At 65.1% G+C, this 57504-nt stretch carries 50 protein-coding genes and 2 tRNA genes (1 of these 52 running past the window's edge); 36 read left to right on the forward strand and 16 right to left on the reverse strand.

The genetic code is table 11. The features are described from left to right. The 4 genes in view from CLU87_RS11835 to CLU87_RS11850 are tightly spaced (at most 22 nt apart) and all read right to left on the reverse strand, a layout consistent with a single transcriptional unit that may run on beyond the window. Positions 1-1114, reverse strand: the 5' portion of a protein-coding gene (locus CLU87_RS11835) for an ABC transporter ATP-binding protein (RefSeq protein WP_099730568.1). The gene continues 521 nt to the left of window position 1, outside the view; only the first 1114 of its 1635 coding nucleotides appear in the window; its start codon is at positions 1112-1114; its stop codon lies beyond the left edge, outside the window. A gap of 2 nt (positions 1115-1116) precedes the next feature. Continuing rightward, positions 1117-2163, reverse strand: coding sequence for an ABC transporter permease (locus CLU87_RS11840; protein ID WP_099732148.1), 1047 nt, complete (start codon positions 2161-2163; stop codon positions 1117-1119). A 22-nt stretch (positions 2164-2185) separates the two neighbouring features. Beyond that, a complete protein-coding gene (locus tag CLU87_RS11845; protein WP_099730569.1) occupies positions 2186-3220 on the reverse strand; it encodes a microcin C ABC transporter permease YejB in 1035 nt (344 codons plus the stop codon). An 18-nt stretch (positions 3221-3238) separates the two neighbouring features. Continuing rightward, positions 3239-5065, reverse strand: a complete 1827-nt coding sequence (locus tag CLU87_RS11850; RefSeq protein ID WP_099730570.1) for an extracellular solute-binding protein — start codon at positions 5063-5065, stop codon at positions 3239-3241. 104 nt (positions 5066-5169) lie between these two features. Between CLU87_RS11850 and fabI the strand changes: the two genes are divergently transcribed. Next, a complete protein-coding gene (gene fabI, locus CLU87_RS11855) occupies positions 5170-5970 on the forward strand; it encodes an enoyl-ACP reductase FabI (RefSeq protein ID WP_056064037.1) in 801 nt (266 codons plus the stop codon). A gap of 95 nt (positions 5971-6065) precedes the next feature. Further along, positions 6066-6929: a DNA ligase gene (locus CLU87_RS11860; RefSeq protein WP_099730571.1), complete on the forward strand. Its 864-nt coding sequence runs from the start codon at positions 6066-6068 to the stop codon at positions 6927-6929. A gap of 88 nt (positions 6930-7017) precedes the next feature. Here the strand turns inward: CLU87_RS11860 and CLU87_RS11865 are convergent, their stop codons facing one another. Together CLU87_RS11865 and CLU87_RS11870 are read right to left on the reverse strand one after the other, a co-directional pair. Beyond that, positions 7018-7578, reverse strand: a complete 561-nt coding sequence (locus tag CLU87_RS11865; protein ID WP_099730572.1) for a fasciclin domain-containing protein — start codon at positions 7576-7578, stop codon at positions 7018-7020. 180 nt (positions 7579-7758) lie between these two features. Then, positions 7759-10125 carry an arginine/lysine/ornithine decarboxylase gene (locus CLU87_RS11870; protein WP_056064046.1) on the reverse strand — a complete coding sequence of 789 codons (2367 nt, stop codon included), beginning with the start codon at positions 10123-10125 and terminating at the stop codon, positions 7759-7761. A gap of 146 nt (positions 10126-10271) precedes the next feature. Here CLU87_RS11870 and CLU87_RS11875 point away from each other — a divergent pair, with 146 nt between their 5' ends. The 5 genes from CLU87_RS11875 to CLU87_RS11900 all read left to right on the forward strand — a co-directional run bounded on the left by CLU87_RS11875 (position 10272) and on the right by CLU87_RS11900 (position 13331). Further along, positions 10272-10697, forward strand: a complete 426-nt coding sequence (locus CLU87_RS11875) for an NfeD family protein (RefSeq protein ID WP_099730573.1) — start codon at positions 10272-10274, stop codon at positions 10695-10697. A 41-nt stretch (positions 10698-10738) separates the two neighbouring features. Continuing rightward, positions 10739-11656, forward strand: a complete 918-nt coding sequence (locus CLU87_RS11880) for an SPFH domain-containing protein (protein ID WP_056064052.1) — start codon at positions 10739-10741, stop codon at positions 11654-11656. 85 nt (positions 11657-11741) lie between these two features. Further along, positions 11742-11831: transfer RNA gene (locus tag CLU87_RS11885), tRNA-Ser, on the forward strand. 789 nt (positions 11832-12620) lie between these two features. Further along, positions 12621-12806 carry a hypothetical protein gene (locus CLU87_RS11895; protein WP_056064060.1) on the forward strand — a complete coding sequence of 62 codons (186 nt, stop codon included), beginning with the start codon at positions 12621-12623 and terminating at the stop codon, positions 12804-12806. A gap of 186 nt (positions 12807-12992) precedes the next feature. Continuing rightward, a complete protein-coding gene (locus tag CLU87_RS11900; protein WP_225581269.1) occupies positions 12993-13331 on the forward strand; it encodes a hypothetical protein in 339 nt (112 codons plus the stop codon). A gap of 138 nt (positions 13332-13469) precedes the next feature. Here the strand turns inward: CLU87_RS11900 and CLU87_RS11905 are convergent, their stop codons facing one another. From CLU87_RS11905 to CLU87_RS11920, 4 genes are all read right to left on the reverse strand, one after another. Then, a complete protein-coding gene (locus CLU87_RS11905) occupies positions 13470-14159 on the reverse strand; it encodes a hypothetical protein (RefSeq protein WP_369804313.1) in 690 nt (229 codons plus the stop codon). After that, a complete protein-coding gene (locus tag CLU87_RS11910) occupies positions 14156-15169 on the reverse strand; it encodes an MlaD family protein (RefSeq protein WP_099730574.1) in 1014 nt (337 codons plus the stop codon). The genes CLU87_RS11905 and CLU87_RS11910 overlap by 4 nt, the downstream gene beginning before the upstream one ends. Positions 15170-15209: 40 nt before the next feature. Continuing rightward, a complete protein-coding gene (locus tag CLU87_RS11915) occupies positions 15210-16010 on the reverse strand; it encodes an ABC transporter permease (RefSeq protein WP_015014693.1) in 801 nt (266 codons plus the stop codon). Between the two features lie 157 nt (positions 16011-16167). Then, positions 16168-16632 carry a Cd(II)/Pb(II)-responsive transcriptional regulator gene (locus tag CLU87_RS11920; RefSeq protein ID WP_056065109.1) on the reverse strand — a complete coding sequence of 155 codons (465 nt, stop codon included), beginning with the start codon at positions 16630-16632 and terminating at the stop codon, positions 16168-16170. Between the two features lie 73 nt (positions 16633-16705). Between CLU87_RS11920 and CLU87_RS11925 the strand changes: the two genes are divergently transcribed. From CLU87_RS11925 to CLU87_RS11935, 3 genes are all read left to right on the forward strand, one after another. Further along, a complete protein-coding gene (locus CLU87_RS11925) occupies positions 16706-17377 on the forward strand; it encodes a cation transporter (protein ID WP_099730575.1) in 672 nt (223 codons plus the stop codon). A 3-nt stretch (positions 17378-17380) separates the two neighbouring features. Then, positions 17381-18262, forward strand: coding sequence for a DUF3703 domain-containing protein (locus CLU87_RS23325; protein ID WP_199170821.1), 882 nt, complete (start codon positions 17381-17383; stop codon positions 18260-18262). Between the two features lie 184 nt (positions 18263-18446). Next, entirely contained in the window at positions 18447-19085 is a 639-nt protein-coding gene (locus CLU87_RS11935; protein WP_099730576.1) for a YitT family protein, read from the forward strand. 43 nt (positions 19086-19128) lie between these two features. Here the strand turns inward: CLU87_RS11935 and CLU87_RS11940 are convergent, their stop codons facing one another. Continuing rightward, positions 19129-22686, reverse strand: a complete 3558-nt coding sequence (locus CLU87_RS11940) for an EAL domain-containing protein (protein ID WP_233193777.1) — start codon at positions 22684-22686, stop codon at positions 19129-19131. Positions 22687-22881: 195 nt separating this feature from the next. Here CLU87_RS11940 and CLU87_RS11945 point away from each other — a divergent pair, with 195 nt between their 5' ends. The 8 genes from CLU87_RS11945 (at position 22882) to CLU87_RS11980 (ending at position 29308) form a co-directional block, all read left to right on the forward strand. Continuing rightward, complete coding sequence (locus CLU87_RS11945) at positions 22882-23385, forward strand: hypothetical protein (protein ID WP_099730578.1); 504 nt, start codon at positions 22882-22884, stop codon at positions 23383-23385. 104 nt (positions 23386-23489) lie between these two features. After that, entirely contained in the window at positions 23490-23960 is a 471-nt protein-coding gene (locus tag CLU87_RS11950; RefSeq protein ID WP_143227273.1) for a hypothetical protein, read from the forward strand. After that, positions 23957-25384, forward strand: a complete 1428-nt coding sequence (locus tag CLU87_RS11955) for a TolC family protein (protein ID WP_099730580.1) — start codon at positions 23957-23959, stop codon at positions 25382-25384. The genes CLU87_RS11950 and CLU87_RS11955 overlap by 4 nt, the downstream gene beginning before the upstream one ends. A 1-nt stretch (position 25385) precedes the next feature. Further along, the gene (locus CLU87_RS11960) at positions 25386-26768 is read left to right on the forward strand and encodes a multicopper oxidase family protein (RefSeq protein ID WP_099730581.1); all 1383 of its coding nucleotides are present in this window, start codon (positions 25386-25388) and stop codon (positions 26766-26768) included. A 14-nt stretch (positions 26769-26782) separates the two neighbouring features. Further along, positions 26783-27289, forward strand: coding sequence for a plastocyanin/azurin family copper-binding protein (locus tag CLU87_RS11965; protein WP_099732151.1), 507 nt, complete (start codon positions 26783-26785; stop codon positions 27287-27289). 16 nt (positions 27290-27305) lie between these two features. Next, the gene (locus CLU87_RS11970) at positions 27306-27854 is read left to right on the forward strand and encodes a DUF411 domain-containing protein (RefSeq protein WP_233193778.1); all 549 of its coding nucleotides are present in this window, start codon (positions 27306-27308) and stop codon (positions 27852-27854) included. Then, positions 27851-28222: a copper-binding protein gene (locus tag CLU87_RS11975; protein WP_099730583.1), complete on the forward strand. Its 372-nt coding sequence runs from the start codon at positions 27851-27853 to the stop codon at positions 28220-28222. The genes CLU87_RS11970 and CLU87_RS11975 overlap by 4 nt, the downstream gene beginning before the upstream one ends. Before the next feature lie 78 nt (positions 28223-28300). Further along, entirely contained in the window at positions 28301-29308 is a 1008-nt protein-coding gene (locus CLU87_RS11980; protein ID WP_099730584.1) for a P1 family peptidase, read from the forward strand. A 137-nt stretch (positions 29309-29445) separates the two neighbouring features. Here CLU87_RS11980 and CLU87_RS11985 read toward each other — a convergent pair whose 3' ends face one another. Then, the gene (locus CLU87_RS11985; protein ID WP_099730585.1) at positions 29446-29826 is read right to left on the reverse strand and encodes a tautomerase family protein; all 381 of its coding nucleotides are present in this window, start codon (positions 29824-29826) and stop codon (positions 29446-29448) included. Positions 29827-29909: 83 nt separating this feature from the next. Here CLU87_RS11985 and CLU87_RS11990 point away from each other — a divergent pair, with 83 nt between their 5' ends. Continuing rightward, entirely contained in the window at positions 29910-30767 is an 858-nt protein-coding gene (locus CLU87_RS11990) for a LysR family transcriptional regulator (RefSeq protein ID WP_099730586.1), read from the forward strand. A gap of 302 nt (positions 30768-31069) precedes the next feature. Beyond that, complete coding sequence (locus CLU87_RS23625) at positions 31070-32659, forward strand: methyl-accepting chemotaxis protein (protein WP_099730587.1); 1590 nt, start codon at positions 31070-31072, stop codon at positions 32657-32659. 39 nt (positions 32660-32698) lie between these two features. On the opposite strand, the gene CLU87_RS12000 is transcribed toward CLU87_RS23625, so the two are convergent. Then, positions 32699-34282 carry an EAL domain-containing protein gene (locus CLU87_RS12000; RefSeq protein ID WP_158236078.1) on the reverse strand — a complete coding sequence of 528 codons (1584 nt, stop codon included), beginning with the start codon at positions 34280-34282 and terminating at the stop codon, positions 32699-32701. Positions 34283-34519: 237 nt separating this feature from the next. Here CLU87_RS12000 and CLU87_RS12005 point away from each other — a divergent pair, with 237 nt between their 5' ends. From CLU87_RS12005 to CLU87_RS12015, 3 genes are all read left to right on the forward strand, one after another. Continuing rightward, a complete protein-coding gene (locus CLU87_RS12005; protein ID WP_099730589.1) occupies positions 34520-35317 on the forward strand; it encodes a lectin in 798 nt (265 codons plus the stop codon). A 9-nt stretch (positions 35318-35326) separates the two neighbouring features. Then, the gene (locus CLU87_RS12010) at positions 35327-35824 is read left to right on the forward strand and encodes an EF-hand domain-containing protein (protein ID WP_099730590.1); all 498 of its coding nucleotides are present in this window, start codon (positions 35327-35329) and stop codon (positions 35822-35824) included. A 216-nt stretch (positions 35825-36040) separates the two neighbouring features. Then, positions 36041-37462 carry a TAXI family TRAP transporter solute-binding subunit gene (locus CLU87_RS12015; protein ID WP_099730591.1) on the forward strand — a complete coding sequence of 474 codons (1422 nt, stop codon included), beginning with the start codon at positions 36041-36043 and terminating at the stop codon, positions 37460-37462. Positions 37463-37531: 69 nt separating this feature from the next. Here CLU87_RS12015 and CLU87_RS12020 read toward each other — a convergent pair whose 3' ends face one another. Together CLU87_RS12020 and ettA are read right to left on the reverse strand one after the other, a co-directional pair. Then, the gene (locus CLU87_RS12020) at positions 37532-40060 is read right to left on the reverse strand and encodes a DUF1631 family protein (RefSeq protein ID WP_099730592.1); all 2529 of its coding nucleotides are present in this window, start codon (positions 40058-40060) and stop codon (positions 37532-37534) included. 59 nt (positions 40061-40119) lie between these two features. Further along, a complete protein-coding gene (gene ettA, locus CLU87_RS12025) occupies positions 40120-41781 on the reverse strand; it encodes an energy-dependent translational throttle protein EttA (RefSeq protein WP_056064117.1) in 1662 nt (553 codons plus the stop codon). Positions 41782-42079: 298 nt separating this feature from the next. Between ettA and CLU87_RS12030 the strand changes: the two genes are divergently transcribed. From CLU87_RS12030 to CLU87_RS12045, 4 genes are all read left to right on the forward strand, one after another. Beyond that, positions 42080-43873 (forward strand): DEAD/DEAH box helicase, encoded by a 1794-nt coding sequence (locus tag CLU87_RS12030; protein ID WP_056064120.1) that lies wholly within the window; start codon positions 42080-42082, stop codon positions 43871-43873. Continuing rightward, a complete protein-coding gene (locus CLU87_RS12035; protein ID WP_099730593.1) occupies positions 43785-44489 on the forward strand; it encodes a nucleoside-diphosphate sugar epimerase in 705 nt (234 codons plus the stop codon). Before CLU87_RS12030 ends, CLU87_RS12035 begins: the two co-directional genes overlap by 89 nt. A gap of 45 nt (positions 44490-44534) precedes the next feature. Then, complete coding sequence (locus CLU87_RS12040; protein WP_099730594.1) at positions 44535-45623, forward strand: endonuclease/exonuclease/phosphatase family protein; 1089 nt, start codon at positions 44535-44537, stop codon at positions 45621-45623. A gap of 138 nt (positions 45624-45761) precedes the next feature. Then, positions 45762-47636, forward strand: coding sequence for a M14 family metallopeptidase (locus CLU87_RS12045; RefSeq protein WP_199170822.1), 1875 nt, complete (start codon positions 45762-45764; stop codon positions 47634-47636). 191 nt (positions 47637-47827) lie between these two features. Here CLU87_RS12045 and ybaL read toward each other — a convergent pair whose 3' ends face one another. Further along, positions 47828-49567: a YbaL family putative K(+) efflux transporter gene (ybaL, locus tag CLU87_RS12050; protein ID WP_099730595.1), complete on the reverse strand. Its 1740-nt coding sequence runs from the start codon at positions 49565-49567 to the stop codon at positions 47828-47830. A 192-nt stretch (positions 49568-49759) separates the two neighbouring features. On the opposite strand from ybaL, the gene CLU87_RS12055 reads away from it, so the two are divergent. From CLU87_RS12055 to CLU87_RS12090, 9 genes are all read left to right on the forward strand, one after another. Further along, positions 49760-49836, forward strand: a tRNA-Arg gene (locus CLU87_RS12055). A 175-nt stretch (positions 49837-50011) separates the two neighbouring features. Further along, the gene (locus CLU87_RS12060) at positions 50012-51256 is read left to right on the forward strand and encodes an integrase arm-type DNA-binding domain-containing protein (protein ID WP_099730596.1); all 1245 of its coding nucleotides are present in this window, start codon (positions 50012-50014) and stop codon (positions 51254-51256) included. 99 nt (positions 51257-51355) lie between these two features. After that, a complete protein-coding gene (locus tag CLU87_RS23160; RefSeq protein ID WP_143227274.1) occupies positions 51356-52177 on the forward strand; it encodes a hypothetical protein in 822 nt (273 codons plus the stop codon). Between the two features lie 73 nt (positions 52178-52250). After that, a complete protein-coding gene (locus CLU87_RS12065; RefSeq protein WP_099730597.1) occupies positions 52251-52520 on the forward strand; it encodes an AlpA family transcriptional regulator in 270 nt (89 codons plus the stop codon). Further along, positions 52517-52777, forward strand: a complete 261-nt coding sequence (locus CLU87_RS12070; RefSeq protein ID WP_099730598.1) for an AlpA family transcriptional regulator — start codon at positions 52517-52519, stop codon at positions 52775-52777. The genes CLU87_RS12065 and CLU87_RS12070 overlap by 4 nt, the downstream gene beginning before the upstream one ends. An 11-nt stretch (positions 52778-52788) precedes the next feature. Then, the gene (locus tag CLU87_RS12075) at positions 52789-53091 is read left to right on the forward strand and encodes a helix-turn-helix domain-containing protein (RefSeq protein WP_099730599.1); all 303 of its coding nucleotides are present in this window, start codon (positions 52789-52791) and stop codon (positions 53089-53091) included. After that, positions 53075-55486, forward strand: coding sequence for a DUF3987 domain-containing protein (locus CLU87_RS12080; protein WP_099730600.1), 2412 nt, complete (start codon positions 53075-53077; stop codon positions 55484-55486). The genes CLU87_RS12075 and CLU87_RS12080 overlap by 17 nt, the downstream gene beginning before the upstream one ends. Positions 55487-55677: 191 nt before the next feature. Continuing rightward, positions 55678-55968, forward strand: coding sequence for a hypothetical protein (locus tag CLU87_RS12085; protein ID WP_099730601.1), 291 nt, complete (start codon positions 55678-55680; stop codon positions 55966-55968). Continuing rightward, the gene (locus CLU87_RS12090) at positions 55965-56663 is read left to right on the forward strand and encodes a hypothetical protein (protein WP_099730602.1); all 699 of its coding nucleotides are present in this window, start codon (positions 55965-55967) and stop codon (positions 56661-56663) included. The genes CLU87_RS12085 and CLU87_RS12090 overlap by 4 nt, the downstream gene beginning before the upstream one ends. The last annotated feature ends 841 nt before the right edge of the window (positions 56664-57504 follow it).

Here is a 57504-nt window from a genome sequence, read left to right on the forward strand (position 1 = left end):
CCTGCACCCGGCGGCGCAGCTGCTGGTTGGCTGGTGTGTTGCGCGTGGCAGGCCGTTGCCACGCCTGCCCTCCCACCTGCAACTCACCTGCGTATGGCAGCAGCCCCAGAATGGCCTGTGCCAGCGTGGACTTGCCCGAGCCGGATTCGCCCACTACGCCCAGCGTCTGGCCGGGCAGCAGTTGCAGCGTGGCGCCTTGCACGGCCACAAACTCACCTTTTTTGAACCAGCCCCTGATGCCGGGCAATGGCGTGGGGTAGACCACGCGCAGATCCTGCGTCTGCACCACCGGCGCAGTGCCTGCGGGTGGGTCGGCCTCGACCACATCGCGGCGCGGCTGGCTGGCGATCAGGCGACGGGTGTAGGCATGCTGGGGGGCGCCGAACACGTCGGCCACTGGGCCCTGCTCTACCAGCACCCCCTGCTCCATCACGGCCACGCGGTCGGCAAAGCGGCGCACCAGGTTCAGGTCGTGCGTGATCAGCAGCACCGCCATGCCGGTCTGGCGCTGCAAGTCGCTCAGCAGGTCCAGGATCTGGCCGCGCAAGGTCACATCCAGTGCGGTGGTGGGCTCGTCGGCCAGCAAGAGCTTGGGGCTGCTGGCCAGGGCCATGGCAATCATCGCGCGCTGGCGCTGGCCGCCTGAGAGTTGGTGCGGGAAGCTGTTGGCCCGGCGTGCAGGCTCGGGGATGCCGGTCTGGGCCAGCAGCTCGATGGCAGCCTGCGCGCACTGGGCGCCGGTCAGGCCTTTTTTGAGCTGCAGGATTTCGGCAATCTGCAGGCCGATGGTCATCAGTGGGTTGAGCGCGGTCATGGGCTCCTGGAACACCATGGCGATGTCGCCGCCGCGCACGCCGCGCATCTCGCGCTCGGTCATCGCCAGAAGGTCGCCCCGCCCTTGCAGCAGGGCCTGGCCGGTGATGGCGGCATTGCCCGCCAACCGCAGCAGGCTCAACGCCGTGATGGTCTTGCCCGAGCCGGACTCGCCCACCAGTGCCAGCTTTTCGCCCGCAGCCAACGTGAAGTTGACGCCGCGCACCACCTCTTTGGAGCCAAAGCGCACATGCAGGTCGTGAACTTCGAGCAGCGCGGGTTTCATGCTGGATGCCGTCATGGTCACAGATCCGCCTTTCTGGGGTCCAGCGCATCACGCAGCGCGTCCCCCATGAAGGTCAGCAACAACAAGGTGACCACCAGCACGCCGAAGGTGGACAACGATATCCACCACGCATCAATGCTGTTCTTGCCCTGGCTGAGCAACTCGCCCAGCGAGGGCGTGCCGGGCGGCACGCCCAGGCCCAGAAAATCCAGCGATGTGAGCGCCAGGATGGCCCCGCTCATGCGGAAGGGCAAAAACGTGACCACGGGCGTCAAGCTGTTGGGCAGGATGTGACGCCAGATGATCTGGGCATTGCTCACCCCCAGGGCGCGCGCCGCCTTCACATAGTCAAGCTGGCGGTTGCGCAAGAACTCGGCCCGCACATAGTCCGACAGCCCCATCCAGCCAAACAGGCTCAGCAAGATGAGCAGCAGCGCAATGCTGGGCGCGAATACCGCGCTGAAGATGATGAGCAGATACAGCTCGGGCATGGAGCCCCAGATTTCGATGAAGCGCTGGAACGCCAGGTCGGTCTTGCCGCCAAAAAATCCCTGGATGGCGCCGGTGAGCATGCCCAGCAACACGCCTGTGATGGTGAGCGCCAGACCAAACAGCACACTCACGCGGAATCCGTACAGCAGCTGCGCCAGAAGGTCACGTCCGCGGTCGTCCGTCCCCAGCCAGTTGTCTGACGTGGGCGCCGAGGGGTTGGGTGCCTTGGCGAAGTAATTGAGCGTGTTGGGGCCGTAGGGGTTCAAGGTGTAAAGCGCCCAGTTGCTGCCAGCGGAGAGGCGCTCCTTGATGAAGGGGTCCAGGTAATCGGTTGGTGTCTCGAAGTCTCCGCCGAAGGTCTTTTCGGGGTAGTCCTTGAGCATGGGGAAGTAGGTTTGCCCCTCGTAGCGCACGATAAGAGGCTTGTCGTTGCTGACCAGCTCGGCGCACAGGCTCACCAGCACCAGGGCGCAGAAGATCAGCAGGCTCCAGTACCCCAGGCGATTGCGCTTGAAGCGCAGCCACGCGCGGCGGGAGGGCGAGAGCGAAGGCGATGCGGGAGCAGAACTCATCAGGGCCATGGGTTCGTTCGGGCTAGTCAAACTTCACGCGCGGGTCCACCCACACATAACAAAGGTCGCTGACAAGCTTGGTGACCAGCCCGATCAGCGTGAACAAATACAGCGTGCCCAGCACCACGGGGTAGTCGCGGCGGATCACGCTCTCATAGCTGAGCAGGCCCAGGCCGTCGAGAGAGAACAGGGTTTCGATGAGCAGCGAGCCCGCAAAGAACGCACCGATGAAGGCAGCGGGAAACCCGGTGATGATGGGGATGAGCGCGTTGCGGAACACATGCTTCCACAGCACCTGCCGCTCGCTCAGGCCCTTGGCACGGGCCGTCAGCACGTACTGCTTGCGGATCTCTTCGAGGAACGCGTTCTTGGTCAGCATGGCCGTCACGGCAAAGCTGCCCAGCACCATGGCGATCACCGGCAGCGTGATGTGCCACAGATAGTCCACGATGCGCGCGCCCCAGGACAGCTCGTCCCAGTTGGCCGAAGTGAGCCCCCGCAGCGGAAACCACTGCAGCTGCCCGCCAAAGATGACCAGCAACGCCACGCCCAGCACAAAGCCCGGAATGGCGTAGCCCAGCAGGATGAGCAGCGTGGTCACCAGGTCAAACCGCGACCCGGCCCGCACGGCCTTGGCCACACCCAGCGGCACGGCGACGAGGTAGCTGATGAAGAAGGTCCAGAGGCCCAGGCTGATGGAGACCGGGAGCTTCTCGACCACCAGTTGCCACACGTCCTTGTTCTGAAAGAAGCTCTTGCCCAAATCAAAACGCGCGAACTGGCCCAGCATCTGAAAAAAACGTTCATGTGCGGGCTTGTCAAAGCCGTACAAGGCCTTGATCTGCTCCAGCCGCTTGGGGTCCACGCCCTGCGCGCCCCGGTAGCTCAGCCCGCCGCCTTCGGCACCACCGCCCCCGCCAACGCCAGCCTTGGCTTCGGCCATGTACTGCTCCACGGGGCCGCCCGGCACAAACTGGATCACCACAAAGGTCAGCAGCAGCACGCCCAGCAAGGTAGGGAGCATCAGCAACACGCGCTTGAGGATGTAGGCAAACATGGGTGGGCTGGCGGGTGGTTATTTTTTGTCGGGCGCGGTCTGTGGCGGTATGCGTGCCCACCAGGTGTCAATGACCCAGCCCTCGCCGCTGGAGTACGGCGGCACCGTGGCGGGCTTGGCCAGTCTCCAGGCGTTGTAGGCCATGCGGTGCGTGGCCGCCGTCCATTGCGGAATGAGGTAGTGGCTGTGCGCAATGATGCGCTCCAGCGCGTGGCAGGCGGGCAGCAGCTCGGCTTCGGTTTTGGCCGAGGTCATGGCCTTGATCATGGCGTCCACCGCAGGGTTCTTCACGCCCGCAAAGTTGCCGGAGTCCTCCACGTCGGCCGCCTGGCTGCCGAACATGTCGGCAAACTCCTGCCCCGGGTTGTGGGTGCCCTGGAAGGCCATCGAGGTGATGTCGAAGTCAAACTTCTGCAGGCGCTGCTGGTACAGCGCAAAGTCCACGGAGCGGAAGCGCAAGGTGACACCGATCTTTTCGAGGTTGCGCATCCAGGGGGTGATGGTGCGCACTCCACCTTCGTTGCTGTCCATGTATTCCAGCACCATGGCCTCGCCCTTCGCGTTGCGCAGGGCGCCATCGCGCACCTCCCAGCCCGCCTGTTTGAGCAGGGCCTGCGCGCGGCGCAGGTTGGCACGCAATGACGAATCGCCGTCGGTGCGCGGGGGCACGGTCATGGGACCAAAGGCGGTTGCGGGAATGTCTTTGCGGTAGGGCTCCATCAGCGCCAGCTCCTCGGGCGACGGGCTGCCCCTGGTTTCGCACGCGGTGTTGCCAAACAGGCCGTTCACGCGCTGGTAGGCGCCGTAGAACATCTGGCGGTTCATCCACTCATAGTCCATCGCCAGGCCCAGGGCCTCTCGCACGCGTGCATCCTGCAGCAGCGGGCGGCGGGTGTTGAGCACGTAGCTCTGAAAGCCCGACGGCAGCTTGTGCTTGAACTCGCCCTTGACCAGCTCGCCGGTGTCGAATTTTTTGCCCGTGACGCGGCGGGCCCAGTCGCCCGCACTGAAGAACCGCATGAGGTCGAACTCGCCCGCCTTCAGGGCCTCCAGCCGCGCGGTGTTGTCCTTGTAGATCTTGACGAGGATGCGGTCGAAGTTGGCCGTGCCCTTGCGCACATTGAGGTCGCGCGCCCAGTACTGCGGGTCGCGCACATAGGTGATGTCCTTGCCAAACCGCACGGGCCCGATCTTGTAGGGGCCGCTGCCGATGGGGATGTCCATCACCACCTGGTCAAAGGGCTTGGCCTTGCCGTTTTCCACGCCCCAGTCGCGACTGAACACCGGCAAGCCGCCCACGGTGATGGGAAGCTCGCGGTTGGGTTGCTTGAAGCGGTAGCGCACGGTGCGGTCGTTGATCACATCCACGCCCGCCACCTCGATCAGCAAAGTCTTGTACGCAGGCGAGGTGAAGGGACCCACCAGCGTTTCGTAGCTGTGCTTCACGTCCTGTGCCAGCACGGGCTTGCCGTTGTGAAACCGCGCCTCGGGCCGTAGGCGGAACGTGGCAGACAGCCCATCGGGGGCGACTTCCACGTCCTCGGCCAGCAGACCATAGCCGGTCGCGGTCTCGTCCATGGAGCCCACCAGCAGCGAGTCGAACATCAGCGACGACAGGTAGGCGGGTGCGTTGCCCTTGATGGTGAACGGGTTGTACTTGTCGAAGGTGGAGACGCGCAGGTTGCTGACCAGCCGCAACTCGCCGCCCTTGGGGGCGTCGGGATTCACGTAGTCGAAATGCGCAAAACCCGCCGGATAGCGCGGCGCGCCCCACAAGGCATACGCATGCGCTGCCCACGCTGGAACAGCACACCCCATCAGCAACAAAGCCAGCCAAAACCGCATGCGACAATTCTGCACTACGTTCGCAGGGGCTTGCAGCCAAAGCCGCATATCCACATGCACCGGGCGCCAAGCCTGCATTCCGCTATTCCACAAGGAGATTTCACATGGGTTTTCTGACCGGCAAGAAGCTGCTCATCACGGGCGTGCTGTCCAACCGCTCCATCGCCTACGGCATTGCCAAGGCCTGCCACGAGCAAGGCGCCGAACTGGCGTTCAGCTACGTGGGCGAGCGCTTCAAGGACCGCATCACCGACTTTGCGGCCGAGTTCAATTCCCAGCTGGTGTTTGACTGCGATGTGGCCAGCGACGAGCAGATCGCGCGCATGTTCGCGGATCTGTCGCAGACCTGGCCGAAGTTTGACGGCTTTGTGCACAGCATCGGCTTTGCACCGCGCGAAGCGATTGCGGGCAACTTTCTGGACGGCCTGAGCCGCGAAGGCTTCCGCATTGCACACGACATCAGCGCCTACAGCTTCCCGGCCATGGCCAAGGCGGCCCTGCCCTATCTGAACGACAAGTCGTCGCTGCTGACACTGAGCTACCTGGGCGCGCTGCGCTCCATCCCCAACTACAACACCATGGGTCTGGCCAAAGCCAGCCTGGAAGCCAGCGTGCGCTACCTGGCAGAGGCCGTGGGCCGCACCGAAGACGGCCGCAGCATCCGCGCCAACGGCATCAGCGCAGGCCCCATCAAGACGCTGGCTGCCAGCGGCATCAAGGACTTTGGCAAGCTGCTCAGCCGCGTGGCCGATGCCTCGCCCCTGCGTCGCAACGTCACGATCGAGGACGTGGGCAATGTGGCGGCCTTCCTGCTGTCGGACCTTGCCTCGGGCATGACCGCCGAGATCACATATGTGGACGGCGGCTTCAGCCAGACGGCGGGCCTGAGCGCCGACCAAGTGTAAATCCTCGCCAGGGCTGCACGCTCACTACGTAATTGGCTTCTAGCGCAAATAAATCATGCGCTAGAAGCTATTTTTTTTATAGCACCACCCTACCTATGCTCCGCAGACACTGGCTGGCCTGTATGGGCCTTGCACCCCTGGCGGCACTTGCAATACCCCAGGCCTGGGCCGCCGACGCGCCCGCCCTGTTGCTGGCCAATGTGTACCGCCCCGGCATGCGGCTGGCGGACTACTGGGTGAGCGAAAAATACGATGGCGTGCGCGGCTTTTGGGACGGCCACACGCTGCGCACGCGGGGCGGCGAGACCGTGGCGGCCCCGGCATGGTTCACCGCCGGCTGGCCTGAAACTCCCATGGACGGCGAGCTGTGGGCAGGACGCGGCCGGTTCAGCCACGCCCAGTCCACCGTGCGCCAGCAGCAGCCGGACGATGCCGCATGGCGCGAGATGCGCTTTATGGTGTTTGACCTGCCCGCCCATGGCGGCACGTTTGACCAGCGCCTTCCTGCACTGAACCAACTCGTGGAGTCGCTGGACCAGCCATGGGTGCAGGCGGTGCCCCAGCAGCGTGTGGCGAGTGACGCCGCACTGCAAAAGCTGCTGCTGCGCACCGTGCGCGCGGGTGGCGAGGGGCTGATGCTGCACCGGGGCGCATCGATGTACCGCGCAGGGCGCAGTGACGACCTCATCAAGGTCAAGACCCACGAAGACACCGAAGCCAAGGTGGTCGCCCATCTGCCCGGCCAGGGCCGCCACGCTGGACGGCTGGGCGCCCTGGTGGTGGAGATGCCTTCGGGCCAGCGGTTCCGGCTGGGCGCAGGGTTGACCGATGTAGAGCGCGACCACCCGCCGCCCGTGGGCAGCTGGGTGACCTACCGCTTTCGGGGCACCCACGACAGCGGAGTGCCGCGCTTCGCGAGTTTTGTGCGGGTGCGAGAGGACATGCCGCCGGTCCGCTGACGGGGCCACAGCAACCCCTGGCCGATCCCGGCCCTGCGATGCCGCGGCCATTCCAGCGGGCGGGCAGCCCCTCCCATCAGTTGCGCAGTCAGTTAGGCAACAGGACCTTGTCCACCACGTGGATCACGCCGTTGGACTGGTACACGTCGGCAATCGTCACCGTCGCCGTACCGCCCTTTTCGTCCGTCACCATGACGGCATTGCCGCTGGCCTTGGCGGTGAGCGTACCGCCCGCCACCGTCTTGAGGTTGGCCATGCCTTTGCCGTCAGCAATCATCTTGGACAACGCAGCAGCGTCGTACTTGCCCGCCACCACGTGGTAGGTGAGCACCTTGGTCAGGGTGGGCTTGCTCTCGGGCTTGAGCAGCGTGTCCACCGTGCCGGCGGGCAACGCGGCAAACGCCGCATTGGTGGGCGCAAACACGGTGAACGGACCGGGGCCCTTGAGCGTCTCTACGAGGCCAGCCGCCTTGACCGCCGCCACCAGGGTGGTGTGGTCCTTGGAGTTCACGGCGTTGTCGATGATGTCCTTGCTGGCCAGCATGGGCGCACCGCCCACCATGACCTGTGCTGCGGCAGGCATTGCGGCAGCGGCCATGGCTGCGGTGAGGGCGATGGTGGCAAGGCGGGCGTTGAATCGAAGGGTCATGGGAATCTCCTGAGACGTGTGTGAAGACAGTCGTCACCGCATGAAAACCACGCGGCTGACAGTCAATACGGCAGCACCACAACAGCGGATTCAAATGCACAAAAAAATCGCTCCGCCAGCCATGCCGGGGGAGCGATTTTCGAGACGCTGGTGCACCCACACACCAGCGCGAAGACGTGCTTACACGTTGCGCCCGTACGGACCGTCGTCGCCCACCTGCACCAGGTTCTTGGCAGTCGCCAGTGGCTTGGGGTTCTTGCCAGTCTTGCCTTGCTCTGCCACGCAGTCGGCGTAGTAGCGCACCTGGCCGTTCTCGTCTTCCACTTCCACCAGGCCGTGGATATCGGTCTCAAAGCCCGGACACAGCTTGGCGAATTCGCGCGCGAACTTGAGGTAGTCCACGATCTTCTTGTTGAACACCTCGCCCGGGATCAGCAGTGGAATGCCTGGGGGGTACGGTGTGACCAGGCCCACGGTGATGCGGCCTTCCAGGTGGTCGATCTCCACGCGCTCGGTGGTGCGGTGCGCAATGTGCGCGTACGCATCCGAGGGCTTCATGGCGGGCGTGAGGTCCGACAGGTACATCTCGGTGGTCAGGCGCGCGATGTCATACTTGGCGTACATCTCGTGCACGTGCTGGCACAGGTCCTTGAGGCCCATGCGTTCGTAGCGCTTGTGCTGCTGGCAGAACTCGGGAAGGATGCGCCACATGGGCTGGTTCTTCTCATAGTCGTCCTTGAACTGCTGCAGCGCAGTCAGCAGCGTGTTCCAGCGGCCCTTGGTGATGCCGATGGTGAACATGATGAAGAAGCTGTACAGGCCCGTCTTCTCCACCACCACGCCGTGCTCGGCGAGGTACTTGGTCACGATAGACGCGGGGATGCCGGTCTTGTCGAACTTGCCGTCCAGGCTCAGACCCGGCGTGACGATGGTGGACTTGATCGGGTCCAGCATGTTGAAGCCGTCAGCCAACTGGCCGAAGCCGTGCCACTTGCTGCCCTTCTTGCTCTTGCTGTCACTGCGGATGATCCAGTCTTCTGCGCGACCAATGCCCTCGTCGGTGAGCTTTTCCGGGCCCCAGACCTTGAACCACCAGTCGTTCTTGCCGAACTCTTCCTCCACCTGGCGCATGGCGCGGCGAAAGTCGAGTGCCTCCAGAATGCTTTCTTCCACCAGCGCGGTGCCGCCGGGCGGCTCCATCATCGCGGCGGCCACATCGCAGCTGGCGATGATGCTGTACTGAGGGCTGGTGCTGGTGTGCATCAGGTAGGCCTCGTTGAACAGGTGGCGGTCGAGCTTGGTGGTCTGCGAGTCCTGCACCAGCACATGCGATGCCTGGCTGATACCGGCCAGCAGCTTGTGGATGGACTGTGTGGCGTACGTCACCGAATGCTTGGGGCGCGTGCGCTTTTTGCCCATGGCGTGGTAGCTGCCATAGAACGGGTGGAACGCCGCGTGCGGCAGCCAGGCCTCGTCAAAGTGCAGGTTGTCCACATAGCCATCGAGCATGCCCTTGATGGTCTCGGTGTTGTACAGCACGCCGTCGTAGGTGGACTGCGTGAGCGTCAGCACGCGGGGCTTGACCTTCTTGGCATCCACGCCTTTGAGCAGCGGGTTGGCCTTGATTTTGGCCTCGATGGCCTTGGGCTCGAACTCGCTTTGCGGGATGGGGCCGATGATGCCGAAGTGGTTGCGCGTGGGCTTCATGAACACAGGGACGGCCCCGGTCATGATGATGCTGTGCAGGATGGACTTGTGGCAGTTGCGGTCAACGACCACCACATCCCCGGGCGCCACAGTGTGGTGCCACACCATCTTGTTGGATGTGGACGTGCCGTTGGTCACAAAGAAGCAGTGGTCGGCATTGAAGATGCGCGCGGCGTTGCGCTCGCTCTCGCCAATGGCGCCGTTGTGGTCCAGCAGCTGGCCCAGCTCTTCCACCGCGTTGCACACGTCGGCGCGCAGCATGTTTTCGCCGTAGAACTGGTGGTACATCTGGCCCACGGGGCTCTTCAGGAACGCAACGCCGCCTGAGTGACCAGGGCAGTGCCAGCTGTACGAGCCGTCTTCGGCGTAGTCCAGCAGCGCCTTGAAGAACGGTGGCTGCACGCTCTCCAGGTAGCTCTTGGCCTCGCGGATGATGTGGCGCGCCACGAACTCGGGGGTGTCCTCGAACATGTGGATGAAGCCGTGCAGCTCGCGCAGGATGTCGTTGGGCAGGTGGCGGCTGGTCTTGGTCTCACCGTGCACATAAATGGGCACTTCGGCGTTCTTGCGGCGCACCTCGCCAATAAAGTTGCGCAGGCTCAGCACGATGGGATCCAGCCCTTCGCCCTCGGAGAATTCTTCATCGTCGATGGACAAGATGAAGGCACTGGCGCGGCTTTGCTGCTGCGCAAACTGCGAGAGATCGCCATAGCTGGTGACCCCAACCACTTCAAAGCCCTCGGCCTCAATGGCCTGTGCAAGCGCACGAATGCCAAGCCCCGAGGTGTTCTCGGAACGATAGTCTTCATCGATGATGATGATGGGAAAGCGAAACTTCATGCGCAGCCTCCAAGGAGCCGTGGCCTGCCCGGCCAAAAAACGAAATAGGCGCGAAGTGTAAGGAATAACGTTGACGCGCCTTTGAACTGCCATCCTTTTGACCCAGAATGTGGTGCACTAAACACAACCACACAAGGAGGTTCTACATGGAGGCATCCACCATCTGGTGGCTGGCAGCAGGGGCCGTTGTCGTGGCAGAACTGCTCACCGGCACGTTCTATTTGCTGATGGTGGCCTTGGGGCTGGTAGCCGCCGCCCTGGCCGCCCACCTGGGCCTGGCGTCCGCAATGCAGATGGTGTCGGCCGCCATCGTCGGCGGCGGGGCCGTCGTGGCCTGCTACCTGCTGCGGAGAAAGCGCCCCGGCGATCCGTCTGCACGTGCGGACCGCAGCGTGAACATGGACGTAGGCGAAACCATCCTCATCGAAAGCTGGAGCCCCGACGGCACCACCACCGTGAAGTACCGGGGCGCCCAATGGACGGCCATGCACCGCCCCGGCGTCACCCCGTCTACTGGCATGCATCGCGTCGCCGAGCTGGTGGGCAACCGCTTGCTGGTGGACCCGCTGTAAACACCGAAGACTCCCTGTCGATCACCCAAGAAAGGTTTCCCATGGAAATTGCCATCGTCATCCTGATCATTGCCGTGATCTTCATCGCCCGCTCGGTCAAGGTCGTGCCCCAGCAAAACGCCTGGGTCAAGGAACGCCTGGGCAAATATGCGGGCACGCTGACTCCCGGGCTGAACTTTCTGATCCCCTTTGTGGACAAGGTCGCCTACAAACACAGCCTGAAGGAAATTCCGCTCGATGTGCCCAGCCAGGTCTGCATCACGCGCGACAACACGCAGCTGCAGGTGGACGGCATCCTGTACTTTCAGGTCACCGACCCCATGCGCGCCAGCTATGGGTCGAGCAACTACATCATGGCCGTGACCCAGCTGGCGCAGACCTCGCTGCGCTCGGTCATCGGCAAGCTCGAACTCGACAAGACCTTCGAAGAGCGCGACATCATCAACGCCCAGGTAGTGCAGGCCATCGACGAAGCCGCCCTGAACTGGGGTGTGAAGGTGCTGCGTTATGAAATCAAGGACCTGACCCCGCCCAAGGAAATCCTGCACGCCATGCAGGCCCAGATCACAGCGGAGCGGGAGAAGCGCGCACTGATTGCCGCCTCAGAAGGCCGCCGCCAGGAGCAGATCAACATCGCAACCGGCGAGCGTGAGGCCTTCATCGCCCGCTCCGAGGGCGAAAAACAGGCCGTCATCAACAAGGCCCAGGGCGAGGCCGAATCCATCAAGGCCGTGGCCGAAGCCAACGCCCAGGCTATCGAACGCGTGGCCGCAGCCATCCGCCAGCCCGGTGGCGAGCAGGCCGTGCAGCTCAAGGTGGCTGAAAAAGCCGTGGATGCCTACAGCCAAGTCGCGTCGGACGCCACAACCACCCTCATCGTGCCCAGCAACATGACCGAGGTTTCGGCGCTGATCGGCTCGGCGATGAAGATGGTGCAGACATCCCAAAAGGCAGGCTGACAACGTGTCGGCCCACTGAAATTTTCAGGTGACACCGATCAGTGACCGGAATGCACCCAATCCTATGGCTATAATCGAGGGCTTCGGAGAGGTGGATGAGCGGTTTAAGTCGCACGCCTGGAAAGCGTGTGTGGGCTAATCCCCACCGCGGGTTCGAATCCCGCCCTCTCCGCCACATATCAACCCAGGTGATTCCGGTCACCTGGGTTTTTTGTTGTGGGGGCTGGCTTATTGCACACAGGACCCCGGCGCTTTGGGCTGAACATCAACGACTGTGCGCCCCGCTCGGCGCATGACAGTGTCTGCGACAGCCATGGCCATTCATGTCAACGACCCTGCGATTGCGGGGCTGGGGCTGACCTCCAGCGTGGTGCGCAGGAGCACACCGGGTGCAGTGCCCACACTGGACCTGCAGGCCATACAGGTCCCAGGCTGGTCTACCACCATGCCAGGGACGGCTGCAAACACTGCCAGGCCAGCGATACGCCCGCCATTCTGAGAGGGCTGGCGCGGGCGCAGGTCAAAAAACTCAGGGTGGTCCATGGCGTCGCCAACCCCCATCGGTGATGAGTGTGCTGGCCAACATTGGCCCGGCTTCATTGGCATCGAGCAGGAGGCCATTGCCCAGATCACCGCGTGGATTCAGACGCCCGCGCCCTGATCTATTCATGCCGCGATGACCGCTGGACGGCTCCACAGGAGCCCTCTGCAGTCTGTCCGCTTGGCACTCCATCCGCCTCCCACTCAAGGCCCTGAACCGGACCTCCGGACGCTTGCAGGGCGCGGAACGTTTCTGGCAGGTTTGTAAAGGCAACAGGCCGTAACAGTTACCCATGGAGCCCTGTTATGGCACTTGTCTTACACGCGGAACTGCGGCACTTTGCTGAAATCCTAGCCAGCAGCCATTGAGGTTGCACCGGGAGGTCATTGCGGCCCCCACCCCTTTTCTCAAAAGGACTTCACCATGAAACGCCATTCCTTACCGCCGGGAGCGCGCGCGTTGATAGCGTTCATCGGAACCGTGGTGCTGGCCGTGCTGGCGGCGGTTTCATTGCTGATGCCGGACGTGGCCGTGCAGTCTGTGGATTCGATGTCGCACGGGCTTACCGGGCTCGACCAGATTTTGTCCACCAGCTTTCTGGACCACTGAGTTGTGATGCGTGCACAAGTGGCTGGCGCTGCGATGCAGCGCGTGTGGGTCCAAACAGCAACACAGTAGTAAAAAGCATAGCATCGGAGTACCATTCGGCGCTGCACACCGGGACTTTTCGGTGGCATTCTGGAATGGAGGACGATCGTGACCACACGTTTTCGCATCTCTGCAAACCGTTTTTCCTTGATTCACTCCCCGAAATTCTGGGGTTCGATGGTGTTGCTGGCCGCTGTGGCGGGCTGTTCCAGTCCCCGCGACAACGCCTTGGACGAGTTCTCGCGCTGGTACGACGGTGCCAGGGCCCAGGCCCAGGCAGGGGCCATGAGCTGGAGCGAGCTGTACAAGCAAAGCTTTGACCGCCTGACCGCCCTGCCCCCCTCCCTGCAACAAGACACGCGTCTCGAAAACACGGTGCTGCTGCTGTCTGTGGCCCGCAAGCTGGAGTCCAACGAGATCAGCCCCCAGCAGTTCGCCATGGAGCGAGACGACATCGAGACCCAGTTGCAGGCTCGCCTGCGCTGACGACGCCACCAGCAGCGGCAATGCAGCTTCTGGCAGCCTGGTCAATGGCTTGAGTAGCGGTTGCTGAAGCAACTGGGGCAGCTTTTTTGCCCGCGCCATGGCTCGTTACCTGCCGCCTCCCTAGCATGGCGGCCAACGCTATCGAGACGTAGACCCCGACTGCTCCACCACCCCCACGCGACGGCGCAACGCATCGGCTGCCGCAGTGTCTCCGGCAGCCTCTGCCCTTTGCACCTGCAGCAGCAACCATGCCATCAGCGGCCTGCGCCAGCCCTGTGCCGACGCGGTATCGGTGGCTGTAGCGATGACTGCCGGGCTGGCGTGCCCCGTCTGCAGCAACACGCCCGCCGCCACCAGGCGCGAAAGGGGGTCGGCAATGCCTGCCAAGGTGGCAGCGTGGCCTGCCGTGGCAACCGCACGCTGCGCCGGTGGCAAGAGAGCCACCTGGCCGGCCTGCACGCGGCCCGCCAGATAGTCTGCGTAGGCCTGCTCGGGCGCGGAGGCGTCGGCGCGCAAGGCCTCGAAGCGTTCGCAGGGCTCGGTGACCAGACTCGCCACCTGGGCCGCGCAGCGCATCAGCTCCAGGCGCGCCAGCAGATCGGGGCGACCCGTGCGCGCCACTTCGGCGCGGGCCCGGTCCCATTCGAGCTTCTCCACGCGCGCGTTGCCGGACAGGTAGGCCTCGATGGCCTTCTGGGACGCGCCCTGGGCATTCATCTGCCAGTCAGGCACCGGGGGTTGGCTGGAACACGCAGCCAATGCAAAGGCACAGCCGATGGACAGGAGCCGCAATGCAGCCCGCAAACGAGGTGCAGCAGAGGGGTTCATGGCAGCTTCAACTCCGTGTCGCGTGCAAAGGGCCATTTGCGGTTGATCTCGTTGACCAGGCTTTCCACCTTGCGCAGATTGCTTTCCACCTCGGCGCGCAGCGCGCCCAGGTCCATCGTGGCTTCGCGGGCATTGGTGCCGATGGCCTGGGCCTCCACCAGCACGGCATCCACCTTCTTGAGGCTGGTGCGGGTATCGGACAACAAGCCATTGAGCTGGGCCACGGTGGCGCGCACCTCAGGCACCAGCGCGTCCTTGTTGCCCTCGCTGCCAAACACCTGTTTGTCGGCGCGGGCGGCCATGCCGTCCAGGCGCGCCAGCAGCGCATTGGTGCGCTCCAGCGTGGCCACAATCTTCTTCGCATCGGCTTCGTTGCCCATCAGCACACCCAGGGCGCCGCCCGGCCCGTTCAGGCGCTCCGTGAGTGCCTTGACGTTGGTCAGGGTGTTGCCCAGCGCGGCGTCGGGCGACGTCAGGGCGTTCAGGTTGGTCAGCAGCTCGCGCGCGGTCGCCATGAGCTGCGGGATCTCCGCCGTGGCATCTCCGCGCAACACCGGCCGCACGGCGCCATCGGGCAGTGCGGGGTCGGTCAGGATGCCGGAGTACGCCCGGATGTTGGTGCCCCCCACCAGACCGCGTACCAGCGTGAACACGCTGGACTCGCGCAGCCAGTGCGCATCCTTGCGGGGCACGTCCACCAGGATGCGGGCATTGCCCGATTCGGCAAGCTCGATGCGTCGCACGCGGCCAATGGGAAAGCCCGAGAAGGTCATGTCCATGCCCACCACCACGCCTTCGGAGTCATCGGCCGTCAGCACCAGCGTCTGCGTGGGCTCAAAAGCACCCCGCGCATACAGCAGGTACAGGCCCGAACCCACGATGAGGGCCAGGGTGAACAGCAGCAGCGCCGCAGCCTTGAGTTCCAGATAGGCCACCGGGCGCAGGGTCTCGACCGGAGGCGCGTCGGCCCCGGCGGGGCCATGCAATGGGGGAGGAGGATGGTCGTTCATGTCGTGGGTTTATGCGGGTGGGTGCGACCGGCGCGGGCCATCAGTAGTAGTTGCCCATGAGCGAGGCCACCTCGATCAGCAGCAGCACCGCAAACATGCGGGCCAGGCCGCCCAGTTCCGAGTCGGGCTGGGTACGTTCGCCGCTGTCATACAGCCCGGCAGCCATGGGGATCAGCGCCACGGCCAGGCTGAAGAACAGGGTCTTGAGCACAAACACCATGGTCACGCTGGGCGAAAACACCTGGCCGAACATGCGCGTGTAGCTCGGCAGCCCCGCCATGTTGAAGCCGTACACCCCCAGGTACGCCAGCACCAGCGCCACCACGCAACTGAGCGCAGCCAGCGTGACGCAGGCAAACACCCCGGCAATCACGCGGGGCAGCAGTTCGATGCGCACCGGGTCAGAGCCCTGGCGGCGCAGCGCCTCGAACCGGCCCGTGAGCCGCAGGTGCGCCAGTTGCGAGCCGTTGGGAATGGTGCAGCGCATGGCCACAAACAAGGCGGCTGTGAGCGGGATGAGCTCCAGCACCAGCACGCGGATCACCATCTCCAGCGCATAGCGCGACAGCCCGTAGCTCAGCGCCGTGACCACCACAATGCGCGTGAGCACCAGGCTGATGAGCGCCGCCAGCACCGTGAAGCCCAGCAGCACAGGCGCCGTGTCCAGATACAGGTGCCGGGCCAGCGCGCGGCGGGTGCCCTTGCCGTAGCTGGACGGCGACAACACCAGCACCAGCACCACCGCGCCCAGATACAGGATGCGCCACCAGGCCACCGCCCAGCGCCGCGCCGTGTTCCACACACGTTCGGGCAGGGAGAGGCCGGGAAGGCGCGAGATCATGGGCGGATCATAGCGGGGGCATGCGCCAGGGCAGTCCATGGCAGGCTTCTGGAGATATTTGGGCCATTTTCGGGCGATAGCGCTACAAACATATGCCCAAGTAGCTATCAATTAAATAGCAAATAGCACACACGCAGCCACGCCGTACAACAACTGCTCACACATGGCGCTTGCCTTGGCCGGGAGGGGCGTTGACGCCCACGGGCTGCGCGTCGGCTCGCGCATGCAGCGCTTCAATGATGTGGCAGGTGGCGTCAGCGCCGTCGCAACGGCTGCGCAGCGCCTGCAGGTCGGCCTCCAGCGCCTGCAGTTCGGCCAGGCGGGTGCGCACATGCACCAGGTGTGCATCCAGCGTGTCGCAGGCGGCATGGCAGTCGGTCTTGCTGTCCCAGTCCAGCGCCAGCAAGGTCCTGACCTCGTCCAGCGACATGTCCATGGCACGGCACAGGCGGATGAAACGCAGCTGGTGCACGTCGGCGCTGCTGTACAGGCGGTAGCTGTTGTCGCCGCGGGCACCGGGCGGCAGCAGCCCCTCTTTTTCGTAGTACCGGATGTTTGCGGCCGACACGCCGGACTGCTGGGCGGCCTCGCCAATGCGGAACTGTGCAGCGTGGGGGTCCATGGGCTTGACCTTCAAGTGACTTCAAGGTTTCCAATGATGCCATCGCTTTCCAAAACCTCCAGGAGAAAACACCATGTCCGCCCATTGCCATCACGGCCACCACGACCACAGCGCCCCCGGCCACAGCCACGATGCCCCCGCCAGCGCAGACCCGCGCTACCGCCGCATACTGTGGATTGCGCTCGTCGTCAACGCCGCCATGTTTGTGGTGGAACTGGGCGCGGGCACCCACTCGGGCTCGGCGTCGCTGCTGGCCGACGCCATCGACTTTCTGGGCGATGCGGCCAACTATGGCCTGTCGCTGTGGGTGCTGGCCATGGCGCTGACCTGGCGCGCACGCGCCGCCCTGCTCAAAGGCGCCAGCATGCTGGCGTTTGGCGTGTTCGTGATCGGCCGGGTGGCCTGGGGGGTGTGGCAAGGGGTTCCGCCCGAGCCCTTCACCATGGGTGGCGTGGGCCTGCTGGCGCTGGCGGCCAACCTGGGTGTGGCCGCCCTGCTCTACGCCTGGCGCGAGGGCGACGCCAACATGCGCGGCGTGTGGCTGTGCACCCGCAACGACGCGCTGGGTAACCTGGCCGTGATGGCGGCCGCGCTGGGGGTACTGGGCACGGGCACAGCCTGGCCCGACCTGGCGGTGGCGGCCGTCATGGCGGGCCTGGCCATCAGCGGCGGCTGGAGCGTGATCCGCCACGCGCGGCAGGAGCTGGCCAGCACCGCCGGCGCCCCCGCAGCACACGGACACTGATCCATGCGCGTACGCCTGTCCACTCCGCTCAACGCACCGCCCGAATGGGTGGCTGCGCAACTGCAAAGCACCGCTGTGTTTCGCCACATCACGGCGCCCCTGGTGCGGTTCAAGCGCCCTGGCGGGGCGCCCTGGCCCACCCACTGGTCTCCCGGTGATCTGCCGTTGCAGATGCGGCTGCTGGGGCTGCTGCCCATGGGCTCGCAAACCGTGCGCATCTCCATCGAGCCATCTGCCCAGGCCGGTGCCTGCCCCACGCTGCGCGACAACGGCGAGGGCACGCTGATGCGGCGCTGGGACCACCGCATCACGCTGCAGCCGCTGCCAGACGGCCGCACGCTCTATACCGACGACATCGACGTGGTCGCGCGCCACCTGCCCTGGCTGATGACGCCCCTGAGCGCGGCGTTTGCCCAGGTGTTCTACCGGCACCGACAACGGCGCTGGCGCCAGCTGGCGGCACGCCACGCTGCAGCACCCATGGCTGACCCCTTGCAGAGGGAGCGCGCATTCGACCACCTGCTGGCAGCGTTTGCGCGCGATGCCGGCGCACCGCCTGCCACCCGCTGGCAATGGCTGGAGGCCGCGCACGTGCTGGGGCAGACCACGCTGTCCCTGCATTGGCGGTCACACAGCGCCATGCTGCGCTACGCCCTGCAGTTGCGCGACCTGCGCGAGGCCGGCGGACAGGTACTGCGGCTGGCACTGGTGCCCCTGGGCCACGCGCTGGCGCGGCTGCCCATCGGCAACACGGGCCGGGCGCAGGTCAGTGCGCTGGCGCCCATGGCGCCGCAACCGCACATCACGCAGCTGATCGACGGGGCGTTGGCGGCTGCCAGCCTATTGGCCACCCAATTTCAGCCAAAAACCGATGCTGGCGCTTGAATCATATGCGCTGGCAGCTATCAAATCAGGAGTAATCGATTGACCTGCGCGATGGCAAGCTGGCACCCGGAAGTTGACGCACGACAAGCCCGGCATGGGGCTTGCATGGTCCAATCCCCTGCCTGTGCGCCGCCATCTGCCCCGGGGGCCGCGAGCACAGCCTTCATCCCTTTGCCCTTTGCCCATGCCATCCCGCTCCCCTGCCGCCCCCACAGCCCACGCTCCGCTGGTCGTGCCCCACAGCCTGACGGAAGACGCCGTGGCCATCTTCACCGGGGTGCTGCTCATCTCGGTGGGGGTGGCGTTTTTCACCAGCGCGGGGTTGCTCACGGGTGGCACGGCGGGGCTGGCGTTTTTGCTGCACTACGCCACGGGCATCGGCTTTGGCAAGATCTTCTTTGTGCTCAACCTGCCGTTTTACTGGCTGGCGCTGCGCAAGCTGGGCCGGGCCTTCACCGTCAAGACTTTCATCGCGGTGCTGCTGTTGTCGCTGCTGACCGAGCTGCAGTCGCAACTGCTGCAGTTCGCGCAGTTGCAGCCGCTGTATGCCGCCATTGCGGGCGGGCTGATCACGGGCACGGGGTTTCTGGTGCTGTTCCGCCACCGCTGCAGCCTGGGCGGCGTGGGCATTGCGGCGCTGTACCTGCAGGACCGCTACGGCTGGCGCGCAGGCAAGATGCAGATGGCTGTGGACTGCTGCATCGTGCTGCTGGCCCTGTGGACGGTGGAGCCCGTGCGCGTGGCCTGGTCGATTGCGGGCGCCGTGGCGCTCAACCTGGTGCTGGCTATGAACCACCGGCCGGGCCGCTACATGGCGGTGTAGGTCCCGGCCAAGGGCGGTTGAGCGCCCTGCAGAGACACACCTTCTACGTGGACACCTGCCAGCCCAGCCCGCTGCGCAGCCGCTGCTCCAGCGCCTCGGCGGGCACTGGGCGGCTGAACAGGTAGCCCTGCCACAGCGTGCAGCCGTGGCGCTCCAGAAACGCGCGCTGCGCCTCGGTCTCCACCCCCTCGGCAATCACGTCGATGCCCAGGCTCTGCGCCATGCCGATGATGGTCTGCACGATGAGCGCGTCGGTGTGCTGGATGCCAATGTTGCGCACAAAGCTCTGGTCGATCTTGAGCTGGTCCAGCGGCAGCCGCGTGAGGTACGACAGCGACGACTGGCCGGTGCCAAAGTCATCCATCGAAAAGCGCAGGCCCAGCGCGCGCAGTGCATTCATCTTGGCGATGGTGTCGTCCACGTTGTCCAGCGCCAGGCTCTCGGTCAGCTCCAGCTTCAGGCGGTCGGGCCGCGCGCCGGTCTGCCGCAGCACGGCCACCACCTGCTCCATGAAGTCGGCCTGGCGGAACTGGCGCGCGCTCACGTTCACCGCCAGTTGCAGGTCGGCCGTGGCAGGGTCGTCCTGCCAGCGGCGCAGCTGGCTGCAGGCGGTCTGGAGCACCCACAGGCCGATGGGCAGGATCAGCCCGGTCTCTTCGGCCAGCGGGATGAACTCGAACGGCGGCACCATGCCGCGTGCCGGGTGGTTCCAGCGGATCAGCACCTCGGCCCCCACCACATGCTTGCCGCAGCCCACCTGCACCTGGTAGTGCAGCGTGAACTGGCCCTGTTCCAGGGCCGTGCGCAGGTCGTTCTCCAGCGCTGCACGGGCGGTGACAGCGGCCTGCATACGCGGGTCAAAAAAGCGGATGCCGTTGCGCCCGGCGGTCTTGGCGGCATACATGGCCAGGTCGGCGTGCTTGACCACATCTTCCACCGTCTGCCCCTGGCCGCTGAACAGCACTGCGCCCACGCTGGTGGTGCTGTGCACATGGTGCGATGCGAGTTGGTAGGGCTGGTTGAGCGCGGCCAGAATCTTTTCGCCCACCGCCTGCGCCTGCTCGGCAGCATCGGTGGCAAGAGCGCCCAGGTCTTCCAGCAGCACCAGAAACTCGTCGCCGCCAAGCCGCGCCACGGTGTCGCCCTCTCGCACGCAGGCCGTGAGCCGCTGGGCCACCTGCTGCAGCAGCACGTCGCCCATGTCGTGGCCCAGGGTGTCGTTCAGGGTCTTGAAGTGGTCCAGGTCCAGGCACAGCAGCGCCCCTTGCAGCCCGGCGCGCGCGCTGGTGGCAAACGCCTGTTGCAGTCGGTCCATCATCAGGCGGCGGTTTGGCAGGTGGGTGAGCGGGTCGTAGAACGCCAGGTGCTCGATCTCCCGCGCCGCCGCCGCGCGCTGGGTGATGTCGCTGAGGGTGGCCACGTAGTGCGTCAGCACCCCGTGCTGGTCCGTGACGGCGGTGATGGCCATGAAGTGCAGGTTCACCTCGCCGCTCTTGCAGCGGTTCCACAGCTCGCCCTTCCACTCGCCGGTGCTGGCCAGGCTGGCCCACATGGCATCAAAAAACGCCTTGTCATGGTGGCCCGAGGCCAGCAGGCTGGTGCGGCGGCCCACCACCTCGTCGGCGCCGTAGCCGGTGATGCGGCTGAACGCGCGGTTGGTGCGCAGGATGAGGGTGTCCGCGCCGGTGACGATCATGCCCTCTTGCGACTCGAACGCAATGGCCGCAATGCGCAGTTCGTTCTCGTCGCGCTTGCGGGCGGAGATGTCCTTGCCCACGCCCCGATAGCCACAAAACACACCGTCGTCATCAAACACGGGCGTGCCGCTGATGGACACCCAGTACGAGCAGCCCTGCTGGTCGCGGCGCTCGAACTCGAAGTCGCGGAACTCCTGGTGGCGCTCCAGCAGCGCGCGGTGCTCTTCCCACAGCGCGTCGCTCATGCCCGGTGCAGCCAGCTCCCAGCGCGTCTTGCCCATGTGCAGCGCGGCCTCCTGCACCAGCCGGTCATCGGCCCGGCCTTCCACATGCGTGAGGCGAAACTGCGCGTCTTGCTCCCAATACCAGTCGGACGACAGCGCCGTGAGGGTGCGAAAACGCGCCTCGTTGTCCTCCAGCTTGCGACGCACGCGGTAGGACTCGCTCACGTCGCTGAACACCAGCACCACGCCCACGATCTGTCCCTGCGCGTTGCGAATGGGGGCAGCGCTGTCGGCAATGTGGTACTCGGCGCCATGCCGGGCCAGCAGGGTGGTGTGGTTGCTCAATGCCACCACCTGGCCCCGGTCCATCACCAGCTGCACCGGGTCTACCTGCGGCTCGCGGGTACCGGTGTTGATGATGCGGAACACCTCGGGCAACGGCTGGCCCATGGCCTGTGCCAACGGCCAGCCTGTCAGGCGCTCGGCCACCACATTCATGCGGGTGATGCGGCCCTGCGCATCGGTGGCGATCACGCCATCGCCGATGGAAAGCAGCGTGATGGCCAGGTTTTCTTCGCTCTGGCGCAGTTCGGCCTCGGCTTTCTGTCGCGTCAGGGCCATGCGGTCAAAGCGGCGGCCCAGCTCGGTCAGCTCCTGCAGGCCCGTGGCGGGAACGCGCGATACATAGCGCCCCTCGGCCAGCTCGTCCGTGGCATGCATCAGGCGCCTCAGGGGCCGCATCACGCCGCGCCGCACGCCCACCTGCGCCACGGCAAATGACAGCACCAGGCCGCCCAGCAAGAACGCCATCTCGGTCCACATGCGGCTGTTGGCCGCGGCGTACAGGTCGTCCAGCGGCACGGCCAGGCTCATGGTGGCCACCGGTTTGCCGCCCGCCTCGATCAGCGGCTGGAACACCACCAGCTCGGGCGCACCATCAGGGCGGTACCGCTGGCGCTGCCCCTGGGGCGTTTGCAGCACCAGGGCGCGGAACTCGGCATCGGCAAACGGTGCCCCCAGCTCGCTGGCGTCGGGGGGATAACGCGCCAGCACGCGCCCCTCAGGGTCGGACACCCGGGCCACCGCGCCATCCGGCAGCCCCAGGTCGGTGAGCCGCCGGCTCCACCACTCCAGCGACACCACCGCCACGGCGGCCGCCACCACCTCCTGCGTGCCGGGCGGTATCACCGGGTAGGCAAAGTTGACACTGGCCACCTGGGCGGCACGGTCCACCTGGAAGCTGCCCACCGCAAAGTCTCGCCCCGAAATCGTCTGCTGAAAATATGGGCGGTTGGCGACGTTGACAGGCGCCTTGAGCGGACGCGCATTGCACAGCAGCTCGCCGTCCGCCCGTGGCACGCCAATGTTGACGTAGGTGGCATTGAGCGACAGCACTTCGGCCAGGTAGCGCCCGCACTGGGGCGCTGAAGGGTCGTGCACCTGCGGCATGACGGCCAGCTGCCGCAGAAACTGGCGGGTGTTCTGGATCAGCCGCTGCTGGGTGCCAGCCACCGACTGCAGGGTCTGCAGCGCGCGTTCTTCGGCCGCAGCAATCGCGTCTGTGCGGTGGGCCCGTGCCTGGTACACCACCAGCAGCACCGCTGGCAGCGTGGCCCACAGCACCAGCCAGCGAATCCGCGCGGACAAGGTGCTCCACATTCCAGCGACCCATGAGGGCATACCGACCTTTCTGTGCAAGAGAAAGAACGCTTGAGCACATATCTGCCGACAGCCGCTGACAAACGGGCAGACATGTTTCGTCACATGTTACTGCCCATGGTCGGAAAAGGCATTCACGATTTGCGCAGGGTTGCCCGCAGCGCCAGAAAGTGGTTACCTGCGGAACCTTGAGCGGCTCCGCCGTATCATTGAAGGATGCGTCGCGGCTTTTTCTTCCTGCTGATGGTGGTGCTGGTCCTTCGGGGCCTGACGGGCACGGCCATGGCGGCGGGCATTGTGGCTCCGCTGCTTCCTGCAGGCGCCGCGCAGCACACCGAGGTCCAACAGCCTACGGCGGAAGGCATGGTCCACGACCAGGGCCATCCCCACGATCATTCCGCAACCCTGGCGCAGGCCGAGGGCGTGGCACCCGCCGACGCCCATGCCCACCATGGCGCCCCGGCCGCTGAGCCCGGCATCGACCACACTGCCAGCCACTCTGCGGCCTGCCAGAACCCCGATGCGGGCTGCAAATCGGGCGACGACCACGACCACCACAGCGCCAGCTGCTCGGCCTGCGAAATCTGCCACTCGGCCATGCTGGGCCTGCCCGCATCGCTGACCCCCGCCCCCCTGCCCGCCGGAGCCCTGCTGCCCCTGGCCTCTGCGCAGTTTGACAGCGCCCCTGCGGCGCTGGCCATCAAACCACCCATCGCCTGATCTCCGACGCCCGAAGTGCGTCTGCCATAGCCTGATGGCCCCTGAACAACAGGGTTCGTCAGGCGGCAGTGCACTGTTTTTTGGTTCGTTGTCTGGAGATCGCCATGCGCGCCCCTGCCATTTTTCTCTCCTTGCCGTCGCCCGGGCCATCGTGGCCGATGCGATTGGCTTGTCTTGCCCTGTTGTCGCCCTTGCTGGCGCAAGCCCAGGGCCCATCTGCATCCGACGCTACCCGCGCCGATGCGCCCACGGCCCCCCTGCCGTACACGGCCATGCCGCCGCAGCCCCCGCTGGTGGACGCCTTGCCCACACCCCAGGCTTGGCGCCAGGCGCACGAGTCCGTGGGCGCGTTCCCGCGCGGCCATGCGGACATCGTGGCCTGGGAGGCGCAAAAAGGCTCGGCACCTTCCCCCACGCCCGCAGCCTCCTCCGCTACCTCCATGCCACACCATCCCCAGGGCATGCAGCACGGCATGCCGCATGGGAAGCAGCGTGGCACACCCCATGAGATGCACCACGGCAGCCCAGGGAGTGCCCACCCCGCCCACCACCCCGAGCCGAAGGGCAAGCCATGATCAGCACCCATCGCCTCTCCATACTGGCTGCCGCCACCCTGCTGGCGGGCTGCGCCAGCGTGTCGCCCGATGGCCTGCGCAGTGATGTCGCGGCCCTCACTGCGGGCCGTACCGCCGGTGTGCCCCAGGCGGCCTTGCCCGCCACAGACCCGAGCGCTCGCGCAAAGGCCCAGCAGTCCGTCGACAGCTGGCTCGCACAACCCCTGACACAAGACGCCGCCGTGCGCATTGCCCTGCTCAACAACCCCGGCCTGCAAGCCCGGCTGGCCGCGCTGGGCGTGGCCGATGCCGAGCGGGTGCAGGCCATCACGCTGCCCAACCCGCACCTGACCCTGGGGCGCTTCACCAACAGCCAGGAACGCGAGATCGAACGCACCCTGGCCTTTGGCCTGATGGACCTCATCACCCTGCCCTGGCGCACCCAGCGCGAGGCCGAGCGCCTGCAGATTGCCACGCTGCAGGCCGCGCAGGATGTGGTGCAACTGGCCGCAGACACCCGCCGCGCTTGGCTGCGGGCGGTGGCCGCTGAGCAGGTGGCCACCACGCACGACCGCATGGTGGAAGCCGCCGAGGCCGGGGCCGAGCTGGCGCACCGCATGGCGCAGGTCGGCAACTGGAGCCGCCTGCAACAAGCCCGCGAACAGGCCGTGCTGCACGATGCCACCCGCCAGCGTGCCCGCGCCCGCCTGGCCGCAGCCACCGAGCGTGAGCAGCTCAACCGCCGCATGGGCCTGTGGGGGCAGCAAACCCAATACCAACTGGCCCAGCAGCTGCCGCCCCTGCCCACCACCGCCTTACCCGCCGATGGCATCGAAGCCACCGCGCTGCGCGAGCGGCTGGACGTGCAAGCTGCCCGCCGCCAGCTGGACACCCAGGCAACGCGCCAGGGCTGGAGCCGTGCGGGCGCCGTGTTTGGTGACATTGGGCTGGCATACAGCCGCAACACCGCGACCGAACGCGACACCGGCCGCAGCGACATCAAGCGCGGCTGGGAGATCGAGCTGCCCCTGCCCCTGTTCGACTGGGGTGGTGCAGCCCGCACCCGCGCCCAGGCCGAGGTGGAGCAAAGCGCCGCCCAGCTGCAAGACACCGCCGTGCGCGCCCGCAGCGAGGTGCGCGCCGCCTGGCTCACCTACCGCACGGCCCTCGACCTGGCGCGCCAGCAGCAGGCTGAAGTGGTGCCCCTGCGCCAGCTCATCGCCGACGAGACCACGCTGCGCTACAACGGCATGCTGGCCAGCGTGTGGGACATGCTGGCCGAAGCACGCAACAGCACGCAGGCCGTGGCCAATGCCATCGAAGCGCAGCGCGACTTCTGGGTGGCCGAGACCGACCTGCAACTGGCGCTGACCGGCACCTCGCCCGGCGCACTGCAGGGCCTCACCTCCGGCGCCGCAGCCTCCACCACCCCACAAGGCCACTGACATGAACCGCCGCAATTTCTTTTCTGGCGCCGCCACGGCCGTGGCCGCAGCCTCCGTCAGCCGCGTGGCCCTGGCCGCACTGCCCGAGCCCGCCACGCAGTCCAGCGCCGACACCGCGCCACCGCTGCACCCGCCCACCGGCCGCCCCTACAACCCCGTGGTCACCCTGAACGGCTGGACCGCCCCCTGGCGCATGAACGCGGGCGTCAAGGAGTTCCACCTGGTGGCCGAGCCCGTGGTGCGCGAGGTGGCGCCCGGCTTCATGGTCAACATGTGGGGCTACAACGGCCAGAGCCCCGGCCCCACCATCGAGGTGGTCGAGGGCGACCGCGTGCGCATCTTTGTCACCAACCGCCTGCCCGAGCACACCACCATCCACTGGCACGGCCAGCGCCTGCCCAACGGCATGGACGGCGTCGGTGGCCTCACCCAGCCCGCCATCCAGCCCGGCAAGACCTTTGTGTACGAGTTTGTGGCGCGGCGCCCCGGCACCTTCATGTACCACCCGCATGCCGACGAGATGGTGCAGATGGCCATGGGCATGATGGGCCTGTGGATCACCCACCCGAAGGCCGCGCACCCGCACATCGCCAAGGTGCAGCGCGACTACGCCTTCTTGCTCAACGCTTTTGACGTGGAGCCCGGCAGCATGACCCCCAAGGTCAACACCATGCTGGACCACAACATCTGGTGCTGGAACAGCCGCGTGTTCCCCGCCATCAGCCCGCTGGTGGCGCGCCAGGGCGAGCGCGTGCGCATCCGCGTGGGCAACCTCACCATGACCAACCACCCTATCCACCTGCATGGGCACGAGTTTGAAGTGACCGGCACCGACGGCGGCCCCGTGCCCAAAAGCGCGCGCTGGCCGGAGGTGACCACCGACGTGGCCGTGGGCCAGATGCGGCAGGTGGAGTTCATCGCCGACGAACCCGGCGACTGGGCCCTGCACTGCCACAAGAGCCACCACACCATGGGCGCCATGGGGCACGCCGTGCCCACCATGATCGGCGTGGACCACCGGGGCCTGGTCGGCAAGATCCAGAAGATCGTGCCCGACTACATGGTGATGGGCGAGCGCGGCATGGCCGACATGGGCGCCATGGAGATGCCGCTGCCCGACAACACCTTCCCGATGATGACCGGCACCGGCCCCTTCGGCCCGCTGGAGATGGGCGGCATGTTCACCACGCTCAAGGTGCGCGCTGACCAACCCGCAGGCAGCTATGCCGACCCCGGCGACTTCAGGCAGCCACGCGGCACCCAGGCCTTTGAATGGCAAGGCGCACCGGCCGCCACACCACGCCCTGCACGCACCGACACCCCAGGCACCGCCCCAGGCGCGGCCAATGCACGCAAGCCCGCTGCCAGCGGCCACCAACATTGATGCCAATGATCACCATGAACACTATTAAATTCATAGCTGCCTGGGCAATATGCACTAGCGCATTCGGCACTTTTTCTGCCTATGGGCATGAAAACATGCCCCACCGCACCTCCACAGCCCCCGTGGTCAAAGAGCAAAAAGACTGGGGCATTGCAGGCGATGCCCGGCAGGTGCGCCGCACGATCACCGTGCGCATGGGCGACGACATGCGGTTCAGCCCCCGCCACATCGAAGTGCGCGAGGGCGACACCGTGCGGCTGCGCGCACAGAACAAAGGCCAGGTACTGCACGAGATCGTGATCGGCACCAAGGCGGAGCTGGACCAGCACGCCGAAATGATGAAAAAGCACCCGGGCATGGAACACGACGAGCCTTACATGGCCCATGTGGCGGCGGGCAAGGCCGGCGACATCGTGTGGCACTTCAACCGCGCAGGCAGCTTTGACTTTGCCTGCCTCATCCCCGGCCATTACCAGGCCGGCATGACCGGCACCATCACCGTGCTGCCCCGCCATCCATAACGCCAGGAGAAACACCATGACCCTCCAACGCCCTCGGGCTGCATCCGCGTCCATGACCGCGCTCCCCAGCCCTGCCCGCCGCCAATGGCTGGCCACCACCCTGCCTTTGCTGGGCGCGGGGTTGGCCGTCGCTTTGCTGCCGGTTGGGTCCCGCGCCGCCACCAACACGCCCACACCACTGGAGGTGTGGAAAGACCCCAACTGCGGCTGCTGCCAAGACTGGGTGGACAACATGCAAGCCAACGGCTTTGCCGTGAAGGTGCATGCCACCGGCAACAACGCCGTGCGCGCCCGCCTGGGCCTGCCGCCAAAACTGGGTTCGTGCCACACCGCGCTGGTGGGCGACTACCTGGTGGAAGGCCACGTGCCCGCCAGCGATGTGCGCAAGCTGCTGCAGCAAAAGCCCAAGGCCCTGGGCCTGGCCGTGCCGGGCATGCCCGTGGGCTCGCCAGGCATGGACGGCGCCGTGTATGGCGACCGGCGCGACCCGTACGACGTGCTGCTGGTAGCGCACGACGGCAGCACGCGCATCTTCAACAGCTACAACAAAAAGACATCCACATGACCCAGCACTTCTTCTCCATCCCGCTGGCTGCCGCCCTGTTTGTCCTGGTTGCAGGGCCCGCCCTGGCGCAGGCGCCCGCAGGGGCTGCCGCAGACAGCCACAGCAGCCACCACCCCGCCGCCACCGCACCGTCCGCGCCACAGGCGGAGTTGAGCGAAGGCGAAATCACCCGCTGGGACCCGCGCACCCTGCGCCTCACCCTCAAACACGGCGAGATCAAGAACCTGGAGATGCCGCCCATGACCATGGTGTTCCGCGTGGCAGACGCCAGCGTAGTCGGCGACCTGAAACCGGGTGACAAGGTACGCTTTCGGGCCGAACATGTCAGCGGGGCCTACCATGTCCAGCGGATCGAGAAAGCGCCCTGAAGCGGCTCCGCGCGCGGCACCGGGGCGCTGATACTGCGCAAGTGCAGCAAGGCTGCCCGGGCACCATAATCAGCGGCCATGACTTCCTCCAACACACTGGCTGGCGACGCTGGCAGCATCACCCGCGTGGCCGGCATCGAGGTCGGCCACTTCACCGAAACCCGCCGCCCCACGGGCTGCACCGCCATCATCACCCGCGAGGGCGCTGTGGCCGGGGTGGATGTGCGCGGTGCCGCACCCGGTACGCGTGAGACGGATTTGCTCCACCCCTCCAACCTCGTGGACAAGGTGCACGCCATCATGCTCGCGGGCGGCAGCGCCTGGGGGCTGGATGCCGCCACCGGCGCCGTGCGCTGGCTGGAAGAGCGCGGCGTGGGTTTCGACGTGGCCGTGGGCCGCCTGCCCATTGTGCCCGCCGCCGTGCTGTTCGACCTGCTGGTGGGCGACATGCGCGTGCGCCCCGATGCAGCGGCGGGCTACGCGGCGTGCGAGGCCGCCTCCACCGCAGACCCGGCCGAAGGTAACGTGGGCGCGGGCACCGGTGCGGCGCTGGGCAAGATCTTCGGCATCCACCGTGCGATGAAGGGTGGCATCGGTACCGCCTCCGTCACCGTGGACGGCGTCACGGTGGGTGCTCTCATCGCCTGCAATGCGCTGGGCGACGTGATCGACCCCGACACCGCGCAAGTGATTGCCGGGGCACGCACCGACGACGGCCTGCGTTTGCGCGACACGCGCCGCGCCCTGCTGCGCGGCGACCCGCCCCAGCCCCTGCTGGCGGGCACCAACACCACCATCGGTGTGGTCGCCACTGACGCGGTCATCACCAAGGTGCAGGCCCACCGCCTGGCCGTGGCCGCGCACGACGGGCTGGCCCGCAGCATCAACCCCGTGCACACCATGTCCGACGGCGACACCCTGTTCAGCCTGGGCACGGGCCGCAGCGGCAAGAGCCCGGGCATGATGGTGCTGGCCACCATGGCGGCCGAGGCCACAGCCATCGCCACGGCGCGGGCAGCACGGGCTGCGCGCGCCATCACTACCGCCGAGGGGTTGTACCTGCCTTCGGCCGCCGATCTGGGCTGAAGCGCAAAAATCGGCATGCGCCACGCAGACGGTGCGTGGCGTCTCCTTCGCGTTGGCACCGGCTGGCGTTGACTGGCATCTGTTGCCGGCTTCGCCCAATGTCCTGGAGCTGGCGGTTTCTGCCCCCGCGCCAGCCCTCAGGCGTATTGCGCCAGCCCGTGGCCGAAGGACCAGTTCTCCTTGGCCACCTCAACAATGTTCACGAACACATCTTCCGGCCTGAGGCCTGGGCTTTCGCCCAGAAGCTGGGCGATGCGCTGAAACAGCGCCTTCTTCTGCTCCAGCGCGCGTGTGTTGTTGGCAGTGATCTGGATGAACACCACATCGTCGCTGCGTGCCACGCCCAGGTACGACGGGCTGTAGCGGAAATTCGCGGCATCGTGCTCGGTCAGGGTCATGAACTGATCGTCCTCGGGCACATTGAAGGTCTCGCGCATGGCGCGGTACAGCGTGTCGAAAATCGCTTGCCGGTAGGCAGCGGGCTTGCCGGCACGCATGGCAATGTGGATGAGCGGCATGGAGGGTCCTTTTGTGAAAAGCTGGTGCCATGCTATCCATATTGATATGCTATTGATACTTATATCAACAATAACAAAAACATATCATGCAGCGCCCTCTGGATCTGGATGCCGTCGAGGCTTTTGTCCGTGTTGCCGAGCTGGAGAGCTTTACCCGAGCAGCCGAGGCCATGCAGACCAGCCAGGCCGCTGTGAGCCTCAAGCTCAAGCGGCTGGAGGACCGGCTGGGCTGCCGGCTGCTGGAGCGCACCCCCCGGTATGTGGAACTGTCAGCCCAGGGAGCCGCCTTCCTGGACCATGGCCGCGCACTGCTTGCTGCACATGAGCGTGCCCTGGCTGCGCTGGGTGAAGCACCGCAGCGTTTGGCCATCGGCATCAGTGACCACGTCGCCGGGCCTGAACTGCCCGCACTGATTGCCCGCATGAACGCACAAGACTCTCAGCTGTTGATCGACATCCGGATCGGCTCGTCGGGCGACCTGCTGCAAAGCTTTGACCGGCGCGAACTCGACGCGGCCATGGTCCGCATGCATGCCGGGCGCAGCGATGGCGAAGTGCTGGCCGAAGAGCGATTTGGCTGGTTTGCCGCGCCTCACTGGCAGCACCGCGCTGGTTCCACCCTGCCGCTGGCCACCCTGGCAGAGCCCTGCGGTGTGCGTGCGATGGCTGGAAAACTGCTGGATGCGGCCGCCATCCCCTGGCGCGAGGTGTTTGTGGGCGGCGGCGTGGCGGCAGTGTCCGCAGCCGTTGTTGCAGGGCTGGGCGTAGCCGCGCTGGCACCCCGCATGTTGCCCTGGGGCGCGGTGGACGTAGGTTCCCGGCTTGGGCTTCCTGCACTGCCAAGCCTGCCGGTGGTGCTTCACAGCCGGGCCCCGGATGGCCGACCCAGTGATGCCATTGCAGCACTGTCTGCCGCATTCAGAAGTGCGGTGCGCGGTTAGGGCAGGTCACGCCCGCCCTCGCTTACCCCTGCACAAGCAGGGTGCCCAGCGCGCCTTTCGCACCTTTCGGTCAAAAACTTCTTGACGCGCGCCGGAACCCCCAGAAGATCAGGGCCTGTGCACCATCGTGCGCCCAAGGCGGCGGCTGCGCACCGCCGCATCGATATCGCCAGAACGCCGCAGGGTGGCGGTGGCAACGTGTTGCGCCCCACGTTGCAAAAAGGTAAACGCTGGTTTCCAGCCGCTCCTGCGTGCTCCGAAAAAGCGCATCATCCCGTATCACCAGCTGGAGGGTCCATCGCATGAATGTCCTGCAGAACCTGAGCATCAAGACGCGTCTTGGTATTGGATATGTTGTCCTGACCTGTGCACTGATCCTGGTCGCCATCATGGGTATCCGTGGCGAGTCCATGACACAGGAGAGCCTGGACAACCAGGTCAATCACCTGAACGTGATCAAAAGCCTGGGCAACCGGGTGCTGGATACAGCCAATGCGAGGGCCGTGTCTGCCCGCAACCTGGTGATCGCGGGCTCCAAGGAAGATGCCGACGCGGAAACACGTCGCATTGGAATCGCACATGAAGGCATGGGCAAGGCACTCCAGGGAGTGGAAGAGGCCCTCAAGGTCGGCCCGCCTGAAACCGCCCCCCTCAACAAGCTGCTGGCCCAGATCAAGAACACCGAGGCGGCCTATGGCCCCGTGGCGCTGGAGATCACCCGGCTGGGGAGCCAGGGGGAAAAAGATGCAGCGATCAAGAAAATCAACGAGCAATGCCGCCCCCTGCTGACCAAGCTGGTGGCCGACATCGAAGCCTTCCTGGCCGAGAGCGACGCCATCAGCAAACGTGCCAGCCAGGAATCGATGCGCCAGTTTGAATCGCTGCGGCTGCAGCTGATCCTGCTCAGCGTGGCCATGGTGGTGTTTGCCTGCGTGCTGGGTGTGGCCACCACCCGCTCCATCGTCCGGCCCCTGAACGAGGCAAGCCAGGCGACGCGGGAGTTTGCGCGGGGCAACCTGGCCACCCCACTGGTGGCGCAGGGCAAGAACGAAATTGCTTCGGTAGTCACTTCGATGGAAGCCATGCGGCTGAGTCTTTCCAACCTGGTGGCAGGGGTGCGCCAGGGATCAGAAAGCGTATCGACCGCCAGCGCCGAGATCGCGCAAGGCAACCACAACCTGTCGATGCGCACGGAACAACAGGCTAGCGCGCTGCAGCAAACCGCTGCCTCCATGGAGCAACTGGGCTCCACAGTGAAGCAGAACGCAGACAACGCGATCCATGCCAACCGCCTGGCGCATTCAGCGTCGACCGTCGCGCAACAAGGCGGTGACGTGGTGGCCATGGTGGTGACCACCATGAAGGACATCAACGACTCCAGCCGCAAGATCAATGACATCATCAGCGTGATCGACGGCATTGCATTCCAGACCAACATCCTGGCGCTGAACGCAGCCGTGGAGGCTGCCCGTGCCGGTGACCAGGGGCGGGGCTTTGCCGTGGTGGCCAGCGAGGTGCGCAACCTGGCCCAGCGCAGCGCGGCTGCGGCCAAGGAGATCAAGCAGTTGATCACGGAAAGTGTCGGCCGCGTGGAACACGGCACGGCTCTCGTGGACAAGGCCGGCCACACCATGACAGAGGTGGTTGCCAGCATACGCAACGTCACCCACCTCATGGGGGAGATCAGTGCTGCCAGCTCTGAGCAAAGCTCGGGGGTCACGCAGGTGAGCGAGGCCGTCACGCTGATGGACCAGGCCACGCAGCAGAATGCGGCCCTTGTGGAGGAGATGGCTGCTGCTGCATCCAGCCTGCGTGGGCAGGCCGATGACCTTGTGAGTGCTGTGGCGGTGTTTCGTATTCACGGCAGCGGATCGGCGCTGCTGATCAAGTAGCGTCCCCCATCCCCTGCCGCGCCATCCAACAGGGCGGGATCAATCTTGCGCCGAGCCACGTGGTGAAACGGCTGGCTGCGGGCGCATGCCGGCCAGCAGATCATTCAGCGGCATGGCACGGGCAAACTTCCAACCCTGGGCCTGGCGCACACCCCGGGCAATCAGGAAGTCCACCTGGTCCTGAGTCTCGACGCCCTCGGCAATCAGTGCCAGCTTGAGCATGTGGGCCATTTCGATGATGTGGGTAGTCACCGGGCTGATGGCGGCTTGCGCGCCGATGCTGGCGATGAAGATGCGATCAATCTTGAGGGTGTCGATGTCGATGGACTCCAGCATGGACAGGCTGGAGTAACCCGTACCGAAGTCATCCAGCGCAATCGATGCACCGATCTGCCGCGCAGCCTGCAGCGCGGGCCGTGCAGCCTCGATGTCCACCAGCCCGCGCTCGGTGACCTCCAGCATGAGCGCGCCCGGCGGCATCTCCATGGCGCTGAAGCGCCGCTGCAGGTACTGCACGGGTCCGTCGGCCACCAGATCCTGGGGCGAGAGGTTCAAACTCACATGAAAACCCGGGCGTGCCTTGAGCATCTCGGGCAAGTCGGCCAGCACCACATCCATCACGTACCGCGTGATGTGCGCGATCACCCCGGCCTTCTCCGCTTCTGCAATGAATTCATCCGGGGGCACCAGGGTGCCGTTGCGGCGACGCCAGCGCAGCAGAGCCTCCGCCCCCACCCACTGGCCGGTTTCCAGATCCACGATGGGCTGATAGAGCACGAAGAACTCGCGCCGGCGCAGGGCCGCCCGCAGTCTGACGCGGGGCGACAACTGCCACCGGGTGAGCATCGCGACGCCCAGCGCAAACAGGGCACTGGCCACCAGCCCCAGGGGTGCCAGGATCAGCGCCTGGGCCTTGAGCCCTTCGTGGGCCAGCGCCTTGGGAGCCGCCGCGACCGCCGCCACATTGTTTTCCTTCGACACCCGAAAGACGATGTAGTGGGACTCGCTTTCAGCCACGTTGTTCACATGGGGCGTGTAGAGGTTCAGCCACTGGGTATCCAGCAGACCTTTGGACCGGATCAGCGCCCGGGGCGTGCTGATCAGAAGCCCCAGCGCGACATCCGCATGAAGCACAGGCATGTCAATCACGATGCCCGGGTGAATGATCACCGCATGGCCGTTGCGGGCGTAGATGTTGAAAGGCTGCTCCGGGGCAAAGGGCAGGCGGGCGCCAATCCAGGTGGAGATACCCGTCGAGGTGACCATGTGGTTGCCGGTGAGCGGTACCACCTCATTGCCCGTGGTGAGCGTGCTGCAGACTAGCGCTCCATCCCTCACCGCCCCCATGCCCTGCAGATAGAACGAGGTGCCCACCAGCTGCTGCATGCGTGTGAGGCTGGCCTGGCTGCAAGCGGGGTGCGGATCTCCGTCCAGATCGTTGAGCGCCGCCACCAGCTGCTGGCGCGAGGCCACGCCGCGTCGCAGCACCTCGTCTGCCAACGAGGTCAGATAGGCGACCTGGTCTTCCTTGGCCTGGCGGTGGGCCACCCACAGGGATGCAGCAATGGGGATGAGCGCCGCCAGCAGCAGTGGGATGGAGGCAACGACATAGAAGCGTTTCATCGGACACGGCAGTGGGTGGGTAGTACACAGGCAGACAATGGGCTGCCCCAGCGCGACGCCATCATGCACGAACAGCCCCCGCTGCTCCAGCGAGATTTCAGCCGATGGCGCCCCTGTCGCCGGGCGCACAAGCATCAGACCGTCCTATGATGCCGGTGACGGTTGGTGCCCTGGGCCGGGGCCCATGGCACCACACCCATCCCCATGGCCCCTGATCGGAACAAGGAGAGTGAACCCATGAGAGACCAGGCCTTTCGGAAACATGCATGGCTGCTGTGCCTGCCATTGCTCGTGAGCACCCCGGCGGCACAGGCGCAGGACCAGTTGGTGGATTTGCAGTCCAGCGGCGGCTACACCTCCTACCGCCTCGCGGACGACGTGACCCAGGTGGATCTGGTGGAACAAACCCAGGGGGCCTGCCGCTTCAACCGCACCTGGGGCTACGACCTGACCAATCGCGAGCTGTGGACCAACGGTGGTTGCGGGGGACGTTTCAAGATCACACGCACCTATGCATCCGGTAGCAACAGCGGCTCCAATGCCGGAGCAGCAGTGGCGGCCGTGGCGGCCATTGCCGGCATTGCGTTGCTGGCCAACCACAACCGGCACGACAACGACCGTCGCCCCGAGTACCCGGACTACCCCGGCCAGGGCGGGGACTGGGGGCGCGAGATCCGGGTGGACGGCCGCCTGTGCCTCGACGTGAGGGGTGGCAAATTCCAGCCCGGCACCACCCTGCAGGTGTACGAATGCAACGGGACAGCGTCCCAGCGTTTTGCGGTGGGGCGCGGCGGCGAGATCCGGGTGCGCGACCTGTGCGTGGACGTGGACCGAGGCGACCCACGGGACGGCGCGCGGGTGGTGCTGTGGTCCTGCTCGGGCTCGCGCAGCCAAAGCTGGTCTACCCTGGGTGGGCAGATCGTGAGCCAGCTCACCGGCAAATGCCTGGATGTAGACGCAGGCCAGGTCCGCCCTGGGGCACACACCATGGTCTGGCCCTGCAACCGCAGCCCCAGCCAACGCTGGTGGTGGTAAGGAGGTCCCATGCAAACAACTCTTCACTGGATCTGTGCAGGCGCCTGCGCCCTGGTGCTGGCAACAACGACGCACGCGGCCAATGCGGCCGACACCTCCATATCGTCGCCCACCACGCCACTACGCCCTGCCAAGGCGCACAAACCGGTGGCGCCAACCCTCACCCACCGGCTGCAGGCCATCTGCTCGGCAGCCGATCTCAATCATGACGGCAACGTGTCGCTGGACGAGTTCCACCAGGACATCGTGCAGAGCTGGCACAGCCTGGGGCCCGATGCAGAGGGCTACGTCCATCTCTCCCAGCTGGGCCAATTGCCCCGCATCGGCAAAGGCCAACTGAGGCGGCTGGCGGCAGCCGACAAGGACGGGGACGGAAAGCTGTCGTTCAAGGAGGTGGTGCAGGCACGCATGGCCTACTTCGAGGCAGCGGATGTGGACCAGAACGACATGCTGTCGCTGCAGGAATGCATGGCCTATGAGCGCCAACGCAGGCGCCTGCCGCAGTAGGAGCCCTCGCTGGCCGGCGGTTTCAGTCCTCCAGCTATCTGAGACCTGGGCGACTCCCGGTGCGGGATGCCCGGAGCTGGTGCGCGTCGCCGCCACGCCTGCCTGGATAATCCACCGGCTCGCAGATAGCGAGATATGGCTCCGGGTCCACCCAGGGGCCGCGTCACCCCATCCAGGCATACCGCCGCCCCGTTTCGCTCTGTTTGTCCATCCCCCATGCCCCAGGCCTTTCGCAACACTTTCCTCACTCTGCGCGATCTGATTGTGTCAGCAGGCCCCCTCGCCTTCTTGGCGGTCGGGCTGCTGGTGCTGGCCTATTGGTGGCTCAACCCCAATCCCCCCAAGACGGTGACCCTGGCCACAGGCCCTGCCCAAAGTGCCTATGAGGAGTTTGGCAAGCGCTACCAGAAGGCGCTGGCGGCGGACGGCATTGATGTGGTTCTGCTGCCCAGCGAGGGCTCATCGCACAACCTGCAGCTTCTGCGCGACGGCCAGGCCGATGTCGCTTTTGTACAGGGCGGCACAGCCGAACTGCAACCCGATGATCCGGACAACCTGGTATCGCTGGGCAGCCTGTTTGTAGAGCCGCTGTGGCTGTTCTACCGCACCGATACAGCAGAGCGCATGCACAACGCACCCCGGCTCGATGGCCTGCGGCAGCTACGCGGCTGGCGGGTCAATGTGGGGTCGGAGGGCAGCGGCGTGCCCACGCTGATCGAGCGGCTGCTGCAGGCCAACAAGGTGGAGCCCAGCGCAGTCAAGCTATCGCACCTGGAACAGACGCCCGCGACGGTGGAGTTTTTGGCGGGGAGGCTCGACGCCTTGGTATTTGCCTCGGCGCCTGAATCCCTGATGGTGCAGATGCTGCTGCAAACGCCTGGCGTGCAGCTGCTGGATTTTGCGCAGCACGAGGCCTACGCACGGCGGTTTCCGTTCCTCACCCCCGTGACCTTGCCACGCGGGGTGGTGGACCTCGCGGCCAACGTGCCCCAGCGCGATGTTCGGCTCGTGGCCACCACCACGTCCCTGCTGGCGCGCGACGGCACGCACCCCGCCCTGCTGACCCTGTTCGCCCAGAACGCACAAAAGCTGCACAGCGGCGCAGGCTGGTTCAACCGGGCGCGTGAGTTTCCCAACACGCGCGGCAGCGAGCTGCCGATTGCCAAGGAGGGCGACCGCGCCATGAACGAGCCGGTGCCCATGCTGCAACGCTACCTGCCGTTCTGGATGGCCAACCTGATTGAGCGCATGTGGCTGGTGCTGGGCATCTTGCTGGCCATCATGCTGCCGCTGTCGCGCATCGTGCCGCCGCTCTACCAGTTCCGCGTGCGGTCGCGGGTGTTTCGCTGGTATGGCCGCCTGCGCGAGATCGAAAACGACCTGGAAATGGGCAAAAGCGACCCCGCAACCCTGCTGCGCACCCTCGACGGACTGGAAGCCCAGGCCGAAAAGGTGAGCGTGCCTCTGTCGTATGCGGACGAGCTGTATGCCCTGCGCAACCACATCCACCTGGTGCGCAAAAAACTGCTGCGCGCGTCGGAAGGGGCTGGAGGATCTGCTGACCACAGCACGCCGGGCGAAGGGATGACGAACAACAGCGTGACGGAAACAGGGAGTGCAGCAGAAACTGGGCGTTGACCAGCTCTTCAGCGGCACAAGGCCGCTCGCGGCCTCAAGGTGGCACCCGCAGCGCGCGTGTCTGTGCGATCAGCGATTCTTGGGTGACTTGGCACCCGAAGCCGGGGCCAGGGGGGCGGATTTGGACAGCGGCGCCATTTTGGAGCCGAAGCCCGTACGGCCCTCGGACGACTTGCGATCTACCCCGCCCGTTTCCGTAGAGCCCGAAGCGCGGACCGCAGGCTTGGCGGGCTTGGGCGGCTGGGCCGGCACCACGCGCAGCGAGCCTTCGGCCGCCAGCTTGTCGCGCATGCGGCGGGTCATGGACTGGGTGCTGGCATCCGGCGCAGTGAACAAAAACAGGGTGCCATGCGGGCTGGCCCAGGTCAGCTGGGTGCGCACCACCCGGCCATTGGTCACCAGCTCCACCCAGGCCCCGATGACAAAATCAGCGTAAGGGTCCGGGGTGTCCAGCGGCGCCTGGGCACTGTCCTGCGGTGCAGGAGCGGACGCCTCTGCCGATTCGGACGGCTCTGTCGCCTCCGGGGCCACTTCGGGCTCTCCCGCAGGGGCGGACACTGGGGCAGGAGCCGGTTTTTCAAAAGCGGCCTGGTGCAACGCCACGAGCCGCTGCAAGAATGCGCTGGTCTGCACCGCAGGGTAGTTGATGGTCTTGAGGCCCTTGCGCAGCTTGGCCAGCAGGCCGGGGATGGCTTCGTTGAGCCGGTCCGTCTCCTGGCGCGTGAGGTCAGGCTGCGCAGTCCACAGCAACACAGGAACCAGCGCCAGGTAACCGCTGGGGTCATCTTCCTGGCTATCGTCACTGCGCATCACCTGCGCCAGCGCCACCACGTCAGCCCAGGGGCCCGCCGCAAAATCCAGCACGTCCGACGGCACCTTGTCCACATCCGGCAGCTTGCGGATATCGGCTGCGATCTTCTCGGCCAGCAGTTCGCGCTGCTCCGCCTGCAATTTGGCTTTCTGCTCGGCCTCCTGCTGGGCCTTGATCTTTTGCTCCTGGGTGTCCCAGGCAGACTGCAGCGCTTTGAGCACGGTGTCGAACGGCCCCGCGTCCTTGACCTCATGGGCAGACAGGTGGCCCACAGCCTCGGTCACCAGTCGCATGAAGCGGCTGAAGCCAGGCTCTGTCTCGGCGGTGAATGCCAAGCTGCGCTGCGTAAGCTCATCAAGCAGGCGGCGCGCAGGGTGGCTGCTGTCGGTAAAAAACCGGCCGTCGTGGTGCACCAATTGCTTGAGCGCAGGCTCCAGGCTCTTGACGGCCTGCTGCACAGGGGGCAGCAAACGGGCGTCCTGGGAGATGTTGGCCATCATGCGCCCCACCACCTCCACCGCCATGGCGGTGGACTGGGTAGCAGCCTCCATGGGCATGGCTGCATAGACCACCGGCGCAACGCCAGGCCCACGCCAGCCTGCGAGAGGCACGGGCAAAGAGCCCGCCTGGCTGACCGTGCCCCCACCGGCAAGACGGCCCACCAGGCGCTCCAGCTGCGCCATGTCTTCAATCGCTTCAGCGGCCGCACCCGACGGGTAGTAGCCCCCGGCCAACGATGACTGAGCGCTGGCGGCTCCCGCGCGGGGGTCCACCCAGCCCGGCTGACCCGCGCCGCTGGGCATGACCACCGCCTGTGCGGGCACGGCGCCGTAGACCGGAGGAGGGGCAAATGGATCACCGCCCGCCAACATCTGGCGCAGGATGCCGACCGTGAGCAATGCCTCTTCGGCAGCGTCCACGGGCACAGGCACCATGGCACCCAGCTGGGAGTCGCCGCTCCAGCCTGTGCTGGGGCCCATACCACGCCCATAACCTGTGTTGCCATAGTCGCTCATGGGCGCGTTCATTGAGGGGCCGTACCCGGAATAACCGCCCCCGTAACCCGTACCGGGCCCGCCATAGCCAGACCCACCGTAACCGGTGCCTTGGCCGCGACCGCCGCCCGCAGGCGTGCCCAGCACTGCGTAGCCCACCGGCTGTACGCCATGCTCACGCAAGCTCTGGGCGGTTTTTTTGTATTCTTCGGCCAGCAGCTTCCCGAGCAGGTCGCGCATGTGCTGCATCCACAGCTGCCGTACCTCGGCCGAGACGCCGGTCTCACCCACCACCTGCTGCAATGCACGGATGTAGCTCTCGGGCCGCAGAGGGTTGCGCTCGGGTTGCACGCTGCGCAAACCTTGCGCAGCGCTCACCAGGGTGTTGAGTTCGGCCAGTACGGCGTCGGTAGCATGCAGCGCAGACTGCTGGGCCTTGGACAGTTCCACCTGGGCCTGCATCTCGCTTTCGTCCATGAGCGAAAGCTCGCCAAAGTCCATGCCGGTGTCATCGGCCGAACTGCGCCCCTTGGCGACCGCAGGGCCTTCGGCAAATATTTCCAGCAAGGCCATGGGATAGCCCTTGACCAGCGCAGCCTCGTGCTCGTTGAGCAGCCGCAGTGCATCACTGAACAAATTACGCTGCTGGATGTTGCGGCTGGCCGACTCCTCGCTGGTCAAGGCACTTTGGGTGACCTTGACGAGCTGCCCCATCAAGGCCTCGCCACCGCGAACGGCGTTGACAACGCAGGCGCGGAAAACGGCTCTCAGACGCGATGCGGGCAGGGACATGGTGGGAGGGAGGAATCGGACAAGAGGTTTCCAGATGCAATCCTACTTGACCTCGGCCTTTATTTGAGGGCCTTGAAACGCATCCGCTTGGGCTTTGCACCTTCTTCACCCAGCCGCTTCTTCTTGTCGGCCTCGTACTCCTGGTAATTGCCGTCAAAGAACGTCCACTGGCTGTCACCTTCGGCGGCCAGAATGTGCGTGGCGATCCGGTCCAGGAACCAGCGATCGTGGCTGATAACCAACACTGTGCCCGCGTATTCGAGCAAAGCGTCTTCCAGCGCGCGCAGGGTTTCCACGTCCAGGTCGTTCGAAGGCTCGTCCAGCAGCAGCACGTTGCCGCCAGCAATCAGTGTCTTGGCCAAGTGCAGACGGCCACGCTCACCGCCCGACAGCATGCCCACCTTCTTTTGCTGGTCGCCACCGTTGAAGTTGAAGCGCCCTGCGTAAGCACGGCTGGCCATGGTGAACTTGCCGATGTTGATCATGTCCAGGCCGCCGGAGATGTCTTCCCACACGGTCTTGTCGTCCGACAGGGCATCGCGGTGCTGGTCCACAAAGGCCATCTTCACGGTCGAGCCGATCACCACCTCACCGCTGTCCGGCTGCTCGCGGCCCGCGATGAGCTTGAACAGGGTCGATTTACCGGCCCCGTTCGGACCGATGATGCCCACGATGGCACCCGCAGGGATAGTCATGGACAGGTTGTCGATGAGCACACGGTCGCCGAAAGACTTGGTGACGTTGTGGAACTCAATGACCTGGGTGCCCAGGCGCTCGGCCACAGGAATGAAGATTTCCTGGGTTTCGTTGCGCTTTTGGTATTCGTAGTCGCTCAGTTCCTCGAAACGGGCGATACGCGCCTTGCTCTTGGCCTGACGGCCCTTGGCGTTCTGGCGCACCCATTCCAGTTCCTTCTTCAGGGCCTTGGCGCGTGCCTCCTCACCCTTGTTTTCAGATTCCAGACGGGCCTGCTTTTGGTCCAGCCAGGTGCTGTAGTTGCCCTTGTAGGGGTGACCGTAGCCGCGGTCCAGTTCCAAAATCCACTCCGCGGCGTTATCGAGGAAGTAGCGATCGTGGGTGATGGCCACCACGGTGCCCGGAAAGCGGTGCAGGAACTGCTCCAGCCAGTCCACCGATTCAGCGTCCAAGTGGTTGGTGGGTTCGTCGAGCAGCAGCATGTCGGGCTTGGACAGCAGCAGGCGGCACAGCGCAATGCGGCGCTTTTCACCACCAGACAGCAGCCCGACCTTGGCGTCCCAAGGAGGCAGGCGCAGGGCATCGGCAGCGATTTCGAGCTGGTGCTCGGAGTCAGTCCCCGCCGTCGCAATGATGGCTTCCAGGCGAGCCTGTTCAGCGGCCAGTGCGTCAAAGTCTGCATCGGCCTCGGCGTAGGCGGCGTACACCTCTTCCAGCTTGGCCTTGGCGGCAAACACCTCGCCCATGGCCTCTTCCACGCTTTCGCGGACTGTGTGCTCCGAGTTGAGCTGAGGCTCCTGGGGCAGATAGCCGATCTTGATGCCCGGCATCGGAATGGCTTCGCCCTCGATTTCCTTGTCCACGCCGGCCATGATCTTGAGCAGCGTGGATTTGCCCGAGCCGTTCAGACCCAGCACACCAATCTTGGCGCCCGGGAAAAAGCTCAGGGAGATGTCCTTCAAGATCTGCCGCTTGGGCGGCACGGTCTTGGAGACGCGATTCATCGAATAAACGTATTGGGCCATGGAGGGTTCTAGCTTGCGAAAGTGGGCAGGAAGTCTGCATCCGAGCAGGTTCAGAGGGCCATTTGGAGCATTCCAAAAAGACGCCGAACGCGCTCTCAAACCCTAGATTATCGGTCCATGCGACAATACCCCCGTTGTGGGCTCCAGTTGCCCGCCACATCAGCACACTGCTGGGGACGAAGGAAGCCACGCTTCCGGGCTCCCAATCCTGAACCTCATCAGCCTGAGACTGGCTCAGCAACCTCCCGGTTGCACGACAGGCGGATACCCAGCGCCCCGGACGGGCGCATCCAACGACATGACATTTGACGAACTGAACCTGGCTCCTGCCATCCTGAAGGCCGTGCACGAAACGGGCTATGAAACCCCCACGCCCATTCAGGCCCAGGCCATTCCCGCCGTTCTGGAAGGCCACGACCTTCTGGCCGGCGCGCAGACTGGCACCGGCAAGACCGCTGCGTTCACCCTGCCCATGCTGCACCGCCTCTCGCAAGGCACGGCACCCAAGAACAAGTTTGGCGGCAAGGGCATCCGCGCCCTGGTGCTGACCCCTACCCGTGAGCTCGCGGCCCAGGTCGAAGAATCGGTGCGCGAATACGGAAAGTACCTGGACATCAACTCCACCGTGGTCTTCGGTGGTGTGGGCATGAACCCGCAGATCGACCGCATCAAGCGCGGCGTGGACATCCTGGTGGCCACCCCTGGCCGTCTGCTGGACCTGCAGCAACAGGGCTTCCTGGACCTGTCCACCGTGCAGGTGCTGGTGCTTGACGAAGCCGACCGCATGCTCGACATGGGCTTCATCCACGACGTGAAGAAGGTGCTGGCCCTGGTGCCCAAGGACAAGCAAAGCCTGCTGTTCTCGGCCACCTTCAGCGACGAGATCCGCGAGCTGGCCAACACCCTGCTCAAGAACCCGCAAAGCATCCAGGTCACCCCGCGCAACACCACGGTGCAGCGTATTTCGCAAGTGATCCATCCTGTGGGCCGCGGCAAGAAAAAGCAGGTGCTGCTGCACATCATCCAGCAACACAACTGGAGCCAGGTGCTGGTGTTCACGCGCACCAAATTCGGCGCCAACAACGTGGCCGAGTTCCTGACCAAGAACGGTGTGCAGGCCATGGCCTTGCACGGCAACAAGAGCCAGAGTGCCCGTACGCAGGCCTTGGCGGGCTTCAAGAGTGGCGAGATCCGTGCCCTGGTGGCCACCGACATCGCCGCACGTGGCATCGACATCGATGACCTGCCGCACGTCGTCAACTACGAAATCCCCAACGTCTCCGAAGACTATGTGCACCGCATCGGCCGCACGGGCCGCGCAGGCGCAACGGGCGAAGCCGTGAGCCTGGTCTGCATGGACGAAGAAGGTTTCATGATGGACATCGAGCGCTTTACCAAGCAGCAGATTCCTGTCCAGGTGATCGAAGGTTTTGGCCCAGAACCCGGCGAGAAGGCGGAACCCATCGCCATGGGCCGCCAGACCATCTGGGGCGGCGCAGGCAAGCCCCCGAGCCGTGATGTGATGCAGGCAGCCGCCAAGGCCGCCCGCAGCGAAATGATGGAGCGCATCCGCACCAACAAGGCAGGCCAGGGCGGCGGCCAAGGTGGGGAGCGCGGCCCCCGTGCAGGCAACGGTGGTGGCGGTGGTGGCCGTTCCGGTGGCGGAGCTCCACGCAACGCCCAGGGTCCAGCCGGCGGCGGCCGCGGAGGCCAGGGTGGTGGCCGGGGTGGTGCCCGTGACGGCGCCGCCCAGGCACCTGCGCGCAGCCGAGGCCCACGCCCCGAAGGCGGCGGTGGTCATCGCTACGATGACGCACAACCCCCCCGCGCCAATGCGCACCTGGGCACACACCTGGGTCACAGCAACCCAGGCCATCGCAGCTCGGGCCACGGTGCGGGCGGTCAGCCCGACCCCATGCGCACCAGCGTGGACAGCATGGCTGAACGCGGCCGCCGTGGCGGCGGCGGTGGTGGTGGGTATCGCAACTCTGGAGGTGGCGGCTATGGTGGCGGATCAGGCACGGGTGGCGGTGGTGGCCGGGGCAACGGGCCTCGTGGGCCAGGCGGTCCTCGCGGCTCTTTTAACCGCTGAGACGCGCAAAGCGCCCCCTGCCAACGCCACGGACGCAGCGGGCGCCAGCATCCATGTGCTGCACGCCAAAGGGCGGCGTGCGCCAGCGCTGAACCATCCCCGCCTGCAACTGCACGCGGTGGATTTTGCGGCGATGCCCGCCTTGCCGCACGTCGATGATGTTTACATCACCCTGGGCACCACCATGGCTGCAGCCGGCAGCCAGAGCGCGTTCCGTGCGGTGGACTATGACGCCGTGATGGCCACGGCCCGCGCAGCGCGCGCGGCGGGCGCCACCCGCTGTGGCGTGGTCACCGCCATAGGGGCCAATGCGCAATCGCGCATCTTTTACAACCGCGTCAAAGGCGAGGTCGAGCGCGACCTTCAGCAGCTGGGTTTTGAGACGCTGGTCATTGCACGCCCATCCCTGCTGATGGGCGAACGCCGGGCGCTGCAACAAGCCCACCGGCCCGCAGAGTCCCTGTCGCTCAAACTGTTTCAGTGGCTGAACCCGGTCCTGCCCGCCAACTATCGTGCCCGCCCCGGGGCGGAGGTGGCCCGTGCGCTCGTCCGTGCCGTACAGTTGGGCCGACCCGGGCTGCAAGTGCTGTCCGGCCGCGCGCTGCAGGCCAGTTGATACAGGGAGCAGCCGTCGTGACCCCGCCTACGCTGTACGCCCTTCATGCGCCCCAACGAACTCCCCCAACCGCTGGACACCCTCATGGTGGCCACTTGCAATGTGCTCAACCTGGCCAATCCGGGACGCCTGTTCTACGATAACCAGGACCCCTACAGCCAGACCGAGTTTGAACGCAAGATCACCTGGCTGGGCGAGCGCTTTCGGGCACTGAACGCCGATGTACTGGCGGTGCAGGAGGTCTGGGACGATGCGGCCTTCAAAGGGGCACTGGGTCGGGGTGGCTTGCGCTACGACTTCGTCGCCGTACCAGGGGCCGAGAACAACGACACCCAACAGGGCGCACAGGGAACGCCCCGTGTGGGCCTGGCCACGCGGCTCAAGGTCGAGGCATTGCAGTCCTTTGCCGACTTCCCACGGGGCTTTCAGGTGGATGTGCCTGGCATTGGCCAACACACGCGCTTCGAGCGCCCACCCCTCGTGGCCACGTTGCGGATGAAGCACGGCCAAACCCTCAACGTCCTCACCGCGCACCTCAAATCCAAGCGCCCCAAATTTCTGCAGGACGCATTGGGCCAGCCTACGGAGGACAGGGACGACCGCAAGGTGGTCGCACTGGCATCGCTGCGCTCGCTGATCATGCGCGGCGCCGAGGCCATGGCGCTGCGGTGCCTGGTGATCGACCTGCTGCACCGCACCAGCGTGCCCCTGGTAGTGCTGGGCGACTTCAACGACACCCCCGACAGCGTGACCACGCAACTGATCTGCGCCACCACCGACATCGCCTACGACCGGTCCGCCCGTGATGTGGCCCTGTTCAATGCGTACGACCTGCAGGGAGATTTCGCCTTGAAAAAGGACGTGGCCTACTCCCACATCCACCAGGGCGCGCCCTATGTGCTGGACCAGATCCTGGTCAGCGAGGAGTTCCTGCCCAATGGGCGCAACAGCGTGGGCGATGTGCGCCGGGTGGACTATTTCAACGACCACCTGCATGAGGGACGCGACCGCACGCGCTCGGACCACGGCTTTGTGCGCGCCTTGCTGCGCCTGAAACTGCCCAGTTCTCCTCTGGCCCAGAGCATCTCGCCGCCGCCCACCGACGCCACCGCACCCAGCGACACCCCTCGATGATCACTGCGTCAGCCCACGGCGCCACGGGTTTGCAACGGGATGTACGCTGACAAGGAGAGGCGGGTGCGCGCAGGTAACATCCACGTACAAAGCGCCCCACTCGCCCCACACCAGGGGCTCTCTCTGGCAGCCCACACCATGACCCAGCACAATTTCCTGCGCCGCAGCGCCGATACCGCCCCGCTTTCCCGTCCTGAACCACGGATTGCGCGCTGGGCCGCCCCGGCCACGCTGGCAGCACTGCTGCTGACAGCCTGCGGCAGCACCCCACTGCCCCCTTGGCCATCCACCCCCACTGCCCAGCAGCGCAGCGCCCCCGCGCCACTGCCGCGCGTACAACAAGGTACGGTGGTACCCGCACCGCTGGGACAGCAAACGCCCTCGCAGCTGCCGCCACAACGGGCTGCCGTGGTGGCCAGCCCCCTGCCCCCGTCCGCGCCGCTCTTGGTGCGCGACGAGGCGCCCATGGCGCCGCCCTATGGCGATGCGGTGGCCGCGCGGTTCCCCAACCCTTCTGTGGTCTACAGCACACCCGGCCTGGGTGCCGACCGCAGGGCCTTCACCACCAATGCCGAGCTGGGCCAATGGCTGCGCGGGCTGAGCGACGGCGTGCCCCGTGGCGGCACACGCGCGCAGTTGCTGCAGATTGGCACCTCGCAACGCGGCGAGCCCATCCAGGGCCTGCTGCTCACCCGTGCCGCAGGCACTGACCCTGCCAGCCTGGACAAGAGCGGTCGCCCCACCGTTGTGCTGATCGGCCAGCAGCATGGCGACGAACCCGCAGGCAGTGAGGCACTGCTGGTCATCAGCCGTGAGCTGGCCCAGGGCCTGCTCGAGCCGCTGCTGGACCGCATCAACGTGGTGGTGGTGCCCCGCGCCAACCCCGATGGCGCCGAGGTGGGCACCCGCGTCACCGCCAACGGCGTGGACCTGAACCGCGACCACCTGTTGCTCAACACGCCCGAGGCCCGCGCCATTGCGCAGGTCATCAACGACTACCGCCCCATCCTGGTCGTGGACGCCCATGAATACACCGTGGTGGGCCGCTATCTGCAGAAGTTCAACGCCATCCAGCGCTACGACGCACTGCTGCAATACACCACCACTGCCAACTATCCGGAGTTCCTCACCAAGGCATCGCAGGAATGGTTTCACCAGCCCATGGTGGCGGCCCTCAAGGCCCAGGGCCTGACGAGTGACTGGTACTACACCACCTCGACCAACCTGCAGGACAAGCGCATCTCCATGGGGGGCACTCAGCCCGACACGGGGCGCAACGTCCATGGCCTCAAGAACACGGTCAGCCTGCTGATCGAGACCCGTGGGGTGGGCATTGGCCGAATGCACATCCAGCGCCGCGTGCATGCCCAGGTCACCGCCATCACCAGCGCGCTGCGGACCACCGCCGAGCGGGCGGCCAACCTGGAGCAGGTACGCTCGTTCGTGGCCCGCGACGTCAGCGCCCTGGCCTGCCGCGACCAGGTGGTCATTGAAGCGGAGGCCACGCCCACCCAGCGCGATCTGGATTTTCTGGACCCCGAGACCGGCGCCGATCGCAGCATTCGCGTGGACTGGAACTCATCGCTGACGCTGCGCAACACCAAGGTGCGCGCGCGGCCCTGCGGCTATTGGCTGTCGGCAGACGCCAGCGGTGCAGTGGAACGCCTTCGCCAGCTGGGCATCCAGGTCATGCGGGTGGCAGAGCCCGGTTCTGTCCTGGCCGAGAGCTACCGCGAAACCGCACGCGAAACCGGCAACCGCCAGGACGTGATCGGCACCATTGCTGGTGGTGGCGACATCGTGCGTGTGCAAGTGTCTGCCGTACGCAGCGCCATTGATGCACCTGCTGGCAGCTTCTATGTGCCCCTGAACCAGCCGCGTGCCAATCTGGCCGTGGCAGCGCTGGAGCCCGACACGCAGAACAGCTACTTTGCCAACCACCTGATCCAGGACCTGGGCCAAAGCGCCCGCGTGATGGCCGTGCCATCTCTGGTATTTGAAGAAACAGATTGATCCGTGCCTTGCGGCAGGTCGCTGCATGGCGCGAGGCTGAGGTCTGCGTTCTTGGCGGGGTCAGGTGGGACGCTCCGTGAGGACGCTGCCCGGATACTGCGCTGCGACTGTGGCTGCAGACGCACTATTGCTACCAATTTTATAGCTGCCCAGGCATATTCTTCTAGCGCTACAGGCAGATTTCTTTCAAATCATGCCGATCCATGCAGTGGCGCGGGCCGCGTGGCGCGGGCCTGGCGGTCCCGGGCACGCTCCAGCACATGGCGTGCCATCGCCTGTGCCAAGGCATCTTCTGCCAGGAACACCTGGGCATGGCTGCATTCCTGCACCAGCCGCTGGGCCTCGTCCTCATTGTGGCTGCGCACCACGATGTCGATGCCCGGGTTCAGGGTCTGCGCCGTCTCGATCATCTGGCGCACCTGCAGCGCGTCCGGGGTGGCCACCACCAGCATGGCGGCCCGCGCAATGTGGGCCTGGATCAGCACGGCAGGCTCCACCGCGTCACCAAACACGGCGGCCACGCCATCGGCCCGCAAGGATTCCACCAACTCCCGGTTCTGCTCCGCCACCACAAACGGAACATCGTTGGCCGCCAGCGTTGCCGCCACACGCCGCCCTACCCGGCCGTACCCCACCAGAACCACCTGCCGCGCGAGGTAACGCGAATCGGTGCTGGTGGGCAGTTCGGCCAAAGGGTCATCCCGCTGCTCCAGCCGCCGCGCAAGCGCCGATCGGGCACGCAGCCAGCCCTGCAACGGCGCAATGGCATGGAACAACAACGGGTTGAGCGCCATGGAGAACAGGCCCCCCGCCAATACCAAGCTGGCCCCCTCTGGCGGCAGCAGCCCCAACGAAGAACCCAGTGCGACCAGAATGAACGAGAACTCACCTATCTGCGCGAGGCTGGCCGATACGGTGAGCGCTGTGTTGAGCGGGTAACGGAACGCCAGCACCAGGCCCGCAGCGGCCACCGTCTTGCCCAGCATGATGATGGCGACCACTGCCAACACTTGCAGGGGGCGCTCCCACAAGACGGCGGGGTTGAAGAGCATGCCGACCGACACGAAAAAGAGTACGGCAAAGGCATCGCGCAAGGGCAGCGACTCATGCGCAGCGCGGTGGCTGAACTCGGACTCGCGCATCACCATGCCGGCAAAGAAGGCCCCGAGCGCAAACGACACGCCAAACAGCGCAGCCGACCCGAACGCAATGCCCACCGCTGCGGCCACCACGCACAGCGTGAACAACTCACGCGAGCCTGTGCGAGCCACCTGCCATAACAGCCAGGGAAACAGCCGGCGCCCGACCAGCAGCATCAGCACCACAAACGCGCCGACCTGCAGCAGGGTCCAACCCAGCGTGCGCCAGAGCTGCGCAGCATCCAGGTCGGCCCCGGTGCCGCCTCCCAGCCATCCCCCCAGCGGGGGTAGCAGCACCAGTACCAGCACCATGGCGAGGTCCTCCACCACCAGCCAGCCCACTGCGATGCGTCCGGTGTAGCTGTCCAGAATCCCCAGGGTCTCCAGCGCACGCAACAGCACCACCGTGCTGGCCACCGACAGTGCCAGACCAAAAACCAGGGCACCACCCATGCCCCAGCCCCACCACAGGGCCAACGCCATACCCAGCGAGGTCGCCACGATCATCTGCACCACAGCACCCGGCACGGCAATCTTGCGCACGGCCAGCAGGTCTCCCCACGAAAAATGCAGGCCCACGCCAAACATCAGCAGCATCACACCGATCTCCGCCAGCTGGCTGGCCAAGGCCGCATCTGCGACAAAACCGGGAGTGAACGGGCCGATGGCCACCCCTGCCAGCAAGTACCCCACCAATGCTGGCAGCCGCAGACGGGCGGCCAGAAAGCCCAGCACCAACGCCAGGCCCAAGGCGGCAGCAATGGTGTGGATCAGCGTGACGCTGTGTGGCATGGGCAAATGCTCCAGTGAGGCGGGCAGTCAAGGGGGATGGCCCGGTTATAACCGCATCACCATAACGGCAGCAAAATCGCCCCTGCAGCAGCGCCAAGAGCACGGGCCAGGGCGGGTATGATTAGCGTCCTGCGTTACGCAGATGCGGACACGCCGCAAGCCCGTCCGGCCACACAGTCGGCCAACATCCATCTGCCCGTAGCTCAACTGGATAGAGCAATAGCCTTCTAAGCTATAGGTCGGGGGTTCGAGTCCCTCCGGGCAGGCCAAAACAGACCTTCACACAGTCTCACTACCTCTCAGAACCCGCACGTTTCCTAGCGTTGCGGGTTTTTTGTTGTCTCACGCCATTTCACTGCGTACCATGACATACCAACAAAAAGTTGGTACTTCTGCCGGTATCTCTGCATACCAACGGAGCAGATACCAACAACAGGGGCACGCATGGCACTTACAGACACCTTTGTGAAGAACGTCAAGCCCGCTGGCTCTGCCACGGGCGAGAAGCACGCGGATGGGCAGGGCCTGTACCTGCACGTCAAACCGGCTGGCAAGTATTGGCGCTTGAGCTACCGCCATCTGGGCAAGCAGAAAACCCTGGCGATTGGCGTGTACCCCGCAGTCTCTCTAGCCAAGGCCCGCAAGCGCCGTGATGAAGCCCGCGAACTTCTGGCCGAAGGGCTGGACCCCAGCGCAGCCAAGAAGGCCGAGAAGCTGGCAACCCGCGTAGCCGCAGCCAACACTTTTGAAGCAGTGGCCCGCGAATTCCACGCCACCCAGGCCAGCGGCTGGAGCCCCCGCTATGCGGCGCGATGGATCGAGCGGATGGAGAAAGACCTGTTCCCGTACATCGGCAAGCTCACGCTGCCCGCCATCACCGCGCCCGTGCTGCTGGACGCACTGCGCAAGGTAGAGAAGCGCGGGGCCAACGAAACCGCCCACACCCTGCGCCAGACCGCCGGGCAGGTGTTCCGCTACGGTGTGCAGACCGGGCGCTGCGAGCGCAGCCCCGTGACTGACCTGCACGGCGCATTGAAGCCCATCGTGGTCAAGCACATGGCTGCCCTGCTGGAGCCAGCCAAAGCGGGCGAGCTGCTGCGGGCCATTGACGACTATACCGGCCAGCCCATGACCAAGGCGGCGCTGGCGCTGTCTGCCCTGCTCTTTCAGCGCCCCGGCAACATCCGGCAGATGGAATGGGCGTGGATCGACTTCGACAAAGCCTTGCTGACCATTCCATCCCAGGACATGAAGCGGCGGCTAGCACAGAAGATCAACGGCAGACCGCACTTTGTGCCCCTGGCCCGGCAGGCCATCGCCATCCTGAAAGAGCTGCAACCCCTCACGGGCCATGGCCGCTACGTGTTCCCCAGCCTGCGCACGGGCGAGCGAGCCATGAGCGACAACACCATCAATGCAGCCCTGCGGCGCATGGGCTTTGCCTCCGACGAGATGAGCGCCCACGGGTTCCGCGCCATGGCGCGCACGCTGATGATTGAGCGCATCCACGGCATATCCGCCGATGTTATTGAAGCCCAACTGGCGCACGGCAAGTCGGGGCCGCTGGGGGCCGCCTATGACCGAGCCGAATTCATGGAGCAACGACGCCGGATGATGAAAGAGTGGGCGGACTATTTGGACAAGTTACGCAAGGGGGCCGATGTAATCCCGTTGCATGGCGCTGCATGATGCAACGCTGACCGATTTGCCAGCCCTAGGCTGATCCCCGAAAACCCGTTTCCCCTGACGGGCTGGGCTGGCACCTTTTCAGGGAGCGCGAGGGAACGCATGGATTGTTTTGAAAAATTCGACCCCTTGGAAGGTAACGTTCCGCTTTACCCGTTCTTCGGGCTTTTCGATGTAGCTTGGAAAGCAAGAGAACTTCTCAAAGAAGTGCCAAAGGATCAAATCCTTTGGATTGAAAAAGATGTCGATTATCAAGTCGAGCGTGTTCGGGAATACTTCTACAACACGGCGCTTGAAAGAGTAGAAAGCAACAACGAAGCCGATCTGGAGAAGTTTGAGGAGGAATATGAAGAACCCTCAGAAGTAGAGGCATTGAGCTTCGCGACGGATGTTGGATGGGGCCCCACCGACCCCGAAGAGCCCGGATCCTGTCCAGTAAAGTGCGCGGCAGTGCTTGCGCTGATGTTAGTGGCGAGTTGCGTTGAAACACTTGAATGTCCAGAGGAGGATCTTGGCTTTTCGGAGGATGGCCCCGTTGCCGCAAGACTCATCAGTGCGGCGAATTCTGCCTTTGATGCAGCCTTGGCATTTGGCTTGGCACTGAAATATGAACGCCATATCGAAATCACAAATGAGATGGAAGTCGATATGGAGCAGCGTCTAGCGGATTTCAATAAAGATAAGGCACGCCGAGCTGCACTTAGAAAGCATGGTCCAACCAATCGAGCTAAGGCGTTCGTGGTTGCAGAATGGGCTAAACATAAGTCGGCTTACAGTGAAAACAAATCAGCATTTGCAAGAGATTACGTAAGGCGTGTTCATAACGAATACCAAGTTTCGATAACTGAAAAGCAAATGCGCGAGGTGTGGCTGAAAGATACCCCGTCTGCCAGCAAACCGGACGGTATGCCAGCAGACGGGTAATGACTTAAAGCAGCTAAAAAAACACCATTCACCCATCAGTCACTTTTGGCAAACGCCAGAAAGGAAATGGGAAATGGAAACCACCATTCAACAAGCAGCAGAGTCTCAACTAGACCGCCTGCGCGCATTGGCAGACAAACTGGACTGCCTGACCGAAACGGACGTGATGCTTTTGGGAAAGCTATCCCAAAGCACGGTGGAGGCATGGCGAAAGCGCGGGACCGGCCCCGCATACATCCTGCTGGGTAATCGCTACCTCTACCCACGCAAGGCCGTGGCGCAATATCTGGAAAGCGCCACCCGCACGCGCAGCCAACAATCCGCCAAGGAGGTGCTGCAGTGATCCACTACAACACCCAAGTCGCTGCGCCCTCCATATTCGACGCCCTGCCCGACAGCGCATTCATCCGCGAAGCGCAATTGGTACAGAGCCCCAAGCGCCCCGACAGCCCTGCCCCCCTGCCCTTCAGCGCGCCTACCCTGTGGCGCAAGGTGAAGGCGGGCACCTTCCCTAAGCCGCACCGCCTGTCTGAGCGTGTGACGGCATGGAAGGTGGGCGACGTGCGCGCGTGGATCAACCAACACACCGCCGATGCGTAAGGGGGCACACCATGCATACCGACGCAACCAAGCGGCAGGCCCTGGCCGAGATTCTGGCCGCGCATCCGGGCACCGACACCACGGCGCAATGCACGCGCATCCGGGTTGCGCTGGCCCGCTTTGCACTCACCACGTTTGAGGCTTCACGCTATCTGGACTGCTACGACCCGCGCGCACGGGTGATGCAACTGCGCCATGCCGGTGATGTGATCCGCACGCACTGGCAGACGGTAGAAACCGAAGGCGGTGGCAAACACCGCGTGGGGCTCTACGTGCTGGAAGCCAAGGGGGGCCACCATGCAGAGCGCCATTGATGGATTCAGCTCCGCCATGGAGGCGGCGGGCCTGCCACCCCCGCCCACGATTGAGGCTGATGGAAGCCTGCACCGCTTCAACACCAGCGGCAAGCGTGGCGACGACTCGGGCTGGTATGTGCTGCACCCGGACGGCATCGCGGCGGGCGTGTTTGGCTGCTGGCGCAATGGCTGGTCACAGACCTGGAGCAGCAAGCCCGACACGGCGATGACCCAGGCCGAGCGCGATGCACACCGCCAGCGCATCAAGGCCATGAAGGCACAGCGCGATGCAGAGCAGGCCCAACGCCAGCAGCAGGCGCGCCAGACAGCGGCGGCGCTGTGGCAGGCCGCAACACCGGCCATGCAGCATGAGTACCTGGCACGCAAGGGCATACAGCCCCACGGCGCACGGTGTGATGGGCAGCGGCTGGTGATCCCCTTGCGTGATGTGGATGGCGCCCTGCACAGCCTGCAGACCATTGCGCCCGATGGCGACAAGCGATTCCTGCCCGGCGGGCGGGTGGTGGGCTGCTATCACTCCATGGGCAAGCCCCAAGGCGTGCTGGTAGTGTGCGAGGGCTTCGCCACCGGTGCCAGCATCCATGAGGCCACGGGCCACGCGGTGGCGGTGGCCTTCAACGCGGGCAACCTGCTGCCCGTGGCCCAGGCGCTGCACGGCAAATACCCGGCGCTGCGCATCATCATGGCCGCCGACGATGACTGGCGCACCGATGGAAACCCAGGCCTGACCAAAGCCACCGAGGCAGCGCAGGCGGTAGGCGGCGACCTGTCAAAACCTGACTTTGGCGACAGCCGCCCAGAGAAGGCGACGGACTTTAACGACCTGCACCAACTGCAGGGGCTGGACGCGGTGAAGGCGTGCATTGATGGTGCCGTGATGGCACCCACCGACAGCGGCTGGCCTCACCCCGTGTCCCTGCCGAGTGGCCTGCCGCCCGTGGCACCGTTTGATGCAGAGCTGCTGCCGGAGGCCCTGCGGTGCTGGGTGGCCGACATTGCAGACCGTATGCAGTGCCCGCCCGACTTCACAGCGGTGGGGGCTGTGGTGGCGCTCTCCAGCCTGATCGGTGCGCGTGCTGTGGTCAAGCCCAAGGCCCGCGACGATTGGGCAGTGACGCCCAATCTGTGGGGCGCCATTGTGGGCCGCCCTGGTGTGATGAAGTCGCCCGCACTGAGCGAGGTATTGAAGCCCCTGCAGCGCCTTGAAAAAACAGAGCGGGAACAGTGGCAGGCAGCGCACGAAGCCTGGCAACTCGATTGCAAGGTGGCCGAGCTGGCCGCCAAGGCCAATGAAAAGCAGGCCGCAGCCCAGGCTGCCAAAGACCCGGCCAAAGCGCGGGCGCTGCTGCAGCCAGCCGACAACCTGACCGCAGAGCCCACCATGCGGCGCTACGTGGTCAACGATGCCACGGTGGAAAAGCTGGCCGAGCTGCTGACGGTGAATCAGTGGGGCACGCTGGTTTACCGCGATGAGATCCACGGACTGCTGTGCAGCATGGACAAACAGGGGCAAGAAGGCGCGCGGGGCTTCTACCTGACGGGCTATGACGGCAACCAAGGCCACGCCGTGGATCGCATCGGGCGCGGTGAATCATTTGTGCCCCGCGTGTGTCTGGCAATGCTGGGCGGCATCCAGCCCGGCAAGGTGCAGAGCTATGTGCGCGAGGCGGTGGCAGGCGGTGCGGGTGATGATGGCCTGCTGCAGCGCTTTGGGCTGACGGTGTGGCCCGATGTGAACCGCGAATTTGTCTATGTGGATCGGTGGCCCGACACCCCTGCAAAGCAGGCTGCATGGGCGGTGTTTGAGCGCCTGAACCAGCTAAAACCGTCCACCGACAGCGATGCGCAGGAATGGCGCTTCACCCCTGAAGCACAGGCTCTGTTTGAGGAATGGCTGATCCCGTTTGAGACGGAGCTGCGCGGGGAGGAACTGCACCCGGCCCTGGTGTCGCACCTTGCCAAGTACCGCAAGCTGGTGCCAGCCCTGGCGCTGATCTTTGCCCTGGTGGACACGCCCGAAAGCGGACACCTGATCCACGAGCGCGAGCTGATCCGCGCATTGGCATGGGCCGACTACCTGCGCACCCATGCCGAGCGCCTGTATGCCGCAGCGGTGATGCCCGAAACCAGCGCAGCCAAGCAACTGCTGGACAAGATCAAGGCGGGCAAGCTGGCTGACAGTGACGGGACTTTGCTAGACGCCTTCACGCCCAGACAGATCGCGGTGAAGCACTGGGCAGGACTGGGCACACCAGACGCCGTGCGCAAGGCCGCCGACCTGCTGGCCGACTATGGCTGGCTGGAGCGTGAGGCCACGCCCAGCGGCGCGGCAGGCGGCAGGCCCAGCGAGCGATACATGCTGCACCCCGTGCTGATGAAGGGGGGCGCGTGATGAAGTGGCTACAGCGCCTGAAATCGGCACCAACCCCAGACGCCAACGCTACGAAACCTACAGAACCCGGTTTCGTAGGTTTTGTAGCGTGCCCCGATGGGCCTTCTGAAAACTTCACAGCCCCACAGCAGCCACCGGCCAACGAAGCCACCTCAGACCCTGACCGCTGGTGCTGGCCCCATAGCTCTGCGATGAGCACGGCGGAGATTGACGCCTTCACGGCGCGGCTGGCGCGCTTCACCGACAAGGGGCTGTCCCTGGACGACGCCGAAGCCCTGGCCGACAAGCTGGTGACGCGGGACAGGGACAACGACAGCCGCCGACTGTGCCTGGAGTGCGCCCACTTGCAAGGCGTGGGCCGCTGGGGCTGCGGGAACTGGAAACAGGCCGCCATCTGCACCCGCCCAGCAGACGCAGGGCTGGCGCATGTGCTGGTGGTGACGCCTCAGCACTGCCCAGGGTTCAAGGGGCACACACGATGACCAAGAAGGCCCAGGCCCCTGCGGTGCAAACCGGCAACGCCGACCCCAACACCCTGCAGCTACACAAAGACCCGGCGCAGACATACGCCGCCCAAATCGCGGCAATGGCGTTGGGCAGCGTTGCGGTCAATGCGATGACCGCACGCACATTTGCAAAGGGCACGTTTGGCACACTGGACGTGACCGAGTGCGTATTGACGTTGAAGAAGCGCGTGGACACCACCCACGGCGGCGACCTCAAGCACGCAGAAACCACCCTCACGGCGCAAGCCGCAACGCTGGACGCCATCTTTAACGAGATGGCCCGGCGGGCAGCACTGAACATGGGCGAATACATGGACGCCACCGAGCGCTATATGCGACTGGCACTCAAGGCCCAGGGCCAATGCCGCGCCACGCTTGAGACATTGGCGGCCATCAAGAACCCGCCCGTGATCTTTGCCAAGCAGGCCAACATCGCCCACGGGCCGCAGCAGGTGAACAACGAGGGTTTCGAGACCATTACGCACGCCCGCGCGCGTGCGAGAAAACCGAGAACCGCGCCAGACGAACTATTAGAGGGGCCGCAGCATGGCAGCACGGACATGGACGACAGAGCAGCGACAACGCCAGCGCGAGGCCATCCAACGGTGGAAGCCCTGGAACCAATCCACCGGCCCCGCAAGCCTAGAAGGAAAAGCGGTGGCAGCGCGTAATGCCTACAAAGGCGGGCAAAGAGCCGCACTGCGCAAACTAGTTCAGGAGCTGAATTTGGCGCTGAAGGGACAACGTGAAAACCTGTCTGAGAGCCCAGACACGCGATCAGCTTAGATTTTCGCCAGCTGAGTGTGCAGCCTGTCTGCTTGTCTTTGCGCCTGAATTGGTTGCTAGGATGGCGGCTATCGGCCAGAAGCAGCCAGTGGTATTTCTGAAAGCTGATATGTGACGCCCGCTGTGGAGGGGCTAGCCCTTACTAAGCACTTCAAGTATTTCAGCGTTGGCCACAAGCTTTTTACCTTCTTGAACACGCCACTGGTACCCCACCTGCAGCAGCTCAGAAAGACCAGGTCCGTTGAGAAACCAAACCTCCAGATTTCGAGTCTCCCCAGGTTGAACAACTTCGCCCTCTGGAACCTGAACTTGTCCGATGTAGAACTGCCGGTCATCTGGGCCGCCGAAGTTGTGATTCGGTCTGTACACCCCCCAGCAAGGCCCACTGCGACCACCTGCTTCTGTCGAAAGAAAAGACAGTCGCGCTAGCACCCTGGGCGACGGCCCGTCCTCCAGCAGATCTACGAACGCAAATGGTTCCATGCGAAGCTAACTGTTAAATTCATGTAGTAGGCCCCATTAGACGACCGCTTTGCGTGCATGAACTGAAGGGCGGCTGTGGGCCCAGAGCTGTCCTTAGACAGAGACCGTGCAAGCGGTCATCTGTTGATCTACTGGCAATGTAGACGTCCCACTCGGTGCGCGGTTTAATGTGTGTAACGTATTCGATCAGTCACGGACATGATCAAGCAACCCCGTGAATTGCAGCAGCAGAGGGGCGGGGCA

The organism is Acidovorax sp. 59 (assembly GCF_002754175.1).
In the GTDB taxonomy this organism is placed as follows: Bacteria; Pseudomonadota; Gammaproteobacteria; order Burkholderiales; family Burkholderiaceae_C; genus Acidovorax; species Acidovorax delafieldii.

Coding starts and splice junctions, on each gene's coding strand:
- CLU87_RS12005 (WP_099730589.1), top strand. CDS start 34,520: ATGAGAGACCAGGCCTTTCGGAAACATGCATGGCTGCTGTGCCTGCCA.
- CLU87_RS12075 (WP_099730599.1), top strand. CDS start 52,789: ATGCATACCGACGCAACCAAGCGGCAGGCCCTGGCCGAGATTCTGGCC.
- CLU87_RS11845 (WP_099730569.1), bottom strand. CDS start 3,220: ATGTTTGCCTACATCCTCAAGCGCGTGTTGCTGATGCTCCCTACCTTG.
- CLU87_RS12060 (WP_099730596.1), top strand. CDS start 50,012: ATGGCACTTACAGACACCTTTGTGAAGAACGTCAAGCCCGCTGGCTCT.
- CLU87_RS11960 (WP_099730581.1), top strand. CDS start 25,386: ATGAACCGCCGCAATTTCTTTTCTGGCGCCGCCACGGCCGTGGCCGCA.
- CLU87_RS23625 (WP_099730587.1), top strand. CDS start 31,070: ATGAATGTCCTGCAGAACCTGAGCATCAAGACGCGTCTTGGTATTGGA.
- CLU87_RS23325 (WP_199170821.1), top strand. CDS start 17,381: ATGCGCGTACGCCTGTCCACTCCGCTCAACGCACCGCCCGAATGGGTG.
- CLU87_RS11965 (WP_099732151.1), top strand. CDS start 26,783: ATGAACACTATTAAATTCATAGCTGCCTGGGCAATATGCACTAGCGCA.
- CLU87_RS11950 (WP_143227273.1), top strand. CDS start 23,490: ATGCGCGCCCCTGCCATTTTTCTCTCCTTGCCGTCGCCCGGGCCATCG.
- CLU87_RS11850 (WP_099730570.1), bottom strand. CDS start 5,065: ATGCGGTTTTGGCTGGCTTTGTTGCTGATGGGGTGTGCTGTTCCAGCG.
- CLU87_RS11870 (WP_056064046.1), bottom strand. CDS start 10,125: ATGAAGTTTCGCTTTCCCATCATCATCATCGATGAAGACTATCGTTCC.
- CLU87_RS11940 (WP_233193777.1), bottom strand. CDS start 22,686: ATGCCCTCATGGGTCGCTGGAATGTGGAGCACCTTGTCCGCGCGGATT.
- CLU87_RS11880 (WP_056064052.1), top strand. CDS start 10,739: ATGGAAATTGCCATCGTCATCCTGATCATTGCCGTGATCTTCATCGCC.
- CLU87_RS11920 (WP_056065109.1), bottom strand. CDS start 16,632: ATGGACCCCCACGCTGCACAGTTCCGCATTGGCGAGGCCGCCCAGCAG.
- CLU87_RS11860 (WP_099730571.1), top strand. CDS start 6,066: ATGCTCCGCAGACACTGGCTGGCCTGTATGGGCCTTGCACCCCTGGCG.
- fabI (WP_056064037.1), top strand. CDS start 5,170: ATGGGTTTTCTGACCGGCAAGAAGCTGCTCATCACGGGCGTGCTGTCC.
- CLU87_RS12040 (WP_099730594.1), top strand. CDS start 44,535: ATGCGCCCCAACGAACTCCCCCAACCGCTGGACACCCTCATGGTGGCC.
- CLU87_RS11945 (WP_099730578.1), top strand. CDS start 22,882: ATGCGTCGCGGCTTTTTCTTCCTGCTGATGGTGGTGCTGGTCCTTCGG.
- ettA (WP_056064117.1), bottom strand. CDS start 41,781: ATGGCCCAATACGTTTATTCGATGAATCGCGTCTCCAAGACCGTGCCG.
- CLU87_RS11980 (WP_099730584.1), top strand. CDS start 28,301: ATGACTTCCTCCAACACACTGGCTGGCGACGCTGGCAGCATCACCCGC.
- CLU87_RS11910 (WP_099730574.1), bottom strand. CDS start 15,169: ATGAACGACCATCCTCCTCCCCCATTGCATGGCCCCGCCGGGGCCGAC.
- CLU87_RS11970 (WP_233193778.1), top strand. CDS start 27,306: ATGACCCTCCAACGCCCTCGGGCTGCATCCGCGTCCATGACCGCGCTC.
- CLU87_RS12085 (WP_099730601.1), top strand. CDS start 55,678: ATGAGCACGGCGGAGATTGACGCCTTCACGGCGCGGCTGGCGCGCTTC.
- CLU87_RS12080 (WP_099730600.1), top strand. CDS start 53,075: ATGCAGAGCGCCATTGATGGATTCAGCTCCGCCATGGAGGCGGCGGGC.
- CLU87_RS11895 (WP_056064060.1), top strand. CDS start 12,621: ATGAAACGCCATTCCTTACCGCCGGGAGCGCGCGCGTTGATAGCGTTC.
- CLU87_RS12090 (WP_099730602.1), top strand. CDS start 55,965: ATGACCAAGAAGGCCCAGGCCCCTGCGGTGCAAACCGGCAACGCCGAC.
- CLU87_RS11975 (WP_099730583.1), top strand. CDS start 27,851: ATGACCCAGCACTTCTTCTCCATCCCGCTGGCTGCCGCCCTGTTTGTC.
- CLU87_RS12020 (WP_099730592.1), bottom strand. CDS start 40,060: ATGTCCCTGCCCGCATCGCGTCTGAGAGCCGTTTTCCGCGCCTGCGTT.
- CLU87_RS11865 (WP_099730572.1), bottom strand. CDS start 7,578: ATGACCCTTCGATTCAACGCCCGCCTTGCCACCATCGCCCTCACCGCA.
- CLU87_RS11875 (WP_099730573.1), top strand. CDS start 10,272: ATGGAGGCATCCACCATCTGGTGGCTGGCAGCAGGGGCCGTTGTCGTG.
- CLU87_RS12015 (WP_099730591.1), top strand. CDS start 36,041: ATGCCCCAGGCCTTTCGCAACACTTTCCTCACTCTGCGCGATCTGATT.
- ybaL (WP_099730595.1), bottom strand. CDS start 49,567: ATGCCACACAGCGTCACGCTGATCCACACCATTGCTGCCGCCTTGGGC.
- CLU87_RS12045 (WP_199170822.1), top strand. CDS start 45,762: ATGACCCAGCACAATTTCCTGCGCCGCAGCGCCGATACCGCCCCGCTT.
- CLU87_RS11925 (WP_099730575.1), top strand. CDS start 16,706: ATGTCCGCCCATTGCCATCACGGCCACCACGACCACAGCGCCCCCGGC.
- CLU87_RS12030 (WP_056064120.1), top strand. CDS start 42,080: ATGACATTTGACGAACTGAACCTGGCTCCTGCCATCCTGAAGGCCGTG.
- CLU87_RS11915 (WP_015014693.1), bottom strand. CDS start 16,010: ATGATCTCGCGCCTTCCCGGCCTCTCCCTGCCCGAACGTGTGTGGAAC.
- CLU87_RS12065 (WP_099730597.1), top strand. CDS start 52,251: ATGGAAACCACCATTCAACAAGCAGCAGAGTCTCAACTAGACCGCCTG.
- CLU87_RS23160 (WP_143227274.1), top strand. CDS start 51,356: ATGGATTGTTTTGAAAAATTCGACCCCTTGGAAGGTAACGTTCCGCTT.
- CLU87_RS11905 (WP_369804313.1), bottom strand. CDS start 14,159: ATGAACCCCTCTGCTGCACCTCGTTTGCGGGCTGCATTGCGGCTCCTG.
- CLU87_RS11840 (WP_099732148.1), bottom strand. CDS start 2,163: ATGAGTTCTGCTCCCGCATCGCCTTCGCTCTCGCCCTCCCGCCGCGCG.
- CLU87_RS11955 (WP_099730580.1), top strand. CDS start 23,957: ATGATCAGCACCCATCGCCTCTCCATACTGGCTGCCGCCACCCTGCTG.
- CLU87_RS12035 (WP_099730593.1), top strand. CDS start 43,785: ATGGTGGCGGATCAGGCACGGGTGGCGGTGGTGGCCGGGGCAACGGGC.
- CLU87_RS12010 (WP_099730590.1), top strand. CDS start 35,327: ATGCAAACAACTCTTCACTGGATCTGTGCAGGCGCCTGCGCCCTGGTG.
- CLU87_RS11935 (WP_099730576.1), top strand. CDS start 18,447: ATGCCATCCCGCTCCCCTGCCGCCCCCACAGCCCACGCTCCGCTGGTC.
- CLU87_RS12000 (WP_158236078.1), bottom strand. CDS start 34,282: ATGAAACGCTTCTATGTCGTTGCCTCCATCCCACTGCTGCTGGCGGCG.
- CLU87_RS11985 (WP_099730585.1), bottom strand. CDS start 29,826: ATGCCGCTCATCCACATTGCCATGCGTGCCGGCAAGCCCGCTGCCTAC.